Annotated in this window: 57 protein-coding genes (2 of these 57 running past the window's edge); 34 read left to right on the forward strand and 23 right to left on the reverse strand. The window is 46.7% G+C overall.

Translation table 11 applies throughout. From position 1 onward, the window contains the following. The 4 genes in view from BGP75_RS20430 to BGP75_RS20445 are tightly spaced (at most 19 nt apart) and all read right to left on the reverse strand, a layout consistent with a single transcriptional unit that may run on beyond the window. On the reverse strand, positions 1–625 hold the start of the coding sequence (locus BGP75_RS20430; protein WP_143821131.1) for a hypothetical protein. Its footprint begins 797 nt before the window's first position; the window shows 625 of its 1,422 coding nt (coding positions 1–625); the start codon lies at positions 623–625; its stop codon lies off the left edge, out of view. Beyond that, complete coding sequence (locus tag BGP75_RS20435; protein ID WP_076720739.1) at positions 592–1,380, reverse strand: outer membrane lipoprotein-sorting protein; 789 nt, start codon at positions 1,378–1,380, stop codon at positions 592–594. The genes BGP75_RS20430 and BGP75_RS20435 overlap by 34 nt, the downstream gene beginning before the upstream one ends. Positions 1,381–1,399: 19 nt before the next feature. Next, positions 1,400–2,782 carry an ABC transporter permease gene (locus tag BGP75_RS20440; protein ID WP_076720740.1) on the reverse strand — a complete coding sequence of 461 codons (1,383 nt, stop codon included), beginning with the start codon at positions 2,780–2,782 and terminating at the stop codon, positions 1,400–1,402. Next, entirely contained in the window at positions 2,779–3,552 is a 774-nt protein-coding gene (locus tag BGP75_RS20445; RefSeq protein WP_083704948.1) for an ABC transporter ATP-binding protein, read from the reverse strand. Before BGP75_RS20445 ends, BGP75_RS20440 begins: the two co-directional genes overlap by 4 nt. Positions 3,553–4,127: 575 nt before the next feature. Here BGP75_RS20445 and BGP75_RS20450 point away from each other — a divergent pair. The 8 genes from BGP75_RS20450 (at position 4,128) to BGP75_RS20485 (ending at position 12,186) form a co-directional block, all read left to right on the forward strand. Further along, on the forward strand, positions 4,128–5,213 hold the full coding sequence (locus BGP75_RS20450; RefSeq protein WP_076720741.1) for a beta-ketoacyl synthase N-terminal-like domain-containing protein: 1,086 nt from the start codon (positions 4,128–4,130) through the stop codon (positions 5,211–5,213). Further along, positions 5,210–6,448 carry a beta-ketoacyl-[acyl-carrier-protein] synthase family protein gene (locus tag BGP75_RS20455; protein ID WP_076720742.1) on the forward strand — a complete coding sequence of 413 codons (1,239 nt, stop codon included), beginning with the start codon at positions 5,210–5,212 and terminating at the stop codon, positions 6,446–6,448. Before BGP75_RS20450 ends, BGP75_RS20455 begins: the two co-directional genes overlap by 4 nt. Next, the gene (locus tag BGP75_RS20460) at positions 6,435–7,604 is read left to right on the forward strand and encodes an acyl-CoA dehydrogenase family protein (RefSeq protein WP_083704949.1); all 1,170 of its coding nucleotides are present in this window, start codon (positions 6,435–6,437) and stop codon (positions 7,602–7,604) included. The genes BGP75_RS20455 and BGP75_RS20460 overlap by 14 nt, the downstream gene beginning before the upstream one ends. Before the next feature lie 10 nt (positions 7,605–7,614). Then, complete coding sequence (locus BGP75_RS20465) at positions 7,615–9,138, forward strand: AMP-binding protein (RefSeq protein ID WP_076720743.1); 1,524 nt, start codon at positions 7,615–7,617, stop codon at positions 9,136–9,138. A gap of 17 nt (positions 9,139–9,155) precedes the next feature. Continuing rightward, positions 9,156–9,422, forward strand: a complete 267-nt coding sequence (locus BGP75_RS20470; RefSeq protein ID WP_076720744.1) for a hypothetical protein — start codon at positions 9,156–9,158, stop codon at positions 9,420–9,422. A gap of 240 nt (positions 9,423–9,662) precedes the next feature. Further along, positions 9,663–10,718, forward strand: a complete 1,056-nt coding sequence (locus BGP75_RS20475) for an anthranilate phosphoribosyltransferase (protein WP_076720745.1) — start codon at positions 9,663–9,665, stop codon at positions 10,716–10,718. Next, a complete protein-coding gene (locus BGP75_RS20480) occupies positions 10,718–11,476 on the forward strand; it encodes a hypothetical protein (protein WP_076720746.1) in 759 nt (252 codons plus the stop codon). The genes BGP75_RS20475 and BGP75_RS20480 overlap by 1 nt, the downstream gene beginning before the upstream one ends. A gap of 323 nt (positions 11,477–11,799) precedes the next feature. Continuing rightward, complete coding sequence (locus tag BGP75_RS20485) at positions 11,800–12,186, forward strand: ectoine synthase (protein ID WP_076720747.1); 387 nt, start codon at positions 11,800–11,802, stop codon at positions 12,184–12,186. Between the two features lie 98 nt (positions 12,187–12,284). Here BGP75_RS20485 and BGP75_RS20490 read toward each other — a convergent pair whose 3' ends face one another. The 6 genes from BGP75_RS20490 to BGP75_RS20520 form a co-directional block, all read right to left on the reverse strand. Continuing rightward, on the reverse strand, positions 12,285–12,650 hold the full coding sequence (locus tag BGP75_RS20490) for a VOC family protein (RefSeq protein ID WP_198939498.1): 366 nt from the start codon (positions 12,648–12,650) through the stop codon (positions 12,285–12,287). A gap of 69 nt (positions 12,651–12,719) precedes the next feature. Next, positions 12,720–13,244: a DUF1439 domain-containing protein gene (locus BGP75_RS20495; protein ID WP_076720748.1), complete on the reverse strand. Its 525-nt coding sequence runs from the start codon at positions 13,242–13,244 to the stop codon at positions 12,720–12,722. Between the two features lie 60 nt (positions 13,245–13,304). Beyond that, on the reverse strand, positions 13,305–13,643 hold the full coding sequence (locus tag BGP75_RS20500) for a YggL family protein (protein WP_076720749.1): 339 nt from the start codon (positions 13,641–13,643) through the stop codon (positions 13,305–13,307). 427 nt (positions 13,644–14,070) lie between these two features. Then, entirely contained in the window at positions 14,071–14,496 is a 426-nt protein-coding gene (locus BGP75_RS20510) for a heme-binding protein (RefSeq protein WP_076720806.1), read from the reverse strand. Between the two features lie 142 nt (positions 14,497–14,638). Further along, positions 14,639–15,781 carry an aminotransferase class V-fold PLP-dependent enzyme gene (locus tag BGP75_RS20515; RefSeq protein ID WP_076720751.1) on the reverse strand — a complete coding sequence of 381 codons (1,143 nt, stop codon included), beginning with the start codon at positions 15,779–15,781 and terminating at the stop codon, positions 14,639–14,641. A gap of 321 nt (positions 15,782–16,102) precedes the next feature. Further along, the gene (locus BGP75_RS20520; protein ID WP_076720752.1) at positions 16,103–18,526 is read right to left on the reverse strand and encodes an FAD-dependent oxidoreductase; all 2,424 of its coding nucleotides are present in this window, start codon (positions 18,524–18,526) and stop codon (positions 16,103–16,105) included. Positions 18,527–18,749: 223 nt separating this feature from the next. Between BGP75_RS20520 and BGP75_RS20525 the strand changes: the two genes are divergently transcribed. Both BGP75_RS20525 and BGP75_RS20530 read left to right on the forward strand, forming a co-directional pair. Further along, the gene (locus tag BGP75_RS20525) at positions 18,750–19,634 is read left to right on the forward strand and encodes a LysR family transcriptional regulator (RefSeq protein ID WP_076720753.1); all 885 of its coding nucleotides are present in this window, start codon (positions 18,750–18,752) and stop codon (positions 19,632–19,634) included. Between the two features lie 39 nt (positions 19,635–19,673). After that, the gene (locus BGP75_RS20530) at positions 19,674–20,606 is read left to right on the forward strand and encodes a LysR substrate-binding domain-containing protein (protein ID WP_076720754.1); all 933 of its coding nucleotides are present in this window, start codon (positions 19,674–19,676) and stop codon (positions 20,604–20,606) included. A 12-nt stretch (positions 20,607–20,618) separates the two neighbouring features. Here BGP75_RS20530 and BGP75_RS20535 read toward each other — a convergent pair whose 3' ends face one another. From BGP75_RS20535 to BGP75_RS20550, 4 genes are all read right to left on the reverse strand, one after another. Continuing rightward, a complete protein-coding gene (locus tag BGP75_RS20535) occupies positions 20,619–21,395 on the reverse strand; it encodes an ABC transporter substrate-binding protein (protein WP_198939499.1) in 777 nt (258 codons plus the stop codon). 398 nt (positions 21,396–21,793) lie between these two features. Further along, positions 21,794–22,651, reverse strand: a complete 858-nt coding sequence (locus tag BGP75_RS20540) for an ABC transporter permease subunit (RefSeq protein ID WP_076720755.1) — start codon at positions 22,649–22,651, stop codon at positions 21,794–21,796. Positions 22,652–22,654: 3 nt separating this feature from the next. Then, on the reverse strand, positions 22,655–23,464 hold the full coding sequence (locus BGP75_RS20545) for a taurine ABC transporter ATP-binding protein (RefSeq protein WP_076720756.1): 810 nt from the start codon (positions 23,462–23,464) through the stop codon (positions 22,655–22,657). A gap of 164 nt (positions 23,465–23,628) precedes the next feature. Continuing rightward, positions 23,629–24,645, reverse strand: a complete 1,017-nt coding sequence (locus BGP75_RS20550; RefSeq protein WP_076720757.1) for an ABC transporter substrate-binding protein — start codon at positions 24,643–24,645, stop codon at positions 23,629–23,631. Between the two features lie 271 nt (positions 24,646–24,916). Between BGP75_RS20550 and BGP75_RS20555 the strand changes: the two genes are divergently transcribed. The 9 genes from BGP75_RS20555 (at position 24,917) to BGP75_RS20595 (ending at position 35,084) form a co-directional block, all read left to right on the forward strand. After that, positions 24,917–25,879, forward strand: coding sequence for a GlxA family transcriptional regulator (locus BGP75_RS20555; protein ID WP_076720758.1), 963 nt, complete (start codon positions 24,917–24,919; stop codon positions 25,877–25,879). A gap of 189 nt (positions 25,880–26,068) precedes the next feature. Continuing rightward, a complete protein-coding gene (locus tag BGP75_RS27270) occupies positions 26,069–27,349 on the forward strand; it encodes a thioesterase family protein (RefSeq protein ID WP_198939500.1) in 1,281 nt (426 codons plus the stop codon). 171 nt (positions 27,350–27,520) lie between these two features. Further along, complete coding sequence (locus tag BGP75_RS20565; RefSeq protein WP_076720759.1) at positions 27,521–28,681, forward strand: acyl-CoA dehydrogenase family protein; 1,161 nt, start codon at positions 27,521–27,523, stop codon at positions 28,679–28,681. A gap of 59 nt (positions 28,682–28,740) precedes the next feature. Further along, a complete protein-coding gene (locus BGP75_RS20570) occupies positions 28,741–30,867 on the forward strand; it encodes an acetate--CoA ligase family protein (protein WP_076720760.1) in 2,127 nt (708 codons plus the stop codon). Between the two features lie 127 nt (positions 30,868–30,994). Then, complete coding sequence (locus BGP75_RS20575) at positions 30,995–31,786, forward strand: carnitinyl-CoA dehydratase (RefSeq protein WP_076720761.1); 792 nt, start codon at positions 30,995–30,997, stop codon at positions 31,784–31,786. Positions 31,787–31,899: 113 nt separating this feature from the next. After that, a complete protein-coding gene (locus BGP75_RS20580) occupies positions 31,900–32,916 on the forward strand; it encodes a GlxA family transcriptional regulator (protein WP_233152989.1) in 1,017 nt (338 codons plus the stop codon). A gap of 129 nt (positions 32,917–33,045) precedes the next feature. After that, entirely contained in the window at positions 33,046–33,813 is a 768-nt protein-coding gene (locus tag BGP75_RS20585) for an ABC transporter substrate-binding protein (protein ID WP_076720762.1), read from the forward strand. Positions 33,814–33,966: 153 nt separating this feature from the next. Then, positions 33,967–34,656 carry an aspartate/glutamate racemase family protein gene (locus BGP75_RS20590; protein ID WP_076720763.1) on the forward strand — a complete coding sequence of 230 codons (690 nt, stop codon included), beginning with the start codon at positions 33,967–33,969 and terminating at the stop codon, positions 34,654–34,656. Positions 34,657–34,880: 224 nt separating this feature from the next. After that, a complete protein-coding gene (locus BGP75_RS20595; RefSeq protein WP_076720764.1) occupies positions 34,881–35,084 on the forward strand; it encodes a hypothetical protein in 204 nt (67 codons plus the stop codon). A gap of 111 nt (positions 35,085–35,195) precedes the next feature. On the opposite strand, the gene BGP75_RS20600 is transcribed toward BGP75_RS20595, so the two are convergent. Next, complete coding sequence (locus BGP75_RS20600; protein WP_083704950.1) at positions 35,196–37,070, reverse strand: di-heme-cytochrome C peroxidase; 1,875 nt, start codon at positions 37,068–37,070, stop codon at positions 35,196–35,198. Between the two features lie 499 nt (positions 37,071–37,569). On the opposite strand from BGP75_RS20600, the gene BGP75_RS20605 reads away from it, so the two are divergent. From BGP75_RS20605 to BGP75_RS20640, 8 genes are all read left to right on the forward strand, one after another. Continuing rightward, positions 37,570–38,460, forward strand: coding sequence for a 3-keto-5-aminohexanoate cleavage protein (locus BGP75_RS20605; RefSeq protein ID WP_076720765.1), 891 nt, complete (start codon positions 37,570–37,572; stop codon positions 38,458–38,460). 57 nt (positions 38,461–38,517) lie between these two features. After that, a complete protein-coding gene (locus BGP75_RS20610) occupies positions 38,518–39,483 on the forward strand; it encodes an L-carnitine dehydrogenase (protein ID WP_076720811.1) in 966 nt (321 codons plus the stop codon). An 80-nt stretch (positions 39,484–39,563) separates the two neighbouring features. Continuing rightward, on the forward strand, positions 39,564–40,670 hold the full coding sequence (locus tag BGP75_RS20615) for a glycine betaine/L-proline ABC transporter ATP-binding protein (protein ID WP_076720766.1): 1,107 nt from the start codon (positions 39,564–39,566) through the stop codon (positions 40,668–40,670). Further along, complete coding sequence (locus BGP75_RS20620; RefSeq protein ID WP_076720767.1) at positions 40,663–42,000, forward strand: proline/glycine betaine ABC transporter permease; 1,338 nt, start codon at positions 40,663–40,665, stop codon at positions 41,998–42,000. Before BGP75_RS20615 ends, BGP75_RS20620 begins: the two co-directional genes overlap by 8 nt. A gap of 155 nt (positions 42,001–42,155) precedes the next feature. Then, a complete protein-coding gene (locus tag BGP75_RS20625; protein WP_076720768.1) occupies positions 42,156–43,169 on the forward strand; it encodes a glycine betaine ABC transporter substrate-binding protein in 1,014 nt (337 codons plus the stop codon). Positions 43,170–43,352: 183 nt separating this feature from the next. Continuing rightward, a complete protein-coding gene (locus BGP75_RS20630; RefSeq protein WP_076720769.1) occupies positions 43,353–44,312 on the forward strand; it encodes an alpha/beta hydrolase in 960 nt (319 codons plus the stop codon). A 313-nt stretch (positions 44,313–44,625) separates the two neighbouring features. Next, positions 44,626–45,498: an outer membrane lipoprotein-sorting protein gene (locus BGP75_RS20635; protein WP_076720770.1), complete on the forward strand. Its 873-nt coding sequence runs from the start codon at positions 44,626–44,628 to the stop codon at positions 45,496–45,498. 54 nt (positions 45,499–45,552) lie between these two features. Then, the gene (locus BGP75_RS20640; RefSeq protein ID WP_233152990.1) at positions 45,553–46,248 is read left to right on the forward strand and encodes a bifunctional 2-polyprenyl-6-hydroxyphenol methylase/3-demethylubiquinol 3-O-methyltransferase UbiG; all 696 of its coding nucleotides are present in this window, start codon (positions 45,553–45,555) and stop codon (positions 46,246–46,248) included. Positions 46,249–46,288: 40 nt separating this feature from the next. Here BGP75_RS20640 and BGP75_RS20645 read toward each other — a convergent pair whose 3' ends face one another. The 3 genes from BGP75_RS20645 to BGP75_RS20655 form a co-directional block, all read right to left on the reverse strand. Then, the gene (locus BGP75_RS20645) at positions 46,289–46,723 is read right to left on the reverse strand and encodes a hemerythrin domain-containing protein (RefSeq protein WP_076720772.1); all 435 of its coding nucleotides are present in this window, start codon (positions 46,721–46,723) and stop codon (positions 46,289–46,291) included. A gap of 23 nt (positions 46,724–46,746) precedes the next feature. Beyond that, the gene (locus tag BGP75_RS20650; RefSeq protein WP_076720773.1) at positions 46,747–47,982 is read right to left on the reverse strand and encodes an NnrS family protein; all 1,236 of its coding nucleotides are present in this window, start codon (positions 47,980–47,982) and stop codon (positions 46,747–46,749) included. A 66-nt stretch (positions 47,983–48,048) separates the two neighbouring features. After that, positions 48,049–48,234, reverse strand: a complete 186-nt coding sequence (locus BGP75_RS20655; RefSeq protein ID WP_076720774.1) for a hypothetical protein — start codon at positions 48,232–48,234, stop codon at positions 48,049–48,051. 216 nt (positions 48,235–48,450) lie between these two features. On the opposite strand from BGP75_RS20655, the gene BGP75_RS20660 reads away from it, so the two are divergent. After that, positions 48,451–48,936: an Rrf2 family transcriptional regulator gene (locus tag BGP75_RS20660; protein WP_198939501.1), complete on the forward strand. Its 486-nt coding sequence runs from the start codon at positions 48,451–48,453 to the stop codon at positions 48,934–48,936. A gap of 41 nt (positions 48,937–48,977) precedes the next feature. Here the strand turns inward: BGP75_RS20660 and BGP75_RS20665 are convergent, their stop codons facing one another. Continuing rightward, the gene (locus BGP75_RS20665; protein ID WP_076720775.1) at positions 48,978–49,790 is read right to left on the reverse strand and encodes an ABC transporter substrate-binding protein; all 813 of its coding nucleotides are present in this window, start codon (positions 49,788–49,790) and stop codon (positions 48,978–48,980) included. A gap of 396 nt (positions 49,791–50,186) precedes the next feature. Between BGP75_RS20665 and bfr (BGP75_RS20670) the strand changes: the two genes are divergently transcribed. The 3 genes from bfr (BGP75_RS20670) (at position 50,187) to BGP75_RS20680 (ending at position 51,859) form a co-directional block, all read left to right on the forward strand. Then, entirely contained in the window at positions 50,187–50,651 is a 465-nt protein-coding gene (gene bfr, locus BGP75_RS20670) for a bacterioferritin (RefSeq protein ID WP_076720776.1), read from the forward strand. Positions 50,652–50,669: 18 nt separating this feature from the next. Next, entirely contained in the window at positions 50,670–51,140 is a 471-nt protein-coding gene (gene bfr / locus BGP75_RS20675) for a bacterioferritin (RefSeq protein WP_076720777.1), read from the forward strand. Positions 51,141–51,670: 530 nt separating this feature from the next. Then, complete coding sequence (locus BGP75_RS20680) at positions 51,671–51,859, forward strand: bacterioferritin-associated ferredoxin (protein ID WP_076720778.1); 189 nt, start codon at positions 51,671–51,673, stop codon at positions 51,857–51,859. A gap of 108 nt (positions 51,860–51,967) precedes the next feature. On the opposite strand, the gene BGP75_RS20685 is transcribed toward BGP75_RS20680, so the two are convergent. Together BGP75_RS20685 and tpx are read right to left on the reverse strand one after the other, a co-directional pair. Continuing rightward, positions 51,968–52,447: a thioesterase family protein gene (locus BGP75_RS20685; RefSeq protein ID WP_076720779.1), complete on the reverse strand. Its 480-nt coding sequence runs from the start codon at positions 52,445–52,447 to the stop codon at positions 51,968–51,970. Positions 52,448–52,523: 76 nt separating this feature from the next. Next, positions 52,524–53,027, reverse strand: a complete 504-nt coding sequence (tpx, locus tag BGP75_RS20690; RefSeq protein WP_076720780.1) for a thiol peroxidase — start codon at positions 53,025–53,027, stop codon at positions 52,524–52,526. 194 nt (positions 53,028–53,221) lie between these two features. On the opposite strand from tpx, the gene BGP75_RS20695 reads away from it, so the two are divergent. Further along, positions 53,222–53,425 carry a hypothetical protein gene (locus BGP75_RS20695; RefSeq protein ID WP_076720781.1) on the forward strand — a complete coding sequence of 68 codons (204 nt, stop codon included), beginning with the start codon at positions 53,222–53,224 and terminating at the stop codon, positions 53,423–53,425. Between the two features lie 186 nt (positions 53,426–53,611). Here BGP75_RS20695 and BGP75_RS20700 read toward each other — a convergent pair whose 3' ends face one another. Further along, positions 53,612–54,931: an FAD-binding oxidoreductase gene (locus BGP75_RS20700; protein WP_076720782.1), complete on the reverse strand. Its 1,320-nt coding sequence runs from the start codon at positions 54,929–54,931 to the stop codon at positions 53,612–53,614. A gap of 283 nt (positions 54,932–55,214) precedes the next feature. On the opposite strand from BGP75_RS20700, the gene pssA reads away from it, so the two are divergent. Continuing rightward, positions 55,215–56,549 (forward strand): CDP-diacylglycerol--serine O-phosphatidyltransferase, encoded by a 1,335-nt coding sequence (gene pssA, locus BGP75_RS20705; protein WP_076720813.1) that lies wholly within the window; start codon positions 55,215–55,217, stop codon positions 56,547–56,549. A 163-nt stretch (positions 56,550–56,712) separates the two neighbouring features. Here pssA and BGP75_RS20710 read toward each other — a convergent pair whose 3' ends face one another. Next, positions 56,713–57,321 (reverse strand): DJ-1/PfpI family protein, encoded by a 609-nt coding sequence (locus tag BGP75_RS20710; RefSeq protein ID WP_076720783.1) that lies wholly within the window; start codon positions 57,319–57,321, stop codon positions 56,713–56,715. Between the two features lie 160 nt (positions 57,322–57,481). Here BGP75_RS20710 and BGP75_RS20715 point away from each other — a divergent pair, with 160 nt between their 5' ends. Then, positions 57,482–57,671: the 5' end (the start) of a PLP-dependent aminotransferase family protein gene (locus tag BGP75_RS20715; protein WP_076720784.1), read on the forward strand. It continues 1,145 nt past the right edge of the window; the window shows 190 of its 1,335 coding nt (coding positions 1–190); its start codon is at positions 57,482–57,484; its stop codon lies off the right edge, out of view.

Below are 57,671 nucleotides of genomic sequence, written 5' to 3' on the forward strand. Positions count from 1 at the left end.
TTAAGATCCCTAAACGGTCGTTGCGTCGGTCAGCAACATCAAAGGTTTCTACCACAATTTGACTGTTATCTTTAAACCAGTCTGTGGGGTTAAAGCCACTGGCTACGCCATTTCTGACATTGTAGCGGCCAAGTATCCATGTCCAGCTGATGTCGGGAGAATAGGTTAGTGCCAGTTCCTGAGTATCCAGTCGGGCATCGTTATCAAAATCGAACTCGGTCTGGTCGTTCAACTCCAAACGAAAACGGGCGTTGAGTTGAACTCCAAACTCGTCGTTTATTTTGCTATGTCCGTGTAATCTTGCAGACAGTCTCCCGGAGGTAAAAGGACTTTCTTCTCGAGGGTTTCCGTGGAGTATCAGTCCTTCTATCTCAGAGGCAAAGGGTAGTGCATTATTCCCGGAGGGATTTGACGTGACAACTTCCTGCTCGCTCGTTTCCATGTCTGGAATACTGGGCACCATTTGGAAATCATCGGCGTGGGCCAGCGCTGTTGTCAGAGACAACAGCGCTGTAGTTACACTAATCTTATTACTTATGCGAAGATCTTTCGCTGTACGAAACCGATTAGTTGCATCAGACATTGCAATCACTACGCCCCCGCCGAAGTAAAATGAGGAAGCCATTCTTTGTTGAACCAGGACTGTGGCAACGTAAACGGCTCGTGATTATTCATAGTCATTACCGTGACCTTTTTGGTGTTAAAACCGTCACTGATCACGACTTCGGTGGGTCTGGTTTCTCCCAGTACTTTTTTCCAGCCACGATACCAGGCGACCTTCAGTAATTTTCCACTGCTACCATAAAACTTGGCCTTAAGCGGGCGGTAGTTTTCCTGATCAACCCATAGATCAACGCTGTCGTAGGGTGCAAAATCATTAGTGGAATCCAGTTTCAGTTTCCAGCTGAGACGTTCCTGTTTGTCACCACTGAAGACAGTTTCTTCGCTTGTGAGTGCTGGCAAATAGTCCATTACAAAGTTTGAAGTAATGACATCTCCGTTTGATGCATTGCCAAGCAGCCTTTGTCGGGGCGACATGCGGACTGAAGCTTTGGATTTATTGTCATAAAACCAAAGGATATTATCGTTTCTAAGTAACAGCTTGCCCTTATCTACGACAGGCTTGTCAATATGGACAATGGTTAGAAACTGGCCTTCATCGCTCATTCGTGAATGAGTTTTTACTAATGTCTTGTCGATAAGTTTCCCGTTCTCGTATTGCTTCAGATTAACGTCGACTACGAATGATTGTTGGGGGTTGCGAATGAAATCTGATTTTTCCAGAATTTCTGTTGCTGTCTGTGCGCTAGCGCTACTGCACATCGCGACGCAGATCCCCATGCCCAGAATGGAACGTTTTAGCTTGGTAAAATATGACATTATGCGTCTCCGGTACTGATTAGGCGTGATGAAGTGAGCTGACAATGTTCATACGTGAAGCTTTCCGTGTCGGATAAATCGCAGCTAGTACCGCTAAAGAGAACAGGAAGGCTACAATCCCCGCCAGTAGTAGTGGATTTTCCAGCACCATCAGGTTAATCAAAATAGGTGTAGCGTTGCTTGGAGGTGTCCAGCTTATTTGAGAAGCGTTGATAATGTTGGCAATAACCAATGTCAGCAGTATCGCCATTATTACGCCGAAAAGACCTATAAGAGCACTTTCTGAGATAAACATGCGCATGACAAAACCGCGACGAAAGCCCAGGGCCCGAATAGTTCCGATCTCATTGACCCGTTCCATGACAGTCAGGTTAATGGTATTGGTGATTGTGAAAATAATCACAATGCCGAGGAACAGGGAAACAACTCCGAAGATGAACGAGAACATTCCAACAATTCGATTAAAGGTTGGATCAACTTCGCTGAAAGTAAAGACTTCCAGATTCAGCTGCTCTTTATCGATAATCTGCTGAATTCGAGCCTTCACCTGATCGACATTATTAGGGTTGTTTAGTTGAATCAGCAGGGAGGTTGCGCGAGGATCCTCACCATAGAGCAGAGATCTGGCGGTATCAAAGTGCATCATCAAGAACGCGTTATCGATAGCACGCTGTGCCTGGGACTGCATATCCTTAATAAATACACTGACGATGTTTGGTGCGCCATCAGCGGCGGCAAGCAGGTTTATTTGTGGGCCTTGGTTTTCTGTGACTTCGGTGGAGTTTTGAGCTAAATCACTGTCAACAAGATCAGAGAAATCGACGACTTCATCTGAAAGCGGTTTGACCAGGTTTGGTGGATCTTCACAGTTTGGGATATTTAGCGGTTTGCACAAACCTAACAGGCGTGCCATTCCTTTACCCACGATGGCGCCTTCTGAGCCTGAACCGGCAAGACCAGTGGCGGGGGTTTCCACTTTAACGTTCCAGCCGTCCCACTTGCGCATTTTGTCAGCATCTTCCTGTACGACGCCACGCCCGATAAAGGTTTTGCTGTTATCAGTTGCTGCTACTCCGGCAATGCCCGCAAGTTGCACCTGGGGGGTGATTACATAGATTTGCTGCTTGAGTTCCGGGTCGGCAAGGATTGCATCCATGGCATTATGGTAATTATCGATGGTATAGCTATCAGGGTCAGCTGCACCGAATTTCAGATAATCTTTCTTATATACCTGAAGCTGGCCCTGATCCTGAATGTTGCTGGTTTGTACACCAAAGAATATGGAGGTTACGAAGCCTCCAAAAAGCATCATTGCTAATCCGCCAATACCGATGGCGGTGATGGTTATGATGGTACGACGACCATTCTTAATAAGGTTTCTGAGAGCAATTTGCCAGATCATTTTAGACCTCCAGTATCTTGAAGTAGTCCGTCTACGATATGAATGAGTCTGCTTCCTTCATTGATTAGTGTTTCGTCATGGGTGCAGATAACAAAGCTTGTCTTGAATTTACTTTTCATATCCGTCATTAAGTCGACAATCTCTTGTGACGTTCTGATATCCAGGTTTGCGGTGGGCTCGTCTGCAATAACCAGTGCTGGATTTGTCACCAGGGCTCGAGCGATTGCAACGCGCTGACGCTGTCCTCCACTGATTTCACCGATATTTCGGTTGATCAGTTCACCTAAACCTACGGCTTCCAGATAATGTTCGGCTCTCTCTCTTCGTTCAGATCTGTTTATGTTGTCGTGCAGTAAAGGGAATTCGACGTTTTCCAACACTGACAGGACAGAGATCAGGTTGAATGATTGAAAGATAAATCCAATGTTTTTTGATCGAAAATCAGCAGCACGGTTATCATTAAAATCGCTAACCTTTTCTCCCATCAAATAAATCTCACCCGCTGTTGGCTGGTCTAAAAGCCCCAGGAGATTAAGAAAGGTTGTTTTACCGCTTCCAGAAGGACCAAACAAAAATGTCATTTCACCTTTGGGTATTTTGCAGCTGGCTCCTTTTAGGGCCTTGAATTTATATTTGTCAATTACATATTCTTTTTCAACATCTTTGAATACAGCAATTGATTCTGCGTTTGGTGGGGCTTCTTGATTAGGCGAGTAATGACTTGATGTACTGACGGGATTGTAATCCCGGATGTTTTCATCTCTAAACATTGTTACGTCCTCCTTTTCTTGGATGCTAATAGTAAATCGCTAAATTCGTGTAAATTCAATGAACTGTAGATGTAGATAAATACCAAAAGAATAACGAATAATTAATGATGCGAGAAGATCTTTAAATAAACATTGTTTTTATAATAATCTTTGTTTTTCAATGAGATATGGCTGATGTTTGGATGTTTTTAAGCCTTGGGTGGAGCGCTTAAAACTGGCATTGTTATCCATATCGTAACCTTAGTTTCCATAGTGTTATGTATATAGCGAAGTATCACAAAATATTCGATGATTCGTGATTTATTGAATTATTAGTAATTTTTAATCATTTATTCTGTGGCGTAGATATACAGAAAGTCATTTGGCTTGTTGTGATGTTTTAACACAATATCTTGTCATGTTTGTGATTAATATGTATCAAACTTGATACTAGTATTTCTTTAATTCTAATATATTGTTGGTCAGGTTTAGAACATGAATGGTGCTAAATTTATTGTTTATATTGTTTCAAGGATGAGTGAATAGGGATATTTACAGGTGGATAGCTATGCAGCGTATTCTAGAGAAAATTTGTTATGAATAGTCAGCCTTCAGATAATGACATTGTTGTTACGCAGGCCTTCTGTGAATTACCAAATGATGAAGGTGACGTATATACATTATCAACCAAGAAGATGGAGGGCGGAGAAAGTTCTGAACATCATGTACGGTTTTTACCTGAAATAAATTTGTCATCTTTGGATAGAAAAAAATCCAAGCGTCATACCAAACTATCCTACAGAGTTTCGTTGTTGTTAGAACAATTGTTAGAAAGTTCCGGGCTTCAGCCTGAGGTTTTTTCGGGACCTGATTCCGGCTTTGTATCTGGTTCCGGATATGGATGCATGAGTACTACCCAGGGCATTCACACTACTCTCAGGAAAGACGGTCCTAGGAAAATTGATGCGATTGAATTTGCCAAGTCGACACACAGCTATCCGCTATCAATAAATGGGATTAAATATCAGCTTCTTGGCCCAAGTGTGGCGATTGTTTCATCGGAAGTTGCCGGGGTTGATGCGATACAGTGCGCAGCAGACTGGATTAAATCAGACCGCTGTAAGCGGGTTTTGGTGGTCGCCTATGAATCTTTCAGCCCATTGCTGGCTGATCATGTACTGACTGTAAATCGTGAACTTAACGGTTGTTACAGTTTTATTGAAAGTATCTCAGTGCTCCTTCTTGAACGTAGAGCAGATGTGGAGTCTCGTGGCGGTAATATACTGGCGACGATTGATGGCATAAAAACTTTTGGGGGAAGTGGCGAGGACCTTAAAAGACAGCTGCTTGATTCGATGATGAGCATCTGGAGAAGCCGTCCCTCCAATTCAGGTGTTATTTGTTGTTCTCATCGTAATAAAAAACTCTGCGATTTAGAGAATGATGTCCTGACTTCCTTTTCTGAAGACCGTTCATTTCAGTGTGACTCTGGCAGCAAACAGCTTTATGGAGAGAGCCTGGGTGCCAGTGCGCTGCTTGATCTGGTTTATTTACTCAATAGTCCCCGAAAATCAAAAACAAAAGATCCTGATCATTGGATTATCAATTGCTTGGATACACGTCGTGGTGGGGGGGTGATCGGGCTAACCAAGGGTGCCGAAGGATTTAGGGAAACGTTATGAAAACAGTAGCAGTTACAGGTATAGGAGCGCTTACTCGAGATGCCAGGGGCGTTGAAGCACTTTGGCAGCATCTATTATCTGAGTCATTTCCACCGGCACCGCCTCCTACATTTGACGCATCACTCTTCCGCTCTGATCGTAGTTACATTATTGACCCTGTGAAACAGCAGGATGAGATTAATGCCATTGTCGACAGGGAGGGAGGGGATCTTGAACCTTATCGTCACTTTCCTTGTGCTGGCTATGGGCTTCTGGCTGCAACAGAAGCATTGAAGCAGGCGGGTGTTGGTTGCGTGGAACGCACTCAGATGGGCATTAGCATAGCAACCACGAGTGGCGGGTTGATGGATGTTTATGCAGAAAGTGGAGGGGATTCATCACCTCATATTCGTCATAACAGCCAGTGCGGTTCGGCGGCCATGCTGTTGGCGGAAACACTCAATTTGGGTGGGCCAGTTTCAACCTTCTCCTGTGCCTGTGTCAGCGGTATTGCCAGTATTACCTATGGATATCAACGAGTGTCTCAGGGAGACGTTCCGATCATGTTGGTGGGAGGTTGCGATATGGTCCGTGAAGCTGATTATGCCGGATTCAATGCATTGCGGGCTGTATCCCCTGATGTTTGCAGACCTTTTGATGTGGATCGTAAAGGGATGGTTATGGGAGATGGTGCCGCAATGCTGGTATTGGAGGATCTGGGGTACGCCCGGGAGCGCGGGGCGAATCCGCTGGCGATTCTTTCCGGCAGTGGTCTTTCTGCAGATGGATACCATATTACCGCGCCGCGTTCTGATGGTCTGGTGCGAGCAATGAGACAGGCTCTGGTTGGTTCGGGTATTACAACCGGAGATATTGGTTACATTAATTGCCATGGGACAGGGACACCGGCTAATGATGGCGTTGAGTTAGAGGCGTTGAAGTCCGTTTTTGGTGAAGACGCGACCGTTTCCATCAGTTCTACAAAAGGGGCTGTTGGTCATCTCTTGGGCAGTTCAGGAGCACTGGAGGCGGTGATATCTATTTTAGCGCTGAGGAATGGTCTTGTTCCTCCTATGCCGACAACTAAAAAAACGGATGCTGGTCACTCTTTCAGGGTCCCTTTATCTGGCTCTTCCTTGCCGTTCAACAGCGATTATGTGATGAGCAATTCTCTCGGGTTTGGTGGTTTAAATGGCAGCTTGGTATTTGCTGCTCCAACTAAGTTAACGACAGGGCAGTGTGATGAACAGCTTTAACCAAGTAGATATGGCCTCCTCCAATAATGAGTACTTAGATGAATTCATCGATGCATTAGCAAGCTGGCAAGAGAAATTTAACAACAATTGGCTCGAAGATGATAAAACCGGGCGCTTCAATCCTGATAAATGGAAGGCCTTGCAAGAGTCAGGACTCACTGGAATGCTCAATTCTATTGAAGTCGGAGGATTAGGGTTAGGGGCTGTAGCAGCCGCTCGAATCATGCAGACTCTTGGCAGCCTTTGTCATGACGGGGGGCTGGGTTTTGCGCTTTGTACACATTTGTGCAGTACATGTCTCTCGGTTGAGCAGTTTGGTACAGCAGAGATCAAACAAAAGTATCTGTCTTCACTTATCAGTGGGGACTGTATAGGGGCTCATGCGATCACTGAACCGGGGAGCGGATCTGACGCTTTTTCAATGACCACAAAAGCAACTAAAACTGAAGGTGGGTGGTTGTTGAATGGGACCAAGATCTTTGTCTCTAACGCACCCATTGCTGATGTTATTGTGGTCTATGCATGCAGTAACCCTGATAAAGGTACATTGGGTGGATTCAGCGCTTTTCTGGTTAATACCCAGTCCGATGATGTGGTGATTGGTCCATCCGTGGACAAAATGGGGCTAAAGACGTCGCCATTATCGGATGTTTATCTGAACGATGTTTTTGTGCCCGATGAAGCTTTGCTGGGCCGTGAGGGTATGGCGTTTGTTGTGCTTGATTACGTCATGAAGTGGGAAGTGATCTGTGTTTTTGCCTGGCAGGTTGGAGAGATGCAGAAGCGCTTGCGGATGTGTATCGAACATGCGCGGAACCGCAACCAGTTTGGCGAAAAAATATCAAAATTTCAGGCTGTCTCTCACCGGCTGGCAGATATGCACATCAAAGTTGAAACCTGTAAGTACTGGCTGATGCGGGCAGCTCAATCCGTTCAGTCTAAAGGATCGTCAACTGAAGATATTGCCATCGCCAAACTGGTTATCAGTGAGAATAATATGGCCACGGCTATTGATGCTATTTCCACTTTTGGTGGATCTGGTTACATGGCCGATATCGGCTTGGAAAAACAGCTGCGTGATTCTGTCGGCGGCATCTTGTATTCAGGCACCTCTGATATCCAGCGCAGTCGAATTGCTGCAATGCTGGGATTGTGAGGAGACCAGTATGAATACAGCACAATATCTTGCCAGTTTCGTTACCGAATCAGTCATTCCTGAAGCGACAGCTGTAAAGTGTCAGGGCGACACCATATCCTATCAGCAACTGGCAGGACGGGCGTTGCAAGTAGCCTCCGAGCTGCAATTCATAGTGACCTCCGGGGAGGAGCCCGTCGCTGCGGTTATCATGGAGAAAGGAATTGGTGCGGTAGAAGCCATTATCGGTTCACTTGCCGCAGGGATTGCGTATGCTCCTATCGCCCCGGAAAATCCGCTTCAGCGGATACTCTCCATTCTGAAAGGATTAACCCCGGATGTAATCATTACTGATGCTCATAGTCTGGATAAGTTAGAGGGGGTTGCTGCTGAACTTGGAATCCCTGTTTTAAATAACGACAGTATTCAAGAGCAAGCCGGTTCTAACAAACCGCTTCCGGTATTGAAAGCGTCGCCAAATTCACTGGCTGCCGTGCTACATACTTCGGGATCAACAGGCAAGCCCAAATCGGTTTATATTGGTGCCGCGCAGATTGTTACTTTCGCTGAATGGGTGTGTGAGGAATTTGATTTAAATAACACGGATGTGCTGTTGAATCATGCTCCATTGGCTTTCGATTTAACGTTTCTCGATCTGTTTGCCACTTTTAAAGCAGGTGCAAAACTTGTTCTTACTCGTAACCAAGAAGCAGCCAACAGTCAGGCGCTACAAACGTTATGTAAAAATGAGTCCCCGACATTCTGGCACTCAACACCTACTTCCCTGCGGCTGCTGGTGCATGGTGCAGAGCAGCTGACTTTTCCCGCAATGAAGCACGTATTGTTTGCTGGAGAACCGATGTCAGTCAAGTTGCTTAATGCCGCAGGTAAGATTTTTGTAAATGCAGAACATATCAACATCTACGGATGCAGCGAGACCAATGATACGTTTTATTACCGCTGTCCTATTCCGTTTATTGGAACGACGATACCGATAGGCAAGCCACTACCCTATACCCAATGGAAAATTCTTAATGAACAGAAAGCCCCCTGCCGGGAGGGCGAGCTTTGGGTGCATTGTCCAACCATGATGCGCCACTATGGTGACAAGGTGCTGACTGATAACGCTTTTACAAGGTTTGATGGCAAACAGTATTTTCGTACCAGGGATAAGGTTCGTATTGATGAAGATGGATTAATGCATTTTCTGGGGCGTACGGATTGGACTGCCAAAATAAATGGTTATCGAATTGATTTACAGGATGTTGAACAATCCATTCTCGAAAGTCCGGAAGTCAGTGAAGCGATTGCTTTTGTGCAAGATATTGATGGAGTGCCACAGCTTGAAGCGGCAGTTAGCTGTGATCCTGAGTTTAACAGTCTAAAGCTACGCCAGTGCCTGATGGCTAAGCTTCCCACCTATGGAATACCGCGCAGATTTCATCTGACTCAGTATCCGTTGGAAAAAAACAGCAATGGCAAGCTGTGTCGTAAAACAATAGCAGGCACATATAGTCTGCATAATTCAAAGCCAATAGCCTTGGCTGAACATTAATAGGAAGGAGAAATAATATGAATGCTATGTTAACGGTTGAAAGCTTTCTGTGTGAAGAGTTTGCACCAGATATGGCCGCCGCAGGGCTGCCCGCCGATTTGAACCTGATTGAATCAGGAGTGCTGGATAGTCTGGGCCTGCTTAAGCTGGTGGCATTTCTGGAAAACCAGTTCAATATTATCGTATTGCCTGAAGAGCTTGATGTCGATCACTTCAACTCGATGACTCGGATTAATGAATTCGTTGAAAACAAAAGAAATTCTATGGGTGATCAAATTCAGTGATATTGAGAGTGTTAGTCTACTGTCAAACATCGCTCAGGGAAGCGTTAATACTTTGCGGAGTCGATTCATAGACCTGTATCTATTACCGAGTCGAGCCTGGGGTGTTGTCAGGTTTGGCTCTCTTGTTCCGCTTTCTGATGCTGAAATAATCGATCACTGTTTTGTTTGAAGTGATAGCAACAGGTGCAGGGAGATGATTTGGCAGCTCTCAGGGCCATAGATTAACAATAGGAATTTGTTATGAGTGAACACGAAAAGCTAGTTGTTGATTTGATCAATGGCGATGATCCTGGCGTTGAGCGTATGCTTTCCTACTGGCAAGAAGTTGACCGCGGTGCTCGCCCGAAGCCTGAGATTGTTGCAGCACTGACAGCGTTATCCTGTGCTCAGCCTTCATCAGTGAACGCCATTGTTGCATTTCTTCGTTATGTAGAAAGTGTATATGGCAAAGTCTCCTTACCTTCAGTATCAAACCCGGTGAATATTGTCGGTACTGGCGGTGGGCTATCCACTTTTAATATCTCGACAACCTCTGCATTTGTTGCTGCAGCCTGTGGTGCTCAGGTGCTGAAAAGCGGATCTCGTGCATATGCCAGCCGATCAGGAGCTTTGGATGTTCTGGAAGCGCTGGGGTTTCGGGTTATGACTCGTCATGAAGATATCGATCAGATGGTTAGTGAAACCGGAATTGGTTTTGTTCCGGAATCCTGCTACCCGGCTATCTGCAGGCGTTTGGCCCTGTCTTGCATGCCGATGAATTTCAAAACAGTGGGGCAGTTCATTAACCGTCTTGGACCACTTCTTTGTCCGTTTGATTTAGCTGGACAAGTCACGGGGGCTTCAACATTAGCGCTAATGAAAACACTCGCTGAGGCTGCTGCGCAGGTAGGGTTAGGGAATATTCTGTTTAGTCATTCTTCCCTGGGTGTTGATGAAATCCTGTCGATGGGAACAAACCATTTTACCTGGCTAGATGAAAGTGGTTGCCAGACAAACTGGTCGGTTAATGCGCTAAGTGATGGCTGTCAGGGAGGGGACTTCTGTAATCTGGTCGGCGCAGATGCAAGAGCCAATGCAGAGCTTATCAAAAATGTTCTGAAAGGGCAGGGTCCGATAGAAAGACTTGAAACCGTCGCTATGAATGTCGGGGCTACCCTGATGGTTGCGGGGATTGTTGATGACATTTCAAAAGGACGTGAACTGGCGCTGGAGGCTATGGGGACGGGTAAAGCGATAGAAGCCTTTATTAATGCAAGAGATTACTCTTTGGAAATTGCTCAGGGGGTGGTGTGCTGATGACTTCTTTCGTTAAGGCGTTGCAAGATGCCGCCGTCCCAATGATTGCGGAAATAAAACCCTATTCTCCAGAGTTAGGTGATTTGCTGAAGGGGCGAGATCCCAAAGAAATTGCAGAGTCTTATCAGCAAGGGGGCGTTGCCTGTTTATCGGTAACGACTGGACGCTGGCATGGCGGCAATATAGCGATGCTGGAGGCTATTGCCGGGATTGCGGAAATACCGGTACTGAGAAAAGACTTCATTACCAGTCGCCATGAGTTAAGAAGGAGTTTAGGTGCGGGGGCTGATAGCGTACTTCTGTCCGCTCAACTGATTCGTCGGCAAGAGTTAATGATGTTAATAGATGAGGCTCTGAGAATGGGACTCACACCCTTTGTAGAGACAAATCAAGCCTCTGATCTGGAGGGGCTCAGTTTCCCGCTGGGAACGGTACTGGCCATTTGTAACCGTGATATCCGGGAGAAGGAATGTGATGATGGGACGGTGTCTCAGAGTTTGGCTCTTTATCAAGCTGGCAGGCAAAGCAACCCTGAGCTGCTAATTAGCGCAAGTGCAATAAGAACACCTTATGATGCCAGAGTGTTAATGGCAGCAGGCTATGATGGTATCCTGATAGGAACTGGGTTACTGATGCAAGACACTGATATTCAGGAAGTGCTGTCTGACTATTCGTCAGCAATTGGTCTATCCCGGGAATCTTTGAAGAAATCCCCGGTGTGCTCTGGGGGGGCTAGAACAAACAGATCTTTGCCTTAACGGGTTTTGACGCACAACCAGAATTCAGGATTTTATTGTCTGATAAAATCCTTTTTTATATCTGTATTAAATGTTGCTGTTCCTTTTTTAAGAAACCGGTTTTTTTCTATTTCCTATTCGGTACTGACAAATTGTTAGTGGATTTTTGGAGCGTTTTGATCATTATATTTTTTGGTTTATCGAAAATTAATTTTTGAAATATTTGTTTATTATTAGTGATAAAAGTTCAAACAATTACTTTAATAAGTTTGATATAAAGTACATGGTTTATTTGAACTGATTGTGAATTTATACATGCATAAATTTAAATGGTAGGGACGAATATGATAGTGCGTGATCTAATTTCAGTAGCGAACTCTGAAAGGGACATCTTTTGGGGCGCAGGGAGAAGTCGTCGATTTCTAATCGAAAGTGACAACATGGGGTACTCGTTAACTGACACCGTTATTGAAGCGGGTACAGAGTCTGTTCTTGAATACAAAAACCATATGGAAACCTGTTACTGCATCGAAGGTGAAGGCTGGGTGGAAAACCTGGATACTGGAGAGCGTTTTGAAATTCGCCCCGGTGTTATGTACGCCTTGGATGAGAATGATAAGCATATACTGGCGGCAACCAAAACCATGCGTTTAGTCTGTGTCTTTGCACCTGCATTAAAAGGTTTTGAAGCACATAACCTATCAGCGGCAGGTGAAAGCTCCAGCTATTAAAATAATTTTTTCAATAGCTTAGCTTCCTTTGGCTTCCTCCTGGAGTCTTGTTTTATTCAGGAGGAATGTTAAGAAGCGCTTGTTATCCTGTTATCGGATCATTTTGTACCAGGGGACCAATATTCAAGCCTGTGGCCTTCCGGGTCAAGAACATGAATGACTCTTGCACCCCATTTGTGGTCAATGATCGGGGTAGGGTTTAACTCCTGTGCAACCAGGTAAGCATGAACTTCTTCAATGTTATCCACTTTCATCGTAATGGTTACGCCGGTACCATCACAGCTGTTGATTGAGGCCCTGGACTGATCCGCAATGCTAAGAAAAGAATTTTCATTCAGTTTAAACTCAACAAACCAATCAAAGGATTCATTGACTTCCAGCGCTAACTTTATCTTATAAAAGTTAACGGTTTCTTGCCATTTGCTACAGTAGAGAATGGTGTTGGTTGATTTGATATTTATCATCTGGGTTGTTTGCTATGAATTTATCAGAGTTTAAGAGGCAAAAAAATAGTAAATATATCTCAGCGATTTTTAAAGAATCTTGAGTTTTACAATGAGTTTCTTATCTTTCACGGTTATAGATTCGAGACTGGATTTTGCCAATCGGTGTTTAAGGTTGTCATCGTCAAGCACATACACCGGATAGCTGGATAGCGCATTAGAGAGAGTAATCTGCGCAAGCTCTTTTATCGTTTGCTGGTATTCTCCAGGAACTCCGTTGATATGGATGGAATTCACCGTTGGATTTCTTAAAAAAAACGCTCCGCTATTTGGATCATAGCTAATTGAACCCGTTATCCGGGCCATACCGCTACCGCTGAGGGTGGCAAAGGTGGTTGCTTTGACATGAGCCTTGATGCTGAGCGTATTTGAGGTTTTCAGCAGGTTTAAGCTGGGCTTGGTAATGATAAGGGTTACGAAGGATCTCTTTGCTTTAAGAGGCATCATTGCTTCAATTTGTTGCTGAAGCTCAGCCTCCGTGAATTCCTGTGTGTAGGAAAACGCGCTGGCTGAATGCGTCACAGCCATCAATATCAAGGCAAGTAAATACTTCATAGTCGATGCAGTCCCCGAGGAACTTGAAAGCAAGTCCCAAGGGACTTGTTCACAGGTTGTTTAGTAGCCGTAATAGGCGTCCGATAGTTTGTCGACAACCGTGTCAGAAATACTGTCCTGAGACGTTAACCAGCTTTCAATCGCTTTTCTGTCCTCTTCGGTCGCGGACTCATAGCGTGTATTTGACATAACATAACCTTCAAAATGGTTTGCACTGCCTCCACCTTCAATAAGAAGGTTTCTTGCTTCAATCAGTTCACCAAGACCGTCGAAGAATTGATTGAAATCTGATTCCTGTTGCAGATTTACCGCGCAGCTGAATTCAAATCCCATAACTGCATATTCGCCAACATATAGTTTCTTTCGAAGACGTTTACTTCTTTTGATTTCTTTGGTCACGGTGTTTCCTATAAGGCTGTTGTTTAAAGGTGTGTTTGCCGGGAGTGGCGCAAATATCCCTGAAAATTTGATTAAAGAGTTTAAAAAAGCAGATACCAGAGAGCGGGATTAATGCCTGGAGAAAGGCTTGATTGTATCGGGTTGAGGCTTCTGGCCCTTGAAGCCGCCAATCTATCACCGAATTTGTTATCAGACAAGCGGAGGCAAGGATTGTTATTTAAGGTTGTATCAACTCCGGCATATATGAAGTTGATACAACTGCTGTTCAGGCTGGACTTGTGCGGGTGCTCCACGGAAGTTTTGCAGGCTTGCTAACATTAGATTGACTTTATTGCAGCCACTGTACTTTTTATTTTTCTCCGGGTATGTTGTGAAAATCGAAAATAAAAGTGATCAGAGGGTTGATAGCTGAGGGTCATCGTCGGCATTAAGAAATATGTGTAAGAAAAGCATCTACACCCGCCTGAGCGACTATTTCATCCTGATCCGGTGTGCCTGAGCTGCAACCAATGCCACCAACGATCTGTTCATTAACAAATAAAGGCAGTCCCCCGGCAACAATAGAAAACTTTCCCTGATTACTGGTATTGATACCAAATGCCGGTTTCCCCGGAACACTGACTTCACCATAGGCGCGTGTTGATTTGCGGGCCGCTGCTGCTGTAAAGGATTTACCAATAGAGATATCGATACTGGTGATACGGCCATTGTCCATTCTGTGAAACATGAGCAGATGGCCACTATCATCTGTAATCGCTATATCCATATCGACATCAATTTCTTCGGCCTTCTGAATACAGCCCTGCATAATGATCTGAGCATCTGCCAACATCAATTTAGGTATCATTTTCATCGGGTTTACCTTTGTCTTTCTGTACTCGAACAGGTGATCTGGTAACATCCAGGCGGAGTTTGATCCTGGTGTCACGAGGAATACCGAGTTGTTCTTGCGGTTGGGCAAGTAATGTTTCGGTATTGATCAGGTTTTTTAGGTGCTAGAGTTCTTTAGAGGAACTCGTTACTTGATTCAGGGCCTGTTCGAAATTCTCCACTGTTCGATCGATATTGTTCAGCTTATCCAGTCCAAATAGGCCGATACGAAAAGTGCGGAATCCCTCAGGCTCATCGCATTGCAATGGAACACCTGCTGCTATTTGCAACCCTTTGGCGATAAACTTGGAACCGTTCTGGATATCCGTGTCAGTGGTATAGCTGACTACAACGCCAGGGGCCTGATACCCTTCGGCGGCTACACTTTTGAAGCCCTTGCTGACTAGTAGTGAGCGTATCTGCTGGCCTAACTTCAGCTGTTCTGAGTGGACTTTTTCGAAGCCGTAATCTTCGGTTTCTTTCATGACATCGCGAAAGCGAGTCAGGGCATCTGTTGGCATTGTCGCATGGTAGGCATGTCCTCCCTGTTCGTAGGTTTCCATGATTTGCAGCCATTTCTTCAAATCACAGCAGAAACTATCGCTCTCGGTTGCTTCGACCCGATCCCTTGCAAGCGGACTTAGCATAACAAGTGCGCAGCAGGGTGAACCACTCCATCCTTTTTGAGGAGCGCTTATCAGCACATCAACCCCCGTCTCCTGCATATCTAGCCAGATGGTGCCTGAGGCTATGCAGTCCAGAACAAAAAGGCCGCCCACTGAATGCACAGCATCGGCTACAGCCTGAAGGTACTCGTTGGGTAGCATCATGCCTGATGAGGTTTCAACATGAGGGGCAAATACGAGATCAGGTTTTTCTGCTTGAATTCTGGCGACAACCTCTTCGATAGGAGCAGGAGAGAAAGCTGCCTGATTGCCACTTTCGAATTGCCGGGCCTTCAACACCGTGCAGGAGGAGGGAATATGACCCATCTCAAAAATCTGAGTCCAGCGGTAGCTAAACCAGCCATTGCGGATAACCAGACACTTTTTGTCAGCAGCGAACTGTCGAGCGACGGACTCCATTCCAAAGGTGCCACTGCCGGGTACAATTGCTACACCGTAAGCGTTATATACGGATTTGAGGGTTTTGGAGATGTCTTTCATCACTCCTTGGAATGACTCTGACATGTGGTTTAGTGAACGGTCTGTATAGACAACCGAATATTCTAGTAGCCCATGGGGGTCAATGGTTTGTGAAATATTCATGTTAAATAACACCATAATGAAAATATTAATTACTTTTTCATATTATGTGAGTGACTGTTTTAAATAGCAAGCAGAATTCAGTGATTTGTTTGTTTTTTACACAGATGTAAGAGATCAATGCAGGTGAAAGGTCTGAGGTATATTTCATCAGTATTCTAAATATCAGAGACTCCTGTAACTGGGAGCTAAGCAGTTCAGGAGCTCTGATATACAGAGAGCGGCCTGCTCACTGTTTTTTCCGAGCGGCTACCCGAAGAGGGCACGGTGATAAACAGATTGCCGTGGCTCGTGGGTGCCCGCTCACTGAGTGATCGACAGGGATCAGTTATCTGATCTGAGCCGCTCACTGTCAGGGTCATAGACGCAGCCAGAAGTGACCGTTACCGGATAACGGCTACCCAGAACCTTAACGGACAAATCTGCCTTTAATGAGTCAATATCAACATATGCCAGCGCCAGGCTCTTCTGTGTGCGGTGGCCAAAACCTCCTGAGCTAACCTGTCCGACAATGTTATCGCCGTTGTAGACAGGCTCCATGTGGATTGCGTCCACATCTGTTGATTCTAATTCAAGCAATACCAAACGGGTTTTCAGAGAAGATTTCTGCCGTTCCAGAGCGGCCTTGCCTTCAAAGTCTTCTTTGTCTAACTTAACGAAGTAGCCCAGGTTTGCTTCTAACAGGCTGAACTCTGTAATCAGGTCATGACTCCACATCGGGTAGCCTTTTTCCAAACGCATGGAGTCCATGGCACGCATACCAAAATCTGCAATGTCCCAGCCTTTACCAGCTTCCATCAGGGCATCATAAAGGGCCAGTTGATGTTCTATCGGATGATGAAGCTCCCAGCCCAGTTCTCCGACGAAATTCATCCGTAATGCTCTGACTGGAATACCATCGACATTGATCTCCTGCCCGGAAAACCATGGGAAGGCCTTGTTGCTGAGATCAGTACTGGTCAGGCAGCTAAGGACTTTACGGGCATCCGGGCCGGCTACAACCAGGGTGCCATATTCTTGCGTAATGTTTTTCAGCTGCACGGAATTATCCGTGGGTAAACGTTGAGTCAGCCAGTCTTCTACCAGTAATTCAGCCGCCGCTGGTGCCATCATATAAAAGCTTCCGTCCCCAAGACGAGTGATGGAAAATTCCCAGGCAACACCGCCTTCTGCGGTGAGCGGATGGGCCAGGGCGATAGCGCCGGTTTTTTCTGGTATACGGTTTGGTGAGATAGTCTCGAGCCACTGATGTGCTGCTGCTCCTGACAGCTCAAATTTGGTAAATGGGGACAGGTCCAGTACACCGACATGATTTTGTACATGAAGGCACTCTGCTGCAACGGGTTCAAACCAGTTACTGCGTCGAAAACTGTGTGTTTCCTGAGCTGCCATTTCTTCAGGAGCAAACCAACTGGGACGCTCCCAACCGTACCAGGCACCGAATACCGCATTTTTCTCTGAAAATCGCTTATTGACTGGAGCGGATTTTTTACCCCGTGCTGCCGGACGCATCGCGTATTCGTTAGGAAATCCCAACTGGTATTCATTCGCATATACTTCAGTGGCTTTGGCAACGCTGAAGGAGTGATCAGCGTAGTCACCAAAGCGGCGAGGATCCAGCTCAAACAAATCCAGCTCAGGGTGGCCGTTAACGATCCACTGCGCCATAAAGTGTCCGGCTCCACCACCCTGTACAATACCGAAATTAAAACCGGTACAAACAAAGTAGTTCTGATACCCATTAACCGGCCCGATCAGCGGGTGACCGTCTGGCGTATAGGTTATCGGGCCATTAATGACCGTTTTTATACCCGCATTGGTTATTAAATTGACCTGTTCCATCGCGGTACACATGATATCTTCGATTCGATCCAGGTCGGGTTGCAGCAACTCTTGCCCAAAGGCTGCCGGGACACCGTTGACAGCCCATGGAATCCCGCCCTTTTCATAGGGCCCGAGTATCAACCCTTTGCCTTCCTGACGCAGATAATATGAAACGTCAGGATCTCTTAACATGGGTAGCATCTCGTCCCTGGCTTCCAGCTCCGGAATATTTTCGGTAACGATAAACTGATGCTCCATTGATGCCATGGGTAGCTGATGGCCCACCATTGATGCGACTTCGTTTGCACGGAAACCGGCGGCATTGACAATAATTCCGGCGTCAATGACCCCTTTTTCGGTTGTTACTTTCCAGCGACCGTTTTCCAGCTGTTCAATCGATTCAACGGGGTTGTTGCGGACAATGGTTGCACCACCCTGCCGGGCTCCAGCCGCCATGGCGTTGGTTACACTGGTGGGATCAATGTGGCCATCGGCCGGGTCCCAGAGGCCACCCAGCAGACCATGGGTATCCAAATAGGGGTAGAGTTCTTTCAGGCGCTCAGTGTCAATAATTTCCAGATTTAACCCTGCCAACTCGGACATGGCGGCAACGCGCTGAAATTCGTCCATTCGGTCCTGGGTGTGAGCCAGGCGGACGGCTCCTGTCTGGTGGTGATCAACAGGGCTACCGGTTTCTTCCTGCAGGCGACTGTATAGATCGATGCTGTATTGCTGCAGCTTCATGACATTGTAGCTATTGCTGAAATGAGGCAGATTTCCTGCGGCATGCCATGTTGAACCAGAGGTCAGTTCCAGTTTCTCCGTCAGCATTACATCCTTCCAACCCATTTTGGTCAGATGGTAGAGAGTGCTGACGCCGGCAATGCCTCCACCAATAATCAGTACGTCTGTCTTATTTTTCATTTTTTGTTTCCTGCTCGTATGTAAAGGATGGTTTTGCCACCTCGCCTCTTGAAATAAGGCATGGTTCGATGGTAAGAAGGGTTGTTATCCAACACAAACGATATAAAAGATGCTTTTCGATAAGCTGTGCTTATGAAAGTTAGTATTACAGATAGGCTGATGCCGAGAGCTACACCCAATTTGAATTTATTAATATGAGCTCGTTGGAGGATATCTACGTAGGATGGATAAGCTGTTAACCAACAATATTCAGTTGAACTGGCTACGCACTTTTGAAGCGGCAGGACGACGGTTAAGTTTTACTCTGGCGGCCGAGGAACTGAACATGAGTCAATCTGCCGTGAGTCAGCAGGTGCAGCTGTTGGAGCACCATCTGGATCAACGGTTGTTTGTTCGTATCAATCGCACTATTCAGCTGACCGACTCAGGGCGTGCTTTTTTGCCTCTGGTACAGGATTCTTTGCGTCAGCTGAACAACGGTGCCGCCCAGATATTCGCGCCGTTGAATGATGCTGTTATTGAAATAAACGTAAATACGGCCTTTAGTGTGCTCTGGTTAGCATCCCGGTTGCAGCGCTTCAATGCCATTTATCCACAGATCTCTATTCGTCAACTTGGCACAAACTGGGCAACTGATTTTGATATTTCCACCGCTGAGCTGGAAATTCGTTATGGCACTGGTCAGTGGTCCGGGTTAGAGTCGCATCGTTTGATTGATCCGCGCCTGCGACCTTATTGTACTGCTGAATATGCCAAAAGGCTGCGTCGGCCGGAAGATCTTGAGACGCTGCCTTTACTGGATGTTTTAGGCACGGCTCAAGGTTGGGATTCTTGGCTGGAGACTATGGATCTGGAAACGTTGAAATCGCAACCGCGCCAGTATATGGATAGTCATGCAACAGCGGTTTCTATGGCTGCTAATGGATTTGGAGTCTGTTTGATGTACGACGAATTGATGCAGGAAGGGGTATTGGCCAGCCAGCTGGTTGCTCCATTTATGGACAGTATCTGCACGGATAACAGCTATTATCTTTGTTATAAGGATGAAGGATCAATGTCCTCCGCCTCGCAGATTTTCAAAAACTGGCTGCTGAGCGACCTGTCCTAGGGATTGAGTGCTCTATCAATTGGGATAGAAAGGTTAACCATGAAGCGTCACTTCCCACCATTACATGCACTACGGGCGTTTGAAGCAACTGCACGGTTGCTGAGTTTTCAGCAGGCTGCCCAGGAAATGAATGTGACCCATTCAGCTATCAGCCACCAGATCAAAAAGCTGGAAACGGAATTGGGTAAGCCCTTGTTTGAACGTCTGGGGCGCAGTATTGCTTTAACTGACGAAGGGCAGCGCTATTTCAACGAAATTCATTTGGCTCTAAATAAAATAGAATTCAGTACACAGGAAATATTTGGTGAGCCGGATCAGGGTGATCTTATTGTGCAGGTCTATATGGGGATCGCTTCACGTTGGCTGGTTCCTCGAATTGGTGATTTTCGAACACTCTTTCCCGGTATCCACATTGAGTTATCCAGTTCCTATCAAGGCTGGGATTTTGACCCCTATATGGCTGATCTTGGTATCATCTATACCGAAAAGAAAGCCCCTGGATTGATCTATCAGCGATTGTTTAAAGGTACACTTATTCCTGTCTGTAGCCCTGACCTGTTTGATGTGGAATCCGGTTCTTTGGATGACCTGCTGGACCAGCCTTTTTTGACCATCACTGAATCACCCAATAATCTGTATTACTGGCTTCAATATCTTGGTGTCAAAGATGATCGGGTAAAAGTGCTCAGTGAGCATGACAATCACTTGCTGACGCTGGAAGCTGCGATTGCCGGTGAAGGTGTTGCTATTGTGCACTCCTTTTTCGCCAGTGGTGATCTGGCGAGCGGTAAGTTAATCAAACCCACGGAAATTCAGGTACCGGAGCAGGGAGCCTGGTACCTGATTCAGTCTGCCCGTAACGCTAGTGATTCCAAAATCGCCCGGTTTTCCAGCTGGTTACATCAGCAAATTGCTGCAGATCAGTCATTAGGTCGTTATCAAAGAGCGGCTGGAAGCCAACCGCAAGATTGAGTCGACTGGAAGTTAACGGACGTACTGACGAATAATTCTGTCAATCTTGCCGCTTTCTTTTAGTTCTTTGAGAATTTTTAAGTATTTCGCTTTGAAGTCATCCTTGTAAGGGAATGCATCACCGTTAGTCGCAAAGCCAAGATAGCCGTTCTCTGAGCTGATCACGTCGCTTTTTTGGATGCTGCTACCGTCATACTCACCCTTCTTAGCCAGTTTTTTCAGCTCCCATTCGATAGATAGACCGTCGTTCATGTAGCAGTCCAACTTACCATCAATAAGTTTTAGCAGGTTCGCACTTGTGCTCTCCGCCTCTTCTACCGTTATGTCGCCAGACTTGACCAGTTCCCAGAACTTGTCCCCACCAACGGCATAACCGGCGTTGTTACCGACTTTAAGCCCCAGGTAATCATCCGGCCAGGTGTCTCGTTTTGTTTCCAGAACGGATTTCCGACAGAAGACTGTTTGTTCTTCTTGCAGGATCGGCGCGTCATACTCCATAAATGGACGTTGTGCACGTTTGTAGGGGGGGTAGAGAGCAAAGATTTTCCCTTTTTCGACGAGTTTTAGTCCATCCTTCCAGCTTATGCCCTCCAGGGAAACTTCGTAATCAGGCATACGGGAAAAAATTTGCTCGAGAATCTGGGTATAGATACCGGATAACTCATTGCCAAACTCGTTATAGGAATAGGGAGGGTAGCCATTATCCCCATAAATCGTCACTTTGGTTGCAGCCGTAGAGAGGCCGGAAAACATCAGGGCGATAACAGCAAGTACTCGAATAACCATCATATAATCTCCAATGTATTAATAAGGCTTTTGCAGACTGATACAGAGGTCTGGTAATTGTAGCTACAACAAAATTGAGGTTCTATTTTCCGTGTCTGTTGTTTGATAGTTGCCCGGATCTCCAATCGCTCTGGAGTCCAGTGGACCAGTTTGTAGATTGCTGACAAGGCTCTCTTTTCTTTGTTGTTTTAGGAGTTGCTTGTGGAGTGTTTTATTCAGTGTAGTACAGAGTTGCTGCGAAGGAGCTTGAGTTAAGGAACCTTCGAATAAGCCTATAATATTCTCAGCGAGCCCTGGAATGGCTAAATGTGCTGTTTTCGGTGCCTATCGCTGATTCAGGAGCCGCCGAGAATATGCAGGATTGATTTGCTGATGAGAGGGGGGATAAAAATATCCTTAAATCAGGTTTTCCCCTTCCAGGGGATAAGTTTGGCCTCCAGCTTTCGCATCAGAATGTCGATGCTGTAGCCGATCAGGCCGACAATAATGACCCCTAACACGACAACGTCTGTGGCCAGGAATTTACTGGCTGCCATAATCATGAAGCCAACGCCGGATTCTGCTGCCACCAGTTCTGCTGCCACTACCGTTCCCCAGCAAATACCCATTGCTACCCGCATTCCGGTAAATATCTCGGGAAGTGAGTTTGGCAAAATAACATGTAGCAGTACTTGTTTTTTGCTGGCTCCGAGAGAATAAGCCGCATGTATTTTGGATAGCTTTACGCTGCCAACTCCCGCGCGAGCAGCGATTACCATGACCCAAAGTGCGGCAAAAAATAGCAGCATGATTTTAGAGCGCTCGCCAATTCCGGACCAGATAATCACTAATGGAATAAATGCCAGGGGAGGGATTGGGCGAAAGAACTCGACCACCGGGTCGAACCAGCCCTTGATCACTTCTGATAACCCCATTGCGAATCCAAGAGGAACACCGACTAAGCAACCAAGGGCGAAACCTATCAGAATTCTGTAGAGACTCGCCCAGATATGTTCCAGCAGAGAGAAGTTGCGGTAACCCTCACCGGAAATATTAATAAACTGTTCCCAGACGGCCTGGGGTGAAGGCCAAAAAATGGGATTGATAAATTCCAGAGCGCTTCCGACATACCAAACTACGGCCATCGTAATGACTGAAAGTATGCTCCAGGTACGACCATTGGCCACGGCGGAAGTATCTCCAAAAGTGACGGTCTTGCGTTTTGTCAGGCCGTCTTCGGAGAGACCTATAACTTGTTTTACCTGCTGTATTAGTACCATAATTTAGTCTCCTGCCATTTCGACTTGGCCCATGATTTCCTCTTCCATATCCCAGATCATGGAGAGTATCTCTTCACGTTTAGAGATAAATTCGGTCGATGCTTTGATCTCGCGAGGGTCCTCAACTAATCCCGCTTCAGCAAACGGTAACTCGTATTGTTGCTTTATGCGGCCGGGGCGAGGTGCCATAACAAATAGTTTTTCTCCCAAAAACAGCGCTTCTTCAACACTATGGGTGATAAGGATGATGGTCTTACCGGTTTCCTTCCAAAGCTTAAGTACCAGGCTTTGCATTTTCTCCCGGGTGAGGGCATCGAGTGCACCCAGAGGCTCATCCATTAGAATTACATCCGGGTCATTGGCTAAACAGCGTGCCAAGGCAACCCGTTGCTGCATACCGCCGGATAACTCGTAAACCGGCTTGTCATAAAAATCCTGTAAGCCCACAATTTGCAGCAGTTCTGTAACCGTCTTTTTTATCTGCTCTTTTGGAGTACCTTTCATCATCGGCCCAAAACCTACATTTTCCGCTACCGATAGCCATTCAAATAGTGCCCCCTGCTGGAACACCATTCCCCGGTCGGATCCGGGACCGTGCAGTTCAGTCGATGCGAGCGATACTTTCCCGGCCGTCGGTGCCAGAAAGCCGGCGACAATATTCATCAGGGTACTCTTGCCGCAGCCTGAAGGCCCCAGAATAGAAAGCAGTTCACCTTGTTTTAAACTAAAAGATACATTTTGTAAGGCTTCAACTTGATCACCGCTGGGTGTATCAAAAACCATGGATACGTTATTAACCACTAAATCAGACATGGTCATACCCTTATGTATGTGGAGTATTGATTGGATAGAGATCAGCCTGGAGACAGCCTGTCAGAAAAAGATTGAGCTATCCGAGAAACCAGCCCTGTCCAGCGTTGGTGCTATCAGGGCTATTGGATCTACCATAAAATCACCTGGATACCCGTCCGGCAGGCTTAATTGACCTTTTCATAAAAACGGGAATCGATGTATTGGCTGTAGTCCGGCAGTGCTTTTGGTATTTGCTTGTGCAACACAAAAAAGTCCGCAACTTCTTTGGTGAAGCTCTGAACCGTACCGCCCAGCCAGTTGGTGGACAGCTGTGCATCCTTTAACGGGAATTCGAACAGAGCCAGCACCTGATTTGAATCTTCCAGGGACAGGCCGGCAGCTTTGGCGATGGTTGGTTGTAATGGTTTTGGGTTTTCAATAAATCCACGATTTGCATCATCAGTCACCTGTAAAAAACCGGTTACCAGCTCGGGGTATTGTTCAGCAAAGCTGTTATTCACCGATATGACATCGAACACACGGATACCGATGGCTTCCTGTTGTTTGGCGGTCATCAGCACGGAACCGTATTGTTTCATGCGGCGAAGAGCGCCACCCCAACCACAGGCCATAGCAACATCACCACGCGCCATGGCGGCAGCACTGTCAGCAGGCGCCATATCCAGCAGATGGATTTTGGTGCTGTCTACCTTGAGATGACTCATTATCCGCAGCATCTTGTAATGGGCCACGGTGCCAAAAGGTACAGCAACCTTTTTACCCTCCAGGCTGCTCGCGTTTTCTTGAGTGATACCTGTTGATCGATTAACCACGCAGTTATCATTTTCGGCGTAGGAGACAGCGATGCCCACCATGGTGATTGGCAAGCCCTGAGAGGTGGCAACTGTAAAGGGTACAAGACCCTGAGAATAAGCAATATCCACATCGCCGGAGGCCATGGCTGCGGACATAGCAGTACCGGAATCAAAAGCGCGCCACTCGACCTCGACCCCCATTTTTGAATCGTAGGTTTTGTTTAACTGCGCTGCCTGATTAGCGGTGGGCCACTCCAGGAAATAAGCGACTGTGACCTTATCGGGCTTATTGGCAGCTGCTACGTGCATAGCAGTTAACGCAGATGCAGCAAACAGGGCTGCCTTTACAGTAGAAGAAATGAGACCTGAAGATTTTTTTATTTTCATGAGTTCTCTCTGCATCAGTTTCGTTACTTTTATAGTTGTTAACCTTGCAGTACCCATATTGCAGCGGAAAAAGAAGGGTAACAATTGAGTAATATCCTGTTGATGTTAGTTTTTCTAACATCAACAGGCGTGCTTGAAATGAGCTGGAAAACGCCGGAGCCTGTCGAGAGGCTACCGATATTTCTCGGCAGAGGACCTGCTGGTTGAACTGGGATATAGTTGTAGTTTATCGATAAAAAATTGATTAATCTCGACTACCTTAAGGACTGATATGTTTGGCAATTATCCAACTAAACTCCCTCAGGAAATCAGTTTTTTACTCTTGCCTCGTTTTTCGCTGATTGGTTTTTCTTCACTGGTTGATCCGTTACGTTGGGCTAATACTATCAGTGGAAAGGAACTTTATACTTGGAAAAACTTGTCTCTTGATGGCAAACCGGTGATTTCCAGTGACAGGATGTCATTGCTTGCCGACGCGGCTGTTGATGAAGTGCCGCAAACGGAAATGCTGGTTGTATGTGCCGGTTATGATCCCCAGCTGTACGTAACGCCGCAGCTAACAGGCTGGTTAAGACGACAGGCTTCTCATGGCTCGATTATCGGTGCCCAGGACACGGGGTCCTACATTTTGGCTGTGGCCGGTTTGCTGAATAATTATCGCGCGACAATTCACTGGGAGAATCTCAACAGTTTCGCGGAAGAGTTTCCCAAAGTGAAGGTTGTCGATGATATTTTTGAAATTGATCGTAATCGTTTTTCCTGTTCCGGCGGCTTGTCCGGACTGGATATGATGCTTCACCTGATTCAGTGTCAACACGGTCAGGATTTGGCGGCAGCGGTCTCGGAAGAGCTTATTTATAGCCAACGGAGAAGTGCTGAGCATCCTCAGCGCCTTTCATTACAGGCCCGTTTGGGAACGACAAATCTAAAGTTGATCTCTGCGATTAAAATTATGCAACGGACATTGGAACAACCGCTGACTATTCCGGAGCTTGCAGCAGAAGTGCACATATCCGACAGAGAGCTGGAGCGCCTGTTTCGTAAGCATCTGAAAACGACGCCAGGGGCTTATTATCGCGCACTAAGGTTAGAGCAGGCGCGAAGATTGCTTCAACAAACCAGCCAAAGTGTAACCAGTATCTCCGTGGCTTGTGGCTTCAGTTCCTCGGCTCACTTCAGCCGTTGTTATTTAGCACAGTATGGAGTGGCGCCGAGCAAGGACCGTCAGGCCTGAACTGTTTTTTGTTGAGGTCAAAATTATTTTTAGGGCCCTCCCGGGCCTGCTGCTGTGTCACCTCAGATCAGCTTATTGTCGTTTTGTATCAGGTTTTGTCGAAGCCTGTTCCTTTAATATGGTGCTTAACAAAACAACAATAACAACTTTCAGTGATTCCTGTTAACGGAATCCAAGCAGGGGGCTGTCGTGACAATACCCGGTAAATTGCCAACTAATCTGAACAATAGACTGCGTTTCTGTCTGCTAGGCAGTCCGGAGCAGACCGCTTGCTGGTCAGCTCGAAGCCTTGCACAGGGAATCATTCCTCATCACTGGAATGCATCTGATGATCATACCAGACTGGATTCGCTTATCAGAGGTTACTGGCCCGAATTGCTCCGTACAGGAATAGCCGCTGATGCAAAGCCTTCAGGGTACGTAATCCATGATCAACTGCAACAGGCGCTCGATCAGGTCTCATTGCTGCTGATCTGCGACCCTGACTATCGACTGGATACCGCTCTGATTGAATCGTTCCCTGAGCTATTAATCGCTGTTGAGCAAAATGTGGCTTTGCCGGGGAATGTACCCGCTGTTCGCTGCCTTACTCAGGAGCCGCTTCATTTGTTGCCTCTGGTTGAATTGACTGGGCAAAATCTGAGTGCAGTACGGATCGATAGGGTCTGCGATTTTTTTCAGCAGTTGGGTATGCAGCCCTCGGTATCTGCTCAATCTGCTCCCCTTTCCTTGCGACTTCAGCGGGCATTGCATCAGGAAATGGAGCAGATAGAAAAGGAAGGGCAGGCGACCCGTAACGAACTTCAGAACCTGTTATCCATGGGGCCTGCTCTTAACTGGAGTACCGGTGATCTGGAATCCCCCCAGCGTAATGCCTGTCTGATTGATCTTATGAAGTCGCAGCGACACCATCAGGTCGGTGCTGGCCTGGGGCTTGCCGATGCCGAACGGCTGCGTTATCAAGCGCAGCAATACTCCCAATGGCGTCCGGGAGTTAAGGTTGAAGCTCCGTTACGGTTATATCAAGGCAATGTGTTGCCGGATTGGGTGGATTACAACGGACATATGAGCGAGTCCTTTTATTTGTATGCCTTTGGAGAAGCCTCCGATGCTCTGTTTCGTTACATCGGTATCGATGAAGACTATCGCGCCTCTGAAAATTCTTTTTATACCGTGGAAACCCATATCAACTACTACCGAGAAGCCAGTAATGGCGATCCTCTCACTTACAGTACCCAAATACTGGCTGTTGATAAAAAGCGTCTGCATCTGTTTCACAGCATGTTTCACGCTGCGAGTGGTGATCTTCTCTGCACTACGGAGCAGATGTTACTGCATGTGGACATGGCCGCTGCAACAGCCTGTGCCATTCAACCGCCGGTATTGGAAGCACTGCTGGCCATTCTTGAAACCCATCAGGAATTACCCGTTCCGAAGCAGGTTGGCCGAGTCATGACGATCAGCCCCTGATTACGATTGATAGCGCTGGTGGCCAGGGTTGGCATTACTTGCCGGGATCGTTACCGCGCTGACAATTGGCAGAATATTTCTCTTAGGCAGAGTTGTGTTTTCAGCAACTATTTCCTTTGCAGACGATTTCCTTTGTAACTGAAAACTCAGATAAGAATGAGGGATACCCCCATGGATTTTGGCCTGACAAACGAACAACAGATGATCATCGACAGTACCCGTGCCTTTGTGGAGCAGGAACTGATGCCGTACGAGGACGAGGTTGAAAGCAATAATGTCGTCACCGATAAACTGGCCGCAAATATCAGGGATAAGGCGTTGAATCATGGTTTTTACGCCGCCAATATGCCGGATACTCTGGGTGGCGGAGGGCTGAGTGATTTTGATATTGCACTGATGGAGATGGAGTTGGGGCGGACCAGTTTTGCTCTTCAGTCACTTGTTGGCCGTCCGAGCAATATTCTGCTGGCCTGCAAAGGTGAGCAAGTGGAGCGTTATTTGCTGCCGACGATTCGTGGAGAGCGAACAGAGTGCCTGGCGATGACAGAACCCGGGGCAGGGTCCGATGTTCGCGCAATGAGTTGTAAAGCCGAGCGGGACGGCGAGTACTTTGTGCTTAACGGCAGTAAACACTTTATCAGTCATGCAGATATGTCGGACTTCACCATTCTTTTTGCAGCGACAGGTATGGAACAGACTGCTCGGGGCCCGAAAAAGAAAATAACCAGCTTTTTGGTGGATATGGATGTTGAGGGCTTTGAGGTTCGTCGGGGTTCCAATTGTGTTTCACATCGTGGTTATCACCAATGTGAACTCTATTTCACTGATTGCCGGATTCATCAGTCACAAATTTTAGGGGAAGAGCACAAGGGCTTTGATGTCGCTAATGAGTGGCTTGGGGCGACTCGGTTATCTGTTGCTGCCCTGTCAGTCGGTCGTGGCAGACGAGTGCTGGAGATGTCTACGGACTGGGCAGCTAATCGTAAGCAGTTCGGTCAGAGTATTGGTAAGTTTCAGGGAACCTCTTTCAAACTTGCAGATATGGCGACGGAACTGGCTGCTGCGGAACAGCTTACCCTGAAAGCGGCCTGGAAACTGGGTCAGGGGACGATGACTGATCAGGATGCAGCTATTGCCAAACTATACAGCACAGAGATGCTGGCTCGATTGACTGACAACGCAGTTCAGATTTTTGGTGGAATGGGGCTTATGGAAGAACTGCCGATAGAGCGCTTCTGGCGTGATGCCCGGGTGGAGAGAATCTGGGACGGTACCAGTGAAATACAGCGTCATATTATTTCCCGAGCTCTCTTACGTCCGTTGGAAGCTTAACCGCACGCCTGCGCCATTTGAGAGAAAAATGGCTGATCAGTCGCTCCAGGAATTGTCCCATGAATAAACAACAGCGCAAGAACCTGCAACGAATGCTGCTACCCCGTAGTGTGGTGTTTATCGGTGGTCGGGGGTTGGCAACAGCCATCAAAACCTGTGAAACCATCGGTTATCAGGGAGAGCTCTTTGTGGTGAACCCATTTTATGAAAGCATCGGTGGTGTGTCTTGCTATGCCACTCTGGATGATTTACCTCAGATTCCCGATGCTGCTCTGGTTGCTGTCAACAGTAATCAGACTGTGGCGGTTGTTGCCGAATTAGCAAAAAAAGGCGTGGGTGGTTGTGTGTGCTATGCAGCAGGTTTTGCTGAAGTTGGTGGCGCCGGATCTGAGCTTCAGCGATGCCTGGTCGAAGCCGCCGGTGATATGGCTTTAGTGGGGCCCAATTGTTATGGAGTGCTTAACTTTGTTGATGGCGTGACTCTTTGGCCTTCAGCGTTCGGGGGAGAAAGGGTGGCCCATGGGGCGGCTGTGATCTCTCAAAGCGGAAATATCGCCCTGAATATGACTATGCTGGAGCGCAGCCTGCCGCTGGCGCATGTTATCAGTGTTGGTAATCAGGCCGTTCTGGGTATCGGGGATTATATTCAGGCACTGGTGGAGGATAATCGAGTCGACTGTATAGGTCTTTATATCGAAGGCCTGGATGATGTTCCGGCATTTAGTCGAGCAGCACAGTATGCGTTGGAAAAGGGTAAGCCCATCATTGCAATCAAAGTGGGAGTTTCAGAGGTTGCGGCGAAACTGACGGCGTCACACACTTCGTCTCTGGCCGGTTCAGATACTTTTTACGATGCCTTGTTTCAGCGTCTGGGTGTTATCCGAGTGAAATCCATGACGGAAATGACAGAAACACTTAAGCTGTTTTGCTGCGCAGCCCCATTGAACGGAAATCGTATCGGGATAATGACCTGCGCCGGTGGTGATGCTGCATTAGCGGCGGATCTGGCGAATGTCTGTGGACTGGTTCTGCCGGATCTGAGTCTTACACAAACTGAAACCCTGCAAGAGCAGTTGGATGACTTTGTCACCGTAGCGAACCCTTTGGATTACAACACGGCGATTTGGGGTAACGAAGCAGAACTCACCCGCTGTTTCAGGGTTATGCAAGCTGATTCATTTGATGCCACCGTACTGATTATCGACTGTCCGCCCATTGGCACTCAGGATGAAGAAGATTGGGATGCCAGCATCCAGGCACTGATTAACACTGCTACCACGGCCACTAACCACAGCATCAACAACTCCTTAAGCTCTGAATCAGGAATGCTGGCGGTTATCAGTACTTTTCCTGAGCGATTGGGTTCAGCAGTTCGTCAGCGACTAATCTCAGCAGGAATCGCTCCGTTGCAGGGGTTGGAAGAGGGGATTCGAGCCTTGTCTTACAGTGCCTGGTATCAGCAGCGACGAATGGATGCGATGAATCAGTCATTTTGTCATGTAGCCTTACCCGATGTTAATCCAGCAGCTTCCAACGGTCGTCTTATGGATGAGTGGCAAAGTAAGCAACAGCTGTCGTCTTATGGTTTGCCGGTACCTCAGGGGCAGTTACTTCGATCAGGTGACCGACCGGCAATTACAACCCTGTATCCTGTGGCCCTTAAGGCTGTGAGTGATCAGTTGGTTCATAAGACAGAGTTGGGGGCTGTGATACTCAACCTGCAAGCGACTGAAGCTGTCACTGAGGCGATGGCAATGATGGAGCTGACACTCACTCGACAGGGTAAAAGCTGCAATTGTTTTCTGGTAGAGCCGATGGTCACTGATCCGGTGGCGGAACTCATTGTAGGGGTTCAACGTGATCCCCAGTTTGGGTTGGCGCTGACGCTTGGCAGTGGCGGTGTACTGGTTAACCTGATCGAGGACAGTGTCACACTGTTGTTGCCGACCAGTAGGGAATCTGTGGCAAGAGCGCTGGATCGTTTGAAGTGTAAAGCATTGATGACAGGCTATCGCGGTAAACCTCCGGGAGATATTGAAGCACTACTGGATGCTGTTATGGCCGTAGCGACCTATGCCATTGAACACAGGCAGGATTTATTGGAGTTGGATATCAATCCGTTGATGGTATTGCCAACGGGACAGGGGGTGATAGCGGTGGATGCGATGATCAGAACCACTCAGTAACAAAAGTATTCAGTAACACAAAAACTCACTAACAAAAAACTTGTAAACGAGAAGGTAGGCGTTTGGGCATCAGTACTGGCTGGTGTTGCCAGACATCCAGCAACCCTGTTCAGTCGGGAGTTATCAGATGAGCCAATATTCCAATATCAGCACCTGCCGTGAAAAAGGCATTCTTGAAATAGTCCTGGATCGTCCTAAGGCGAATGCTATTGATGCAGCGACCAGCCATGCTTTAGGAGAAATTTTTATTAATTTTCGTGATGATCCGACACTCGGTGTGGCCATTATTACCGGAGCGGGTGAGCGATTCTTTTCAGCAGGCTGGGATCTGAAATCGGCAGCAGAAGGAGAAGCGCCTGATGCCGATTTTGGACCCGGTGGGTTTGCCGGATTAACTGAATTGTTTGATCTGAATAAACCCGTGATAGCAGCCGTTAACGGTTTTGCTGCCGGAGGTGGTTTTGAGCTGGCTCTTGCCTGTGATCTGATTGTCACTGTCGACCATGCCCAATTTTTTCTTTCTGAAGCTCAGTTGGGGATTATCCCCGATAGCGGAGGTGTTTTTCGTTTACCTCGCCGATTACCTGTCGCTATTGCCACCGAAATGTTGTTGACTGGTCGTCGCATGGATGCACATGAAGCTGCTCGCTGGGGGCTGGTGAATCGGGTTTGCTCTCCTGTCGAGTTAATGGATCAGGCGCGTCAATTGGCTCATCAACTTCTGCACAGTGCTCCTTTGTCTGTCGCTGCGATTAAAGAGATTATTCGCGCGACCGAGCAGCTCAGTATTGAGGAGTCATATCAGCTTCAGCGTAGTGGTGAGCTGCCTGTTTATCAAAAAATGCTAAGATCTCAGGATGCTATCGAAGGACCTTTGGCGTTCAGCGAAAAACGTACTCCTGTTTGGCAGGGGAAATAGCTGGCCCAAGGAGACAGGATATGGCACATGGGTACCGGTAAACAGGATAATTTGAGCGAAGGACGTTGCAGCCGCGACGAAGCTTTCTGTGGTTATATCCGGGAGCGTAAACTTTGGGTGTCAGCCAACTTAACAAACAGAGTCCTGTAAAGGACGGACCAGAACATATCGGGTTCTTGCTGTTGCCTCAATTTGCAATGCTGTCCCTGTTTTGTGCATTAGAACCATTGCGGGTCGCTAATCGTTTTGGGGGAGATCTATACAGCTGGCATTTTTTCTCTCAGGATGGTGAGCCGGTTATATCCAGTAGCGGTATTCCTGTTGCCGTGGAGACAGGTCTGGATGGTTTGGAGCGTTGTTCTATCCTGATTGTTGATGCCAGTTTTGAACCCGAGGCCAGTCTGACTCCTGAACTTCTGTCTCGCCTGAGACAATTGGATCGAAAGGGTATGGTGATCGGGGCAATGGATACCGGTTGTTATGCACTGGCTCACGCCGGGTTGTTGGAAAATCACCGGACTACCCTGCACTGGGAGAGCCTGGCTGCCTTTAAAGAGGCTTTTCCCAAGATAAGGACAACGACAAAATTATTTGAGTTTGACGAGAATCGTTTCAGTTGTTCAGGAGGCACTGCGGCAATTGACATGATGCTGCATATGATTCGCCAACGTCATGGTGCTGAATTATCCCGTAAAGTCTCGGATCAATTTATTCATGAACGAATTCGCGGTACTCAGGATCACCAGTGTCTTGATGCCGGGAGACGGCTGAATATCCATCATCCTCAGTTAGTACAGGTGGTGGAAGTGATGGAACAAAACCTGGAGGAGCCTCTGGATATTAGTGAGTTAGCGACTGTTGTGCAGCTTCCATTGAGATGTCTGCAACGGCTCTTTCATAAACAGTTGAACAGTACGCCTACGCGCTTTTATCTGCAGTTACGGCTTGAACGGGCTCGTCAGTTATTGCGTCAAACACAGATGCCTGTTGTTGAGGTTGGAATCGCTTGTGGTTTTCACTCGCCAGAGCATTTTTCCCGCAGTTACAAGTCCTGCTTTGGACTTTCTCCGAGAACTGATCGCAAGCAGGATCTGGAGTTACAGCGGATGGCTCTGCAAAGGGGTTGTTAAAGGTATTGCTAGCCTTTGTTGTTGTTTGACCACTGACTAGTTTGTTTTGTCCTAATATAAAGGTGTGAATGAAGGAAATACTGTATGGTGGAGGATTTTCGATAACGCCTGTTTAGCGTGGTAGTTGGCATGCGAGGACTTTTGTTCTTTCAATGGATCATTGCTCTTACGTTCTTGTTGGTAACACAGGTATCTCAGGGTGATGAAGTCGTTTCATCAGCTGAACCTGCCATTCGTCTCCCCAAGCTCCTGGTTTTTTCCGCCATCGAAAAATCACAAAACTCTCTGATTAGTGCTCAGGTATTAGTTGAGGCATATCGACGTATCGGTGTTTCAATACAGGTTCGATTTTATCCGGCTAAAAGGGCGCTTCTGCTTTCAAATAATGGGTTAGTCGATGGAGAACTATTTCGCATCAGAGGAATTGAAGAGCAATATCAGAATTTGCGGCCAGTTCCGGTTCCAGTCAATTATCTTGAAGGGGTTGTCTATGCAAAGCAGTTGAATTTTCAGGTCACTGGCTGGGACAGCATAAAACCTTACCGAATTGGTATTCGTAGGGGAGTCAAGTTCACCGAAAAGGGAACTGTTGGCATGAATACCAAGATTGCCAATTCAAATGAAGAACTGTTTACTCTCCTGGAGGCGGGTCATCTGGATGTCATTGCATTAGCACGGCTAAACGGGATAAAAACAGTGCGTGATATGGGGCTGGATGGGCGCGAACCTTTGCCTGGGTATCTGGTAAAACATCCATTGATTCATTATTTGCACAAGAGGCATGAGGCACTGGTCCCGAAAATACAACAAGAACTTGAAGCGATGGAAAGAGAAGGGGTTATTCGTAAAATACGTGAACAGCAGGTCGCCGCTATGTTAAGTCCAAATTCGAACTGATCAGGCATATAGTTGTCATTTTCCGGAACGGGCCAAATAAAAACCCTGATCTTCAAATTTGTCTGAGTTGGTTGGTGACTACAGTCTTTCGTGTCAGGGCGGTGGCTGGAGGATTGTAACGGTGCCAGCAGTGAATATTTTCAGGGGAAAGGTATGAAAACAATTGGATTATTAGCAGGCATGAGCTGGGAAAGCTCAATTGGTTACTACCGTGCTATTAATGAGGGGGTGAAGCATTCTCTGGGGGGATTGCATTCGGCAAAAATAGCAATGTACAGCGTTGATTTTGACCCCATTGAGAAGTTACAGCATGCGGGGGATTGGCAGGCCACGGCTGAAATACTTTCAGAAGCCGCCAAAAATGTACAGTCTGCTGGAGCTGATGTGTTACTGATTTGCACGAATACCATGCATAAAGTGGCTCCACAGATAGAAGCGGTTATCGATATCCCGTTGCTCCACATTGCTGATGCAACAGCCGAGGTTCTTATAAGCGAAGGAATAAAATCAGTAGGTTTGCTGGGAACTGCTTTCACAATGGAGCAGGATTTTTATAAAGGCAGATTAACTGAAAAATACGGGTTAAAGGTTCATGTACCCAGCCCGGAAGACCGGCAAACCGTCCATAATGTCATTTATCAAGAGCTGTGTTTAGGAAAAATACAACCCAATTCAAAGGCCGAATATCTACGTATCGTTGATAGTCTCTCCAGTCAGGGGGCAGAAGCGGTGATACTGGGTTGCACTGAAATCGGTATGCTGATTAGTCAGCAAGACACTGATGTTAAGCTTTTTGATACAACCGCCATTCATGCCCAAAAAGCGGTAGAGTTTGCACTATAGTCCTGCTGAATACTGCTCTCTGGTTTCCCGGAAAATCGTTAAGCTGGTTAACTCTGGAACTAATGATCCAGAAAAAGGGTCCGAGTCGTAGTTCTTCGATGGTTCAGATTTTTCTTGGGACACAAAACTGTCACACAAATAGGGTAAAACGCTGTTGGCATTCTTACGGGGGCCACTGTCAGTAGATTCCCCTCAGGAATAAAAGACTAAAAAAGGGATATATTATGAAGTTTGAACAACTTCAACAGTGTGAAGTCAGGAGTTTTGATGAAGCGGTTGAGGCACTTTGCCGTTTTCGTGATTTAGAGCGCAGAACTCCCACCAGCATTATATTTAAGTTTCCTGTTGGTGTACTGCCGGTAGATGTGCTCAATGAATATTATCAGGAGGCAGAAGGGCTTGGATTATCGGTCAATTATGCTGCCTGATATCGACTGATTTTCAGGGCCGGCGGGCTGGCTGCTGCCCACCGGTTTCTGAATTGAGAATCAATCGGGGATTAATCTCTCACCTTAGGTTCCTTGGTATGGAATAGATTGCTAAAGAGTCTTCAGGTACTCAAGTAGCTCCATTCGCTGAACGTTGTTTAACTGTTTTGTACCATACTCATGGCCACTGTTTGAGTTTCCTGTCAAGGTTGTATCGAACTTGAACATCTTTCTGTCGAGTACAGAAGGCGTTGAAACATAGCCTACATTTTTGGGATCAAACTCGCGGTTACCTAGATAGAATACCTTTGATCTTTTTTCTTCGGGTAACAGCAACTCATATAAATTCGGCACTGAGCCATTGTGTAGATAAGGGGCTGTTGCCCAGATCCCGGTTAAAGGCCTTGCCTTATACACGGCTGCACTGCTGGTTAACGGCGAGTCTTCTGCTACAGATTGAGCCAGAGTATTGAATTGCTGTTGATACTTTTTCAGATGATTGACTAAGGATGGTGGTACCCCCACGCTATCGGCATCATCTGCTGCTGCATCGGCGTGTTCGGAGTCATCCTCCGGTGTGCTAGCTGTTGACTGAACAAGACCGTTGTTTTTGTTCCTCAGAGCTTTTTCGTTTTCAATAAATGCTGCTTCAATGGTTTGCCAGGGATGCTTAAGAAGTGCTCCGATGACTGAGTTGACCAGCGGAAACAAGCCAGTGGTCTGTGCCGGAATTTTATCGCCGGCAATAACAAACTCTTTACGGCCTGCAAACTTTCCTGCTGGCCGTGTTTTCAGCATATTTATGATTTCCTGAGGATCTGTTCGTACTTCTAACACCGGAGTCAGAACAGCTTTATAGTCTTGCCCCTGATCAGCCCGCGGCATTACCTGGTGGCAACTAACGCAATAGTTGTCATAGTGGAGTTGCCCTTTAGCCGCTGTGATCGGATCAATAGCTGGAAAATACTCTGATGGCCAAATAGGAGACCTTAGTTCTGCCACCCATTTTTCCAGCTCTCCAAGGTTTTTGATAGCTAATGAGGAAGGGTAGCGTATTTTTGACTTCCGCTCGGGGATGTCCAGTTGACCATAAACTCCCAGCACTTCGCCTCCATTACGGATTAAAGTGCCAACACTGGCTGGGCCATTGGGGGCGAATCCTGTCCACTGAACCACATCGGATTGATGAGTTCCCCACAGAAATGGGTAACTGACCGGAGCATCGGAGGCGTGGCCGTTATTAGGCATATCGTTAAATTTCGAAAGAATCTGATTAAATATTGCCCCGATGGCATCGACGCGTCCGTAGCCATAATGAGGTTGGTCCGGATCAGGGTGGTTAACCATATTTCGAGTCGCTAATACCTCTGTCTGCTGAAGCAGGTTGTTGCGCAACTCTTCTGCGGCATTGGCACTGTGTTTTTTTCCAAGAACTCCATTGGCGAAGCGGGAAAACTTGTTATTGGATCGATAGGTTTCGTTCATGGCTTCGACCAGAGACTGGTTGAAGCTCTCAAAGTCGGCGAGGGTTGGGCCGCCATCAATTCGAATTCCACGACCTCGGTAGCGGACTTCTGCCGTATGACAGGCTGCGCAGTTAAACCCCATCCACTCTTCACCCGTTTTGGAATCGACATCCTTGGCAAATCCAACCGCCAGGCCATCAGGATTCCAGGGGCTCTTTTCCGCCGGCAGATACCTAAGCGACTGCATATGGGCATTATCCCGAAACAACGCGGTGGTGGTGCTTTGTTCCAGATTCAGATACCAGGAGTAGGGTAGTATGCGGGATCCTTGAGAAGTGAAATAGAATGATTGCTGAGTTTCTACGGACCACTGTTGATCCATATTAACGATGTTTCCAGATGCACCAAAAACAGGACTTCCTTGCTCAATGGGAGGGGCTTTCTGATTGCTTGCACAACCGGAAAGACCTAGAACAAGTGAAAAGATACCAATAGATACTTTCTTATTTATCGATGACATGTCTATCTCCTTGACGTGCATTCATGCAATAAATCACATAACACTACATCCCTATAAACCATCCTTACTTCAGTGCATGTGATCTGAACCTGTTCAGACAGGGGTTATAGTAGAAGAGGAAGTCTTATTTCGCAAAAGTCTGTTAGTCGTTGAATTGTAAAGTTGAAATCTAATTTAAGATAAATACCGTTATTCCGCTCTCATTTTTCAATGTTTTCTGCAATCACTGAAGTTGCGCTTATTGAAGATTGATCCGTCTGGGTCAGTCGAGTACATCCGGATTGAAAATCACCTTATACAGCACTGAATATCCAGATTTAAGACAGTACCGATCGGCATATTTGAGGGTAAGTTGTCGAATTTAGTCAATATATATTCGAAATATAGAAAGTTTAATCGTTTTTGAAGAGTAACTTGTTAGTCAGTTGCACGGAGAGAATCCAGGCTCCCTGCCCAAGATCCCCAAAAAAAAAGAATAAAACAGCAAGAGATTCATCTCATGAATAACGAAGTTATTATCACCTGTGCTGTCACCGGATCCGGTGACACCGTCGGCAAACACCCTGCCATCCCTGTCACTCCTGAAGAAATTGCCAACGCTTCGATTGAGGCGGCAAAAGCAGGTGCTGCTGTTGCCCATATCCATGTTCGGGACCCGAAAACGGGGGCTCCTTCTCGAGATGTTTCCCTTTATCAGGAAGTTGTCGCCCGTATTCGAGATCAGGACACTGATGTGGTGATTAATCTCACCGCAGGTATGGGGGGCGATCTCTATATAGGACCGGATGAGAATCCGACAGCCTTTGGCGATGAAACTGATCTTGTAGGAGGTCGCGATCGTTTACCGCATATTGAAGAGCTGCTACCGGAAATCTGTACGCTTGATTGCGGTTCTCTCAATTTTGGCGATAACAACTTGGTTTACGTGGCTACCCCGGACATGTTGCGTATCGGAGCCAAACGAATTCAGGAGTTGGGGGTCAAGCCTGAGCTTGAGATTTTTGATACCGGTAATCTCTGGTTTGCGCTGCAAATGCTGAAAGAAGGGTTGATTGATGATGACCCGATGTTTCAGCTGTGTCAGGGCATTCCCTGGGGAGCTCCGCCGGAGGTAGGCATCCTGAAGGGCATGGTCGATATGCTACCGGCTAATGCTAACTGGACGGCCTTCGCATTAGGACGAAATCAGATGCCATGGGTCGCTCAGTCGGCTCTGCTGGGTGGCGGTGCGCGAGTTGGACTTGAGGACAATATTTACCTTGATAAGGGGGTCTTTGCCAGCAATGGGCAATTGGTTGACAGGGCAGCCACTATCGTCAGCAATATGGGTGCCAGAGTACTCAATCCCGCAGAAGCCCGGGAAAAACTGGGCTTGATTAAGCGAGGTTAGGGAACAGTCATGACGGCTCAATCTATCAAAAAAAGTACTGACTTTAAGGGCTCTGATATGAATAACACCGAGATTAAGCGTGTCGCTATTGTCGGCACCGGTGTGATTGGCAATGGCTGGGCTGCTCGCTGCCTGGCTAAAGGGTTAGATGTGGTGGCATACGACCCTGGTGCTGGTGCCGAACAACGGATGCGGGATGCTATCGCCAATGCCTGGCCAGCGCTGGTGCGTTCTGGCTTGGCTGAGGGGGCAAGCATGGATCGACTAGAGTTCACCGCTTCCCTGGAAGAGGCTGTATCCGACGCTGATTTTATTCAGGAAAGTGCGCCTGAACGGGAAAGCCTTAAACGTGAGCTATTGGCACAGATCGATAGTGCCGCTCGCCCTGATGCCATTATTGCTACCAGCACTTCAGGACTCTTACCGACAAAGTTACAGGCAGACTGTATTCACCCTGAGCGAGTTGTCGTCGGGCACCCTTTTAATCCAGTTTATCTGCTGCCCTTAGTGGAGGTGGTTGGTGGTGAAAAAACCTCCGCTGAATCGATTTCCCGGGCCAGTGATATCTACCGCTCTATTGGAATGCGTCCATTGCATGTGCGCAATGAGATAGAAGGGTTCATTGCTGATCGACTGATGGAAGCTTTGTGGCGGGAGGCTCTTTGGCTAGTCAATGACGGGATTGCCACGACGGAAGAAATTGATGCCGCAGTGGTGTATGGCTGTGGACTGCGCTGGGCACTGATGGGTACCTGTCAGACTTTCCATCTGGCCGGCGGTGATGCCGGAATGCGCCATATGCTGGAGCAGTTTGGACCCGCTCTCAAGCTGCCATGGACAAAGCTTGTGGCGCCAGAACTGACTGAAGAATTAATCGATAGCATGGTCGATGGCTGTAACTACCAGGCGGCGGATCGGTCGGTGAAGGAGCTGGAACAGCGTCGGGATGATTTTCTGATCAGGGTGCTGGACATCGCTAAAGAATACTGGCCGGAGAATGAGGGATTAAAAGACAGAATCTGAAACGGACTCAGGGCCTCTGCAGAGAGGCCCCTCAAACCTGCAAAAAGCAGGCATAAAAATAATGAAATGAGAGGTCTGTTATGTCCAGTCTTAGTAGCAAAATAACTACCGAATACAGTACTCAAAACCCTGCGATTGAATGCCGGAATGTCTGGAAAATTTTCGGTGAGCGGGCGGATGAAGCCCTGGCTGCCATAAAAAGCCGGGGAATGACTAAAGATGAAGTACACCAAGAGTTTGACTGTGTCGTGGGGGTGGCTGATGCCAGCTTCCAGGTCAGAGAAGGGGAGGTCTTCTGCATAATGGGGCTTTCCGGTAGTGGAAAATCAACCCTGGTTCGTCATATCAACCGACTTATTGAGCCTACGGATGGGGATATCCTGGTCGGGGAGGATAATATCAATGGCTTAAACCAGAAAGAACTCAGGCGTATCCGTGCTGAAAAAATCGGTATGGTCTTTCAGCACACGGCACTTTTACCTCACCGAACGGTACGTGAAAATGTTGCTCTTGGCCTGGAACTGCGTGATGTTGATGAGCAACAGCGACTCAAGATTGCTGAAGAAAAGTTAGCGCTGGTACATCTGACCGGTTGGGAAGATCGTATGCCCACGGAGTTGTCTGGTGGTATGCAGCAGCGGGTCGGATTGGCGAGGGCCATGGCAGCTGACCCTAAGATCCTGTTAATGGATGAGCCTTTTAGTGCTTTGGATCCTTTGATTCGCCGTCAGCTTCAGGATCAATTTCTGGAATTGGCTCAGGTGATGAAAAAAACCACTCTCTTTATTACCCACGACCTTGATGAAGCCATTCGAATTGGTCATCGCATCGCTATTATGAAGGATGGTGTCATCGTACAGATAGGTACTCCCGAAGAGATTATTACTGCCCCTGCTGACGACTACGTGGCTGAATTTGTTAAAGATATTTCCCGCCTTAAACTGGTTTTTGCCCATACGGTGATGCAGCCCGTTGAAGATTATCTTGATGATAAAAAACTCAGGCCACAAGACCTGGATCTCAATGACTACCCGACTGCGTCAGAGGACGCAGATCTGGATCATTTGATTGATCTGGCAGTCGAGCATGAGAAGCCCACTGTTGTGCTTAATGGGGGGGCTCCTGTTGGTATCGTTACCAAGCGTCAATTACTGCGTGGCATCCAGGGGGATGGGAGCAATGAATAATCTGATGAGCCAAACGTTAGATCACAAAGAAACAGAGCAATTGAAAGATTTTTTGGTGAGTTCGACTGATTATTATCTTCAGCAATTTGAACGTATATCACAGGGACAGAAGTACAGTTTGAATTTAGCGGCAGCAGTCTTCGGTCCTTTTTGGGCGGCGAGTCGCAATATATGGCTGTTGTTCTGGTTACTGGCTGCAACCGATGTGACTGCTCTGGTCGTCATAGGTCAAAGCCTGTGGGGAGGTGAAACTCACCCTGAGAGCAGTCTGGCACTTGGTGTCGGTATACTCGTTTTTTGTCGTGGTATCGGTGGCATTATCGCTAACCGCCTCTATCATGATTATTTCAACAAATGGCGTATCAATCAGGGACAACCCTGTGGTATCAGCTCGAAACGCACTCTGGTTGGTTTGCTGTTGGTGCTGGCCACTTATCCTCTGACCGTCTACCGTTTCAGCGCCGCCAGCGTGGTTGATTATCTCGAAACTTTTCCTACTTCCCGAAAAATTGCTTCTAAAACGGCCCACGCGATAGATGCTGCGGTTGACTGGTTAACCATTTCCTTTGAAGACCTGTTCGACTCCATTACCTGGGCTATTCGAGGCATGCTGGACTTTCTGGAGTTGCTGTTTATCGGCACGCCCTGGCCGGTAATGGCACTGTTGTTAATTCTGCTGGCCTGGAAAGCAGCAGGTTGGAGAGTTGTCATCTTTACTGCTTCGGCATTGGCCTATCTGGGGTTCTTTGGGTTTTGGGATAAGGCAATGAGCACGATGGCTCTTGTCGGTGCTTCTGTATTCATTTGTCTGATCATCGGGGCGCCGCTGGGAATTGTGGCAGCCAAGAGCCCCAGGTTCAGCGCGGTACTTAATCCGATGCTGGATTTGATGCAGACCATGCCCAGTTTTGTTTATCTGATTCCCGCGATTGCCTTTTTCTCGGTCGGTAAGCCCCCTGCAGTGCTGGCTACTGTGGTATTTGCAATGCCCCCAATGATTCGTCTGACAGCTCTGGGTATACAACAGGTCAGTCCTTCGGTGATAGAGGCCATGCTGGCCTTTGGTGCCAGTCCACGGCAGATATTGTTTAAGGCTGAATTACCTCTGGCTGTGCCATCCATCATGGCCGGTATCAATCAGAGCATCATGATGAGTTTATCCATGGTAGTGGTTGCTGCGTTAATTGGTGCCGGTGGACTGGGTTATGACGTGCTCTTCTCGTTACAGCATCTGGAAGCGGGTAAGGGACTGCTGGCCGGTCTGGCCATCGTACTTTGCGCGATGATTCTCGACCGCATCATTCAGGGTCATCAAAAGCGTGGCAGTTAGTTCAAAACAGCTGCGGCTGGATACAGGGGGCATCGGTCAACAAGTCTCCGGACAGCAGTTAAAGCAGCAAAAAATTCCAGCAAGTAAATCAAATGAGCTGGAGCCAGTTCGGCTCCCAATGCTTTCCCATTGAAAGCACATAATAAAAAGAGGAAATGATGATGAATAAAGCGCTTAAGACAGTGGCACTGGCCGCAGCTCTGGGGCTGGGGCTCTCTCAGGGAGCAGTCGCCAAAGAAAAGGTTGTTATTGGTGAGGTTAGTTGGGATGCATCCCTGGCGATTGAAAATGTGCTTAAGACAGTTATGGAGCGACATCTGGATGTTGATGTTGAAATCATAGCTGCTGATCAGGCTGCTATCTGGGCGTCTATGGATAAGGGTAAAGGAAGTATCGACATACACCCGGATGTCTGGACATCATCGCAAACGGAGCCATGGGCCAAGTTTGTTGCCAAGGGTGGCAAAGAGTCTGTACGCTCCAACCATAACCCTTATCTGGGAACTGATGGATTTTATATTCCTGGCTACATCCAAGACAAATATGGCGTCAAGACCGTTCAGGATCTGGCTAACCCAGAAATCGCCAAACTGTTTGATAGCGATGGCGATGGTAAAGGGGAATACTGGCCTGGAGCCCCCGGCTGGAGTGGTGTAAAAATCAATCAGGTTAAAGCTAAAGGCTACGGTTTTGATAAGTATTTCAAACCGGTAGTGGTGTCCGACTCGATTATAAAAGCGCAACTGAAAACCGCTTATCGAAAAAAGAAAGGGATACTCTTCTATTATTGGACTCCTGAGTGGATTCATAATGCCTATGATTTGAGGAAGCTTGAAGAACCTGAGTTCACCGGTTATGCCGGAGACAGTAAGAAAGGGCATCCACAATACAACCCGAATGGCTGCTATAAGTTTAATGACACAGAGAATTGGTTAGAGGATAGCGCTATCTCTTGTGGTGCTCCTACTACAGAAGTTTATATCGCTTATTCTCGTTCATTGGAGAAGAGGGCTCCAAAAGTAGCCGAGTTTTTGAGTAAGGTGTCGCTGACCGCATCTGATGTCAGCTTATGGATTTATAAGATTGCTCAGGATGGGGAAGACCCTGCTGAAATGGCAGAGGAATGGGTTGCTGCAAACTCGGATTTGGTCAAGGACTGGTTAGATTAGTCAGGATACCTGTGAACAAGCTCATTAGGTCTTCAGCGACCCCTGATACCGGTGTGATTTGTTTGCAGGTTTCTTAGCTTCCTTAAGGACCCTCTGGAATAATATCCGGCTTCTGATCAGCCGGATATTGTTCTTTCTGTGTTTTTAATAATACCGTTTTATTGCAGGTGTTTAGTTACGACTATGAGAAAGACCTACCCCTTAAGTGAAGCCATGCGTAAATTTGTGGAGATATCAGAGGACTGTTTCCCTGATGAAGTGATTAAGGCGGGCATTGATTCTCAGCGCAAAGCCTATGTCGCTATGAATCAACAATTCGATATCACCCATCCGCCTGATATTGATTACAGGGATGAATTTCTGCACTGGAATGAAGAGCAGGTAAGCGTGCGTCGCTATCAGTCGAGGCATACATTGCCAAGTCGGCGTATTCTTTTTGTTCACGGTGGTGGATGGTATTTGGGAAATCTGGATAGCCACGATTTTTTTGCTGCAAAACTGGCCTATGACTGCCAATCAGAGTTAGTCTCTGTTGATTATCGGTTGGCGCCAGAACACCCATATCCAGCAGCCTTGGAAGATGTCTATGCCGTTTATCGGGCTATGTTGGAAGAGGCCCCCGAGAAAACTCCACCGTTGCTGGTCGGAGACAGTGCCGGGGCTAATTTAATTGCGGCATTGAGCTTAAGATGTCGTGATGAAGGTCTCTTGCCAGCAATGGGCCAGATACTCATTTATCCCGGATTAGCTCGAACAGGTACCCTGGCCAGTCATCAACAGTGTTCTAATGCACCTTTATTGAATACTGCGGCCATTGAGTTCTGCTGGCGAATGTATCAGCCGAATAACATGACATTACTGAACGCTACGCAACAAAGTTATCTGTTACCTCTTGAGGCAGAAGATTTCTCGGGGTTGCCTCCAGCGCGTTTGTATCCTGTGGAATTTGATCCTCTCAAGGATGATGCTGTTGAATATGCCAGGCGAATAAAGCGGGTGGGGGGCGATGCGGACTTAACCCTGGGTGAAGGGCTTGTGCATGGTTGTCTACGGGCAATTGGAAGTGCAGCGGAGGCTGATCAGTTTTACCAATCGATCTGTGCCGGTTGTGCTGAACTGTTTGTTGCTTCTGATAACTCTTAGAAAGCCTGAAAGCCCGCTGAGTACATAATGAGCCTATTCACAGGCTCCTTATTTAATCTGACTCTCCCTGATGATTAATGAATCGCATTACAGGTAATTAGTAATATAGGGTTTGATTTTTATAGTTGCCATTTTTTTTAATTATATTCATTCATCTTTAATAATAAAATAAGATCTTTCGTGATAAGCATCTAATTGATTGAAACTAATTTTAAAAGTAGAGTTTAAAAAGTTTTACTTCTTGCATCATGACAGTTTAATAGATGATAAGGTTTTAAATTAAATTTCATATTTTCTGATTAAAGAGGCGGGAATGAACTTCTCAATTAGATTTTTTTATTACTTCTTGTTTTTGTTGATTTATCTGTTTTCATCTTTTGCTAGAGCCAATAATACAGTGGGAACTTACTCAGGTAATATTCCGCCGGTTGCTAACTGTCATGATGTTCTGCTTGGAGTTGAAAAAAGGTTTTTAGGTTATGATGGCTGGCGAATGGTTAAAGTTAGAACGGTAGGACAGAATAATAACGTCAAACACCGAGTCTATACAATGAGTCATAAGAATAAAGGTGTTACCCGTTACATACGTAGTCAGTTGCTCGAACCAGATGAAGTAAAGGGTATGGAGTCTTTTTCTATCGATTACTTTGATGATGGAATGCAGGATAAAACCTGGTTGTATATGCCATCCCTTAATAAGGTATTAAGCTTTGAGTCAAAGGATTTGACGGGGCGGATTTATGGTTCGGATCTGTCCATCGGTGAAATGATGGTGCGTAGAGATCGCGATTACGATTGCAGAATGCTGGGAGATGGGGAATACAATGGCTACGATATTTATAAAATATACTTTGAGCCAAATAATGAAGATGAATTGATACGTCTTGGTATTCGAAGTGGGGAGGCTTGGATCGAAAAAAGTACATTCGCAGTAATCTATTCGTTGTTTAATAGCATATCTCCCAATGAACAAGTTGTTATCGACTCGGATAAGTGGCACTGGGTTGATGGGGTTTTTTCATCAGCAACCCGAACAGTAACAAGCTTTAAAGATGGTCGGCCAATATCAACTTCATATTTTAAAACCTACGATGAAAGATATAATATAGGTTTGCCAGAACGTTGGTTTTCTCCTGAACATCTTGGCTCGGGTGATGAGAGTTGGTTAGAGTTTCACAAAAAATAGTGATGTATCATTGGGTTCCCATAGCCACGGTATGAATGAGGTATGATAACGGACTTGAGTGAAGAAAAAATTATTCAATCCTGGAATAAAAACTCAGCTCCCTGGGTCCAGTCTGTTCGGGAAAACCGGATAGAGAGTCGTGTTCTCGTGACCAATCAGGCAATTGTTGAGGCCGTGGTGTCGGTAGCCCGTGAGCAGGTGCTGGATCTGGGGTGTGGGGAAGGGTGGCTATCGCGGGAATTAATCAAGAGAAAGCTTTCAGTAATGGGGGTGGACGCGGTGCCTGAGTTGATCGAAAAAGCTCGGCTCTCCGGCTCCAGCAGGTTTGAGGTCATGTCTTATGAAGACATTGCAAATAAAAAATTGGAGCTTACTTTCGATACTCTGGTCTGTAATTTCTCCCTCCTTGGCAAGAAGTCTGTTGAGGATCTGTTTCAGGCCGTTCCCGAGCTGTTGAACCCAGGCGGGTATTTTATTGTGCAAACAATTCATCCGGTATTTGGCGGTGGTACAGAAGACTATACAGACGGCTGGAGAAAAGGCTCATGGAAGGGTTTTGCGGAGGGCTTTACCGACCCGGCCCCTTGGTATTTCAGAACCCTGAGTTCCTGGTTTGAGCTATTCAGGCAGAGTGGTCTTGAAGTCATCGAAATACAAGAGCCTGTTAATCCTGTGACGAAAATGGCCGCATCGGTTATTTTTATTTCTCGAGTCGGCGCTGAGTTTACCGGTTATGAGATCGATCAGTAACACTTAAGGATTCAGTAGCACTTAACCGGATAAATTATTATCAGCTGTGAGCACGTTGGTCGATGGCCTCGCGAAGCTGTTCAAGCTCTGTAGGTCGTAGCTGATGCTGCAATACTTCAAAGAGTTCTCGTTCTTCAAATCTGACGTGACCCGACAACAACTCCCCGAAATGCTTCAGTAAAACTCTCGGAGGGGTTTTCTGGTCTGACAGGATTTCATTTAGTTTCTGGTGTTCGGTTAATAGCTGGCTTTTTAACTCCTTTGCTCCAATTCGGGTTAAAACAGGAACCAGCACCTCTTCTTCTATTTTGAAGTGGGGGGCTAAATCCTTTTTTGCAAACTGGAGCGTTTTTATCCAGAAGTTTGCGCACTGCTCATCGGAATCTCTGTTACTGCTGGCTTTGCACCGGCTTGCCGTTACTAAGGCGTGATGATGCTCCTTCGATAATTGTTGTAGCTGTTGTATTCGTTTCATCCTGTGTAATCCAAAAAAAGAGGTTATTTAGGTAAAGTCTGATGCGGTGCTGGAGACAGCAAAATGGGTAGATAGCGCAGGGCAAATAACAGAAAGGCAAGCAACCACAAAACAGCAGCTAAGGGTAAGCAGGTGGGGAACAGGCTGGCGAGTATCCGAGTCAGGGCTGCCAGGTTAATAACGACAAAGGCTGCCGTCATTAGTTTGCCTGCTTTTAGCAAGCGGTTGGTGTGGCCTAAGGCAGCCCGCGCAGCTACTGCCAAAATTAAACCCGCCATGGCTCCGACACTGAGCGCATGTATTGCAGCACCGACGGGTACGGTACTGCTGAAAATGCTCACAGCAATAATTAAAAAACCGATCCCAATCCAGGCATAGCCGATATGTAATGAGAGCAGCATTGGTTCTTTAAGAGTGGACAGGCTTTGCCAACGGGCCAGTCTAAAAATCTGCAACGTAGAGGCAATAACTGCGATGACTGCGGTTACTTTGGCTTCTGGGTATAGCGTCCAACAAAATGCTAAAAGGATCGTTGCAATCACCGCTGTTATATCTGCTGTGCCGAAGGGAGCCGGCAGTGATTGGGGGGCTTTGGGGTTCGCTTGTAATTGCTGTTGCTTTAGCCAGTTTCCAGTAAATGCGGGGATGATTCGTCCGCCGATAAGGCTGATTAACAGGCAGACAAGCATTAATGCCGCCCTACCGACATAATTTTGAAGTTCTGGAATTGCTGTCAAAGGAGTGGTGAAAGAATTCAGGTGGAACAGCGAGTTGAGCAGGGTGAACAATGATAGGACCAACACAACCTTCAGATTACGATAATTACGCGAGATCAGTATTTCCCGACCGACTAAAATAGTCAGTAACAGCCAGTAACTACTATCAGCAACGAGAATTAAAACGGGACTGACACCTGCCCCAAAACTGATTGCGATTCTTCCAACAATCCAGCAACTGACCAGCAGTATCAGAGGAAGGCCGCTGACAGGAGCGCGGCCACTCCATTTAGCAACTGCTGCCAGTAGAAAACCGCCAATGGCAGAACCGATAAAAGCAAACAGCATTTCATGACTGTGCCAGGCCAGAGGAGTAAAAGGGCTTGATGGACTTGGAAAATATCCGTACAGATAAGATATCCACCAGAGCAGCAGTATTAGTGCTGATAGCGCAGTACAGATAAACAATGGCCTGAATCCATTACTGAAAATCAGCTCAAGACGATTTTTCGGCTGCTTTTCAAAAATCAGAGAAGTGGCCATCTTCGGTCCTCTATAGGGTTCCTTCGTTTGTCTTCCGCAATCCTCGAGATCAGGAGTTCTCCGACACTAGTCTGAAAAAAGATCCCATTCATAGGGTTCAATAATGTTTTGCTGATGCTTTAAGTGAATAGTCTGCCTTAGCTGCCTACACTGCTGACTTTTGATTGCAGAATTATCGCGGCAATGCTTTGAATAAAGGGCTGCACAGCCGCAATCTCTGGAGATAGGGTGGAATTCAGTGGTTTGTTTCATTGCTTAACCTCCATACGAAGGCTTGATCCAGCCTTGTCTTCGCTTGTTTGTTAAAACTTAAGATGTATTTTGTATGTATCTTTAAAGATGGATGTTAAATGTATCTTTACAGGAAGTCCAGGATTTTTCTAATAAGATAGGCCTGATAAAGCACATTATAATGGTGATATAATGTATAAATTAGATATATCTTAAAGTGTTTTTCAGGATGTTCTTATGGGGAATCCTGGAAAAGTACAGAGAACGCAGCAATTGACCGAGAAACTAATGCAGCTCACCAAATACACAGATTTTGCTTTTAGGACATTGATTTTTCTGGGGATTCAGAAACCGGCTGAACTGGTTACTATCACGATGGTTGCGACGCACTTTGATATTCCTCGTAATCATCTGGTGAAAATTGTTCACCAATTGGGCAAGCTGGGCTATATCGAAACTGTACGTGGAAAGGGGGGAGGGATCAGATTGGCGCGTCCCGCCGCCAAAATCACCATTCGAGAAGTTGTTGAGGCAATGGAAGAAAAGCTGGAGCCGGTAAACTGCGCTAAACCTTCCTGCCCAATTGTAGCCAGTTGCCGTTTGAAAGGGGTATTGGCGGAGGCTCAGGAGGCGTTTCTGAGCGTATTGGGCGGGTATTCGTTGTCAGACCTTCAACAGCATCCGGAGCAGCTACAACGACTGCTGAAAATATATCCTCTTTAACGTTTATCTAGAGTATAAAACTGGATGAAAGGCTGCGGGTATTACCGATATCTGTCATGAATTGCTTTGTAGGTTCCATCAAGCTGGATCAGTTTTAGCCCATCGTTAAACAGTTCCAGCAGCGTCTCATAATCAGGCCAGTGTTTGCTGAAACAGAGATGGAAAGGAGATATGTGCTGGTCGCTTAATTCGAAGTAGCGAATCTTGTCAGTAATACCAAGCTTTTTCGAAGTGTAGGCGGCATTCTCCTTGATGGTATAAAAGACGTCAGCTCTTCCCATAATGAGAAAAAGCAGTGCTTGTTCATTGGAGTCGAGCACTATATGGGGTAATGCCAGTTTCGATAATTCATCTTTAAAGGCGTACCCACGAAGGCCGATGCCTTTTAAAGTTCTTGTGTCCTCCAGTGAGTGCAATGGAGGGCCGGAGTACCCGGTGTGTACAGCCAGTACCGGGGTTAGCGCACTGATCGGGTCAGATACAGCGACAAATGAACGGCGTTTTTCTGCATCGACACAGGACAGCATGGCTGCAACTTCCCCTAATTCCACTGACTTAACTACCCGCTTCCAAGGAACAAAAAGTACTCGAGCCTGAATACCAACCCGTTGGTAGGCTGCTTTCAGTACCTCTACGTCAAAACCTTCCAGGCCGTTTACCGGTTCTTTTAGTTCATAGGGAGGGAAATCCGTGGCCAGTACTTCAATGTCAGTTGTTTCTGTTATGTGGTTATTGCTGGTAGTTAAATCATCGGCGGATAAGTTTCCGATAAAAAAAGTCAGGATTAAAAACAAAGAAGAGAAAGGAATTGTGTAACCTGTGCAGTGAGAACAACCGGAAACAGTGTATATCATCTGATGGATACCCCCTTTCGGGTGGTCAATAGCCTACAACCTGAATGCTATTAACAGCAGTATAGCCCAGAAGTCTCGATGAAGTTGTTATGCTGCCCGGGTTAACACAGAGGTCCGATCGCACTGAAGGCCCCTAGGGGCCTGCTGAGAACATAATGGAGTTATTGGCAGGTTCGCTAACCTGAAATTTATTTAAGGCTACACTTGAATAACTTGCCCTGTCTGGGAAAAGGCGTTTTGATCTTTGTCATACCCCGGGCTATGCTAGGGCGAATTTTTAGATCTTGGAAAGCTACGGAGTTACTGATTTTAAGTTTTTCTGAACCTTACCTTACTCCGGGGCTTTTTATACATGGATTCAATCCCCACCTCTGCGTCAATAAAAGGAGCAGTCTAATGCAAGGTGACAAACAGGTTATCGGGTACCTTAATAAGGTACTTACCACTGAACTCACATCGATCAATCAGTTTTTTCTACATGCTCGAATGTATAAGAACTGGGGGCTGGAAGAACTTAATTCCAAGTCTTATAAGAAGTCCATTAAGGATATGAAGCAGGCCGATGAACTTATCGAGCGGGTGCTTTTTTTGGAAGGTTTGCCTAATCTGCAAAGCCTTGGGCACCTGCGTATTGGTGAAAACACGGAAGAAATGCTGCAAGGGGATCTGGAGTTTGAAATAGAACAGTTAAAGCTGTTACGGGAAGCTATTGCCTGTTGCGAAAATGCCGGAGACTATGTCAGCCGGGATATATTGGAAGACATTCTTGGCTATGAAGAAGAACACGTTGATTGGATCGAAGCGCAGCAGTATTTGATCAGCAATGCAGGTGTGGAAAACTACCTGCAATCGAAAATGTAATTGCGTGGGAGATAAACGATGAAAGGTAATACCACTGTTATTGATACGCTGAATGGTCTTTTGGCATTAGAACTGACGGCTATGGACCAGTATTTTATTCACTCGCGAATGTATGATGACTGGGGCCTGCATAAGCTTTTTGAGCGGATTGATCATGAGTTTGATGATGAGAAGGGGCATGCATCGTTATTGATAGAGCGTATTCTTTTTCTTGAAGGTGTCCCAAATATGGTCAAGCGGGAGCCCTTGAATATCGGCAGCGATGTACCCTCAATGCTGCAAAGTGATCTGGATGTCGAATATGCTGTTGATAAGGCACTGAAAGAGGCTATTAAGGTCTGTGAAGATCATCAGGATTATCAGAGCCGTGAAATCCTGGAAAAACTGTTGGAAGATACCGAGCAAGACCATGCTTACTGGCTTGAAAAGCAGTTGGGACTAATCCAGAAGATCGGTCTTCAAAACTATATCCAGTCGCAGATGGGATAGTATCAAGCAGACTCAAAGGTTTGCCTTCGGGCACCAGAGGTACCTAGGGGGGCTTGTTACCAGAGAGCCCCTGAATGGTTTGCGTTATCGTTAAACAAGAGGGTCCATATAACCCATACAAACGGACTTCCTTCCAATAAAAGTTTGTTTTCTGCCTTCCTCTGGCTTCTTGCTGTTATTTCTAATGATCGATGCTGCTCTGACTGCTAAGGAAATGGGATGGGCTAGAGGTCAGTCATTCGAAGAGTCGTATTGCACTGAGTGCTGATGTCATGAAAGAGCAGCAGGAGCTGTTCTTTGGTGCTGGCATGAACGCCTGTGTTCTTAGGCCTTTTCAAAGAGAGGAACTATATGCGCTCTGGCTGCTGTAGAGTTTGCCAAAGTGAATGCTGAGGCCGATTAGCGGCATTGCAGGAAGTCTCTCAGATCAAAAGAAACTTAATTCATATCAATTCGTAATGTAAACGATATTGCGAATCAATCTTATTGGGTGTATTATCTCTTTCGAACTAGGATGGAGATATAGCATTATGTACGTCTGCATTTGTCGCGCTGTTACCACTTCTCAGATCCAGCGTGAAGCAACCGAAGCCGATGGTAAACGCTCAGTACGGGAAATTAACGATCGCCTTGGTTGTGGTAAGGACTGTGGTCGCTGTCGATCTAATATTAAACAGCTGGTACAGGAAGCCCAGTCTCACTCTTCACAGCAAGGTTAAGATCACTAAGACAAAAGAGTTAAGATCAGGTTTGTCGTTGTGGTTCTGATTTCAACAGTTTTTTTCTGATTGGCTTGCAGCCCCTGCAGGTTAGTGTTTCATCTCCCTTCAACCCTCTTGGGGTGTCTCCAGCGCTGCCATAATACGTTGGAAATAAACTCGGTACTCTGCGGGTATCTCCATGCTCTTATAACTATCCGCGTTGATACAGACGGTAGTTGTTCTGGCATCAACACAGACAGTGCCGTTCACTTCAAAAATATAGCGAAGCCCCAGAGAAGCTCTTCCGAGCTTAAAGCAAGTGACTTTGACGACCGGTCGGTCACCAAATTGCAGGGGGTGTTTAAAATCTACGTCAGAATGAGCCATTGGGAATGCAACCCGCTCATTCTGTATCAGGTGGTAGTAGCGAACCCCAATATATTCCTCCCAGAGGTTTTCGAAGGATTCATGGATAAAATTATGAATACGGGGAAAATAGGCAATACCGGCTGGATCTACATCTCCGAAGCGCACTAAATGCTGAGTCAGAAACATTTCATTGCCATCGTTAGAGGTTGTACTCAGCAAGTTGGAGCGGGGTGTCATAATTTGTTTCTCTTTTATACCGTTGTATAAAACACTTTATCAGTTGTTGCTGTGGATCTCTTGATTAGATTCTTGTTTACTGTTTTAGCGCTGCGATGGCCTGTGCATAATTTGGCTCACTGGTGATTTCTGTCACCAGCTCTGTGTATATGATCTGGTCCTGTTCATCAAGCACAAGTACTGCTCGAGCGGTTAAGCCTGCCAATGGGCCATCCGTCAGCAGCACACCATAGTCCCTGGCAAAGTCTTTAGATCGCATCATTGACAGAGCCGACAGTTTATCCACACCTTCAGTTGAGCAAAATCGTTGTTGGGCAAAGGGCAGGTCTGCAGAAACTACCAGAACAGCGACATTGTCCAACAGACCCGCGCGGTAATTAAACATTCTTGCTGATTCCGCACAAAGCGGTGTATCCAAGCTCGGTATAATATTGATAAGCTTTCGTTTACCCGCAAAGTTCTTCAGGCTGATATCATCTAAACTGCTGTTAACCAGAACAAAATCAGGTGCCTGATCACCAACCCCCGGCAATTCACCATTTGTATGTACCGGACTTCCTTTCAAAGTAACTGTGGCCATTCTACGTACACTCGTCCTCTAAAACACTTGACGTGTCAAACTGCAGTTGTTTAGGAAATCTATGAACAGACCCACAGAGAACACAATGGACTTATTCATAGGTTTCTTGGAAATTATACTCAGTAAATCTGTTTTATGGCGAGTAAATAGTACAGGTTGGCGATGGTGCCCATGACCAGGTCTATAGCAAGGCTGTGGCGAAAGAGCTGGATGAACGTCATGAGTTGATTACAGCGGGTCGTCAATCAGGTGAATTGCGTATAGATATGACTGATAGCGACTCAATCCGGGCTGCCTTCGAGAAGGTCGGAAAGTTTGAAGCTGTGATTTGCTGTGCAGGTCATACTATCTGCTATCTGCTATCTGCTATCTGCTATCTGCTATCTGCTACTTGCTAGTTGCAACAACGGCTTGTTCCTCAGTAGAGGCTTCAAATTTGTTAACTATTTGGTGAAGGTAGATATCTCTATAGGGACCCTTTGAAATAGGGGCCCTTCGAATAAGTCCATTATGTTCTCAGCGAGCCTAAGGGATTTGTTCGCAGGTTCATTAGCAATGAGCGTCAGACTCCTGACCAGTGATTGCTAAATGACACGCTGATAAATGTGATAAAGATCTGATCCGTAAGCATAATATTGCTCTCGAATACGGCGGCCAAAAACTGGATAAGGCTGGCTGCAGGGGAGAGGTAAATCTTCAACAGGGGTTCCCAGAAGGTGATCCGCCATTGCTTTTCCCATAACGGTGCCTGGCCCTATACCCCGACCGCTGTAGCCCATACAGGCCAGGAGGCCTGGTGCTGGATTGTGAAGGTGAGGGAGGTGATCTGGTGAGAACGCTATTCTGCCGGACCAGCCGTGTTGCCAAAACGTTTCGCGATTTGTTTCGGTTTTATCGAAGATTTTCGGAAACAGTTTAAGTAATTGATGACTTGCCCAGCCCTGCAAAAACCGAGATCTCTTGTCAGAGAATTCACCGATACTGCCGATAATCAGGCGGCCTTCGTCATCAAGTCTGAATGAAGACATGACCTGTCGTGTATCCCAGCAGGCCTGTTTTTGTGGCAGGATCTTATTAAGTGCTTCGGAGCTCAACGGATTCGTCGCAAATTGGAAGTAGTAAAGTGGTGTGAAGGACTGTCTGAGGTTCTTCCACAGCTCTTTACTATAGGCATTGGTCGCAATAATTACATTTCTGGCATTAATTTCACCGGTTTCAGTCGTGATTTTCCAGTCACCGGTGGTCTCTGTTGCCAGCTTGAGGACGGCGGACCGGGTGTAAATTCTGGCCCCAAGAGACTGGGCCGTTGTGGCGAGTCCCCGGGCGTAACTCAAGGGTTGAATTGTTCCCGCTCTTGGATCGAACAGGGCTCCTCGATAAGCTTCTGTACCTGTCTTTTCAGCTGTTGTTGCTGCGTTCAGCAGTTTGACGGGTACTCCGCGCTTGATTAATTGTTCAGTTTTTCGGGCTAAATAGCGGTCTCCAGATTGCGAATGGGACAGGTGCAAGGTGCCGTTGCGATTGGCCTCGCACTGAATACCAAAGCGTTTGATAAGCGAAAAGACTAAATCGGGAGCTGCTCCCAGCGTTTTATTCAGACGTTGACCATACTCTTTTCCCAGTTTGGCCTCAATGTCATCAGGATTAAGCCAAAGACCGGCATTGACCAGACCGACATTTCTTCCTGATCCTCCGTAGCCTATATCTTCTGCTTCCAGAACAGTGACTGATATTCCCGCTTCAGCCAGATGTAAGGCAGCGGACAGTCCGGTAAAGCCGCCGCCAATGACTACGACGGCAGCCGTTTGATGACCTGTTAAGGGCCGGGTATCAGGAGCTTCGATCGCCGTATTGGCCCAGAGTGAATTCGGTAATTTAGAATCTGTACTGTCTTCAAGGGCCATAGCCAGACTTTCCTCAGGTGTATCCTTGGTGTCGTTATCCGGATCATAAATTTGTATTTGATGAGGGAAAAGAATCGTTTTTCTTTATCCCCTCTAGGTCTGGGCTATGACAGATGGATAAAAACATGGCCAGGAAAAAACGGATTAGATATCGATCAAACTGTTGTTTCTTGTGACTTGACCGCTATCGTCTTTCGTGGGATGTTGTGTGGCCTTATTCGGAGGGCTATTGCTACGAAGAATAACGCTGGAAAACTGAATTTTGGCAATAGGAAACGAATTTTTGGCTAGTCTTTCCATTCCGCTTCCCTCGGGCATTGCCCTGGATGCTGGTGATATAAAAATTCTGCATACCGGCAGAGTATTTAAGCAAACCATACTGGACTGTATTCGTAACGCGAAAAAGCGCATCAGTATTGCCGCGCTCTATATTCAGGACGATGAAGCCGGGAGTGAAATACTGCATGCCCTGTTTCAGGCCAAACAACAGAATCCGAGTCTGGACATAAAGGTGTTCGTTGATTTTCATCGGGCGCAACGAGGACTTATTGGCGAAAAACAATGCAGCGGTAATCGAGGTTTTTACCAAAAGCTGGCGGAGGAATACTCTGAACTTGTTGAGATCTATGGAGTTACCGTCAAGAGCAAGGAGGTGCTGGGTGTATTGCATCTAAAAGGCTTTGTTTTTGACGATACTGTTCTGTACAGCGGGGCCAGCTTAAACAATGTTTATCTGTACCAGAAAGATGAATACCGTTGTGACCGTTATTACTGCATTCAGAGTTCCCAGTTGGCTCAGTGTCTTGTCAATTATCTGAATGAGCAATTTGTTGATAGTCGCCTGGCAATGTTACTGACCGGCCAGCAGCAGCTTAACAAAAAACAGGTTCGGTATCGGGCAAAACAACAAAAAGCCCTGTTACGGCGTAGTCAGTATAAATATATTCCTGAAGCCCTTCATAAAGGACAGTTAACCGTTACCCCATTAGTTGGTTTAGGGGCCCGAGGCAATTTACTGAACCGGCAGATCCGCAACTTGCTGCGTATGGCGGAGCAGCAACTGGTAATTTTTACACCTTATTTTAATTTGCCGAATTCTTTAAAGGTAGAGCTTAAGCGGGCGCTGAAGCGTGGTGTTCAGGTCAAGATCATTGTGGGTGATAAACAGGCCAATGATTTTTACATTTCAGATGAAGATAAGTTCAGTACCATAGGTATCGTCCCCTATATTTATGAAACACTTCTTAAGCGTTTTGTCCGTAAGTTTCATCGATTTATTGTTGCAGATAAGCTGGAAGTAAGATTATGGCAGGATGGAAGCAACAGTTTCCATCTGAAAGGAATCGTTGTTGATGAGAAACTTCACCTGCTGACGGGTAACAATCTTAACCCGCGCGCCTGGAGTCTGGATTTGGAAAACGGTTTAATGTTCCACGATCCGGAACAGCTGCTCAAGGTAGGCTGGCAGCAGGAGCTGGCCAATATCGAGCAGCAAACGCGAAAGGTGACGGGGGTCAATCAACTACAGCATAACAGCGAATATCCGATAAAAGTTCAGAAGCTGTTGAAGCGCCTGAAAGTGACTGCGATAGACCGTATTCTTAAGCGCATTCTGTAGTCTTTATTCGATTAATACTACGTGCCTTATGACAGTGCTTACAGAGCTTTGGTTGATTGCTTGTTTTATCGATTACCTCGCTCGGTGAGTAATACCCACTCGGCGAGGTATCTGTTTTTTTAAATCTGGCTGTTTTAAACCACGCCGGGTTAATTCAGGTTTTTTAGGGACTGTCAGTTAAAAATGGGCTGACATGTTTCATTGCCCGCGCTACGTAGTCTTCTTTTTCCCCAACGGGCGCAACATAATGGATAGCGTTTTGAGCTGCTTCTTTCCCCTCCAGCCGGGCAATTATCCAGGTCGCCAGATATTGAGATGCAAGACAGCCTCCGGCACTTGCAATATTGCCCTCAGCAAAGAAAGGCTGATTCAGAACTTCGACACCGGCTTCCTGAACCCAGGGCTTGGTTGTAAGGTCGGTACAAGCTGGAAGATCATTCAGTAGCCCAAGCTTAGCCAGCAGCAGGGTACCGGAGCATTGGGCGCCGAGCAGTTGCCGGGATGGATCAAGTTGCAATTGTTCCATGATGGATTTATCGGCAACAATCTCTCTTGTTTTCATACCGCTACCAATGATGACGGCATCAGCCGAGCTGGCCTCACTCAGGGACTCCTGACCTTCAATCACCACTCCATTCATCGATTCAACCCGGGACGTCGGGCTGGCTATTGATACACGCCAGTCTGGTTTCTTAATGCGGTTAAGAATGCCAAGTGCAATGAGGGAGTCGAGTTCATTAAAGCCATCAAAGGTCAGAATAGAGATATGCATGGGGCTGTGTCCTATATTTGTTTAATCGTAGGTTTTTTGTGTTGATTGTGGTTGCTATAAAGCATTCTATTCTCCAAAATCATGACAATACAATTATTGTCATGGATACATTTCTATAGCCGTATCCTTTTGGACACTCTTTTGGAGAGCTGACTGCCATATGGCCCGTGCCCGATATAAACGCTTAGTTGATAAGTTTGCTGCCGATATCCGCGCAGGAAATTTACCACCAGGCCATCGGTTATCCACTCATCGACAGCTCGCTGCTGATGAGGGGATAGCGCTGGTCACTGCTACCAGAATTTATGCGGAGCTGGAAGCTATGGGGTTGGTCAGCGGGGAAGCAGGTC

The organism is Motiliproteus sp. MSK22-1, from assembly GCF_001968815.1.
Taxonomy (GTDB): domain Bacteria; phylum Pseudomonadota; class Gammaproteobacteria; order Pseudomonadales; family Balneatricaceae; genus Motiliproteus.

Bases quoted from the DNA above. Each gene is read 5' to 3' on its own strand.
- BGP75_RS20585 (WP_076720762.1), top strand. From the start codon at position 33,046: ATGCGAGGACTTTTGTTCTTTCAATGGATCATTGCTCTTACGTTCTTG.
- BGP75_RS20680 (WP_076720778.1), top strand. From the start codon at position 51,671: ATGTACGTCTGCATTTGTCGCGCTGTTACCACTTCTCAGATCCAGCGT.
- BGP75_RS20565 (WP_076720759.1), top strand. From the start codon at position 27,521: ATGGATTTTGGCCTGACAAACGAACAACAGATGATCATCGACAGTACC.
- BGP75_RS20440 (WP_076720740.1), bottom strand. From the start codon at position 2,782: ATGATCTGGCAAATTGCTCTCAGAAACCTTATTAAGAATGGTCGTCGT.
- bfr (WP_076720776.1), top strand. From the start codon at position 50,187: ATGCAAGGTGACAAACAGGTTATCGGGTACCTTAATAAGGTACTTACC.
- BGP75_RS20460 (WP_083704949.1), top strand. From the start codon at position 6,435: ATGAACAGCTTTAACCAAGTAGATATGGCCTCCTCCAATAATGAGTAC.
- BGP75_RS20650 (WP_076720773.1), bottom strand. From the start codon at position 47,982: ATGGCCACTTCTCTGATTTTTGAAAAGCAGCCGAAAAATCGTCTTGAG.
- BGP75_RS20515 (WP_076720751.1), bottom strand. From the start codon at position 15,781: ATGAATATTTCACAAACCATTGACCCCCATGGGCTACTAGAATATTCG.
- BGP75_RS20540 (WP_076720755.1), bottom strand. From the start codon at position 22,651: ATGGTACTAATACAGCAGGTAAAACAAGTTATAGGTCTCTCCGAAGAC.
- BGP75_RS20630 (WP_076720769.1), top strand. From the start codon at position 43,353: ATGAGAAAGACCTACCCCTTAAGTGAAGCCATGCGTAAATTTGTGGAG.
- BGP75_RS20435 (WP_076720739.1), bottom strand. From the start codon at position 1,380: ATGTCATATTTTACCAAGCTAAAACGTTCCATTCTGGGCATGGGGATC.
- BGP75_RS20570 (WP_076720760.1), top strand. From the start codon at position 28,741: ATGAATAAACAACAGCGCAAGAACCTGCAACGAATGCTGCTACCCCGT.
- BGP75_RS20615 (WP_076720766.1), top strand. From the start codon at position 39,564: ATGTCCAGTCTTAGTAGCAAAATAACTACCGAATACAGTACTCAAAAC.
- BGP75_RS20660 (WP_198939501.1), top strand. From the start codon at position 48,451: ATGGGGAATCCTGGAAAAGTACAGAGAACGCAGCAATTGACCGAGAAA.
- BGP75_RS20710 (WP_076720783.1), bottom strand. From the start codon at position 57,321: ATGCATATCTCTATTCTGACCTTTGATGGCTTTAATGAACTCGACTCC.
- tpx (WP_076720780.1), bottom strand. From the start codon at position 53,027: ATGGCCACAGTTACTTTGAAAGGAAGTCCGGTACATACAAATGGTGAA.
- BGP75_RS20465 (WP_076720743.1), top strand. From the start codon at position 7,615: ATGAATACAGCACAATATCTTGCCAGTTTCGTTACCGAATCAGTCATT.
- BGP75_RS20685 (WP_076720779.1), bottom strand. From the start codon at position 52,447: ATGACACCCCGCTCCAACTTGCTGAGTACAACCTCTAACGATGGCAAT.
- BGP75_RS20535 (WP_198939499.1), bottom strand. From the start codon at position 21,395: ATGATGGTTATTCGAGTACTTGCTGTTATCGCCCTGATGTTTTCCGGC.
- BGP75_RS20555 (WP_076720758.1), top strand. From the start codon at position 24,917: ATGTTTGGCAATTATCCAACTAAACTCCCTCAGGAAATCAGTTTTTTA.
- BGP75_RS20625 (WP_076720768.1), top strand. From the start codon at position 42,156: ATGATGATGAATAAAGCGCTTAAGACAGTGGCACTGGCCGCAGCTCTG.
- BGP75_RS20575 (WP_076720761.1), top strand. From the start codon at position 30,995: ATGAGCCAATATTCCAATATCAGCACCTGCCGTGAAAAAGGCATTCTT.
- BGP75_RS20545 (WP_076720756.1), bottom strand. From the start codon at position 23,464: ATGTCTGATTTAGTGGTTAATAACGTATCCATGGTTTTTGATACACCC.
- BGP75_RS20445 (WP_083704948.1), bottom strand. From the start codon at position 3,552: ATGTTTAGAGATGAAAACATCCGGGATTACAATCCCGTCAGTACATCA.
- BGP75_RS20525 (WP_076720753.1), top strand. From the start codon at position 18,750: ATGGATAAGCTGTTAACCAACAATATTCAGTTGAACTGGCTACGCACT.
- BGP75_RS20655 (WP_076720774.1), bottom strand. From the start codon at position 48,234: ATGAAACAAACCACTGAATTCCACCCTATCTCCAGAGATTGCGGCTGT.
- BGP75_RS20485 (WP_076720747.1), top strand. From the start codon at position 11,800: ATGATAGTGCGTGATCTAATTTCAGTAGCGAACTCTGAAAGGGACATC.
- BGP75_RS20490 (WP_198939498.1), bottom strand. From the start codon at position 12,650: ATGATAAATATCAAATCAACCAACACCATTCTCTACTGTAGCAAATGG.
- BGP75_RS20595 (WP_076720764.1), top strand. From the start codon at position 34,881: ATGAAGTTTGAACAACTTCAACAGTGTGAAGTCAGGAGTTTTGATGAA.
- BGP75_RS20495 (WP_076720748.1), bottom strand. From the start codon at position 13,244: ATGAAGTATTTACTTGCCTTGATATTGATGGCTGTGACGCATTCAGCC.
- BGP75_RS20700 (WP_076720782.1), bottom strand. From the start codon at position 54,931: ATGGCCCTTGAAGACAGTACAGATTCTAAATTACCGAATTCACTCTGG.
- BGP75_RS20455 (WP_076720742.1), top strand. From the start codon at position 5,210: ATGAAAACAGTAGCAGTTACAGGTATAGGAGCGCTTACTCGAGATGCC.
- BGP75_RS20590 (WP_076720763.1), top strand. From the start codon at position 33,967: ATGAAAACAATTGGATTATTAGCAGGCATGAGCTGGGAAAGCTCAATT.
- BGP75_RS20475 (WP_076720745.1), top strand. From the start codon at position 9,663: ATGAGTGAACACGAAAAGCTAGTTGTTGATTTGATCAATGGCGATGAT.
- BGP75_RS20600 (WP_083704950.1), bottom strand. From the start codon at position 37,070: ATGTCATCGATAAATAAGAAAGTATCTATTGGTATCTTTTCACTTGTT.
- BGP75_RS20610 (WP_076720811.1), top strand. From the start codon at position 38,518: ATGAATAACACCGAGATTAAGCGTGTCGCTATTGTCGGCACCGGTGTG.
- BGP75_RS20550 (WP_076720757.1), bottom strand. From the start codon at position 24,645: ATGAAAATAAAAAAATCTTCAGGTCTCATTTCTTCTACTGTAAAGGCA.
- BGP75_RS20605 (WP_076720765.1), top strand. From the start codon at position 37,570: ATGAATAACGAAGTTATTATCACCTGTGCTGTCACCGGATCCGGTGAC.
- BGP75_RS20645 (WP_076720772.1), bottom strand. From the start codon at position 46,723: ATGAAACGAATACAACAGCTACAACAATTATCGAAGGAGCATCATCAC.
- BGP75_RS20520 (WP_076720752.1), bottom strand. From the start codon at position 18,526: ATGAAAAATAAGACAGACGTACTGATTATTGGTGGAGGCATTGCCGGC.
- BGP75_RS20620 (WP_076720767.1), top strand. From the start codon at position 40,663: ATGAATAATCTGATGAGCCAAACGTTAGATCACAAAGAAACAGAGCAA.
- bfr (WP_076720777.1), top strand. From the start codon at position 50,670: ATGAAAGGTAATACCACTGTTATTGATACGCTGAATGGTCTTTTGGCA.
- BGP75_RS20510 (WP_076720806.1), bottom strand. From the start codon at position 14,496: ATGAAAATGATACCTAAATTGATGTTGGCAGATGCTCAGATCATTATG.
- BGP75_RS20470 (WP_076720744.1), top strand. From the start codon at position 9,156: ATGAATGCTATGTTAACGGTTGAAAGCTTTCTGTGTGAAGAGTTTGCA.
- BGP75_RS20665 (WP_076720775.1), bottom strand. From the start codon at position 49,790: ATGATATACACTGTTTCCGGTTGTTCTCACTGCACAGGTTACACAATT.
- BGP75_RS20530 (WP_076720754.1), top strand. From the start codon at position 19,674: ATGAAGCGTCACTTCCCACCATTACATGCACTACGGGCGTTTGAAGCA.
- BGP75_RS20450 (WP_076720741.1), top strand. From the start codon at position 4,128: ATGAATAGTCAGCCTTCAGATAATGACATTGTTGTTACGCAGGCCTTC.
- BGP75_RS20635 (WP_076720770.1), top strand. From the start codon at position 44,626: ATGAACTTCTCAATTAGATTTTTTTATTACTTCTTGTTTTTGTTGATT.
- BGP75_RS20480 (WP_076720746.1), top strand. From the start codon at position 10,718: ATGACTTCTTTCGTTAAGGCGTTGCAAGATGCCGCCGTCCCAATGATT.